The organism is Arcticibacter svalbardensis MN12-7 (genome assembly GCF_000403135.1).
Classification (GTDB): domain Bacteria; phylum Bacteroidota; class Bacteroidia; order Sphingobacteriales; family Sphingobacteriaceae; genus Arcticibacter; species Arcticibacter svalbardensis.
The window spans coordinates 1-52844 of sequence record NZ_AQPN01000069.1; the positions used below are offsets into that span (position 1 = coordinate 1).

Below are 52844 nucleotides of genomic sequence, written 5' to 3' on the forward strand. Positions count from 1 at the left end.
CCTCCTCATGCAAGGCAACCGGACCTGCTTTTTGTTCGGCATATAATCCCAGTGTTTGTTTAAAAGCAGTGGTAGAATCCGCTTTTTGCCTTCCATCGTTCAAAAACAACAAGGAAATCTTTCCACCTTTATAGTCTTTATGTAACCATAAATACTGCATCGTCTTGTAATTGGCTGTTCCATTATAAAATGTACTGCTGAGTTTAGATGGCTCAGTGCCCACATTCTGATTAAATGCTACTCCGGCATCCATTGAAAAACCTAAAGAATCTGCGTAACTGAATTTCAGCAGATCATGACTTCGGCCTTGCTGTGCCCAATCCAATCCTCCCAAAAACCGTTCATTATCATAAGCAAGAACCTGGCGTCCAATTTTAACTGCCCATTTGTTATCAAAACGATATACACCGTAGGCTTCGAACAAATTAAGCAAGGAAGGATCTGTCTTATAAACCTGGGCTGTATTTCCCCACATTCGAATATCCTGAACAGAAACCTTAAAGCTCATTCTGTCCTTTATATACCCAAAGTTGAGCCTTGTTCTTTGTTCCACAAATAATGCAGGAGAGCTCTCTGCAGTATTAACGGTTTTAAACCCGTTTCTAAATTCTGCTCTTGGTCTAAGTTCACCTGTTAAACTAAACTGCGCATAGCTCTCAAAGCTCCCCAGAGTGATTGCGCAAAACAATGCGACGGCGGTAAGTGAATTTAATTTTCGATACATTTGCGTATTCTAATTTTTTTAGTTTAAAGAACCCCAATTATGACGGCGATCTAATTGGGGTTCTTTTATTTGATTTTTCTGTGTTTTATTTTTATAAATATATTAAATATCATATTAAATGAATCAATTATTTGAATTTTAAGTCTATTTATATGATAAAAATTAACAAATAGGACACTCCTACCAAAAAAAGCAATACGAATGCACTAAATATTTGAAAATTATACTTTTAGCAATACTAGAATTGAATAAATAACAATTAACTTCAATTTTTTATATTACAAATCATTTTTAAGGCTTAAAATGAAACAATTGATTAATAATAAATAAATGAAGAAGCATTATAGCTCTATTTCTCTTAATTGAATTATAAAACTTTAATAAAAAAAGCCTGAAAGAAGCAGGTTTAGCTCATAGGAATAGATAATATCTAAAATGAAATTAAGCAAGAACAATTACGGTACAGAAAACTGCTATTTAAGTAACAGCTGTTTAAAAGAATGGCTTCCTGCCATTGAAGTGAATAAAAAGATCTACGAAGTAAAAAAAGGCGAAGTCATATTTGAGGAAGGCGATTTAGTAGAAGGAATGTATTTTGTTTATGAAGGAAATATAAAAGTGCATAAAAAATGGGGAGATAAAGAACTGATTTTAAGAATAGCTTCGGACGAATCCATATTAGGCCACAGAGGACTAAGCACCACAAATAATAAATACCCCATATCTGCTACCGCTTTAGAAGACGCCGTTATCTGTTATATAAGCATGGATTTTTTCAATAGCACCCTGAAAGTAAACCCTGGCTTCAGTTATAAAATATTGATGTTTTTCGCTGATGAGCTACAGGAATCGGAAAGAAAAATGAGAAATATCGCTCACATGTCAGTAAAAGGCCGTTTGTCCCGCTCCTTGCTTTTCTTTAAAGATCAATTTGGTGTTCATGAAGATGGTACACTAAAAATCAAATTGTCTAAACAAGACATCTCTTCCTATATTGGGGCCACCTATGAAACCTTATTTCGCATTATGAATGAACTGATTGAAGATAAAGCGATATCTGTTACCAAAAGAGCTATCGTCATCTTAAACCCGGACAAGCTCCTGGAATTTTCCAAAAAAGAAGAATAAGGCATACAACTGGTATATGGTCTATTGAATTGTATGGAGCAAGATCAACCCAATAAGATATCAAGCTCGTAATGGCTGTATTGCCGCTTCGATGTTCCTTCGTTCATTGTAGCTTGTAGCTGGCTTGGTTGTTCGCCCCTGCGCGAACGAGCAAGCTAGCTACAAGCTACTAGCAAGGTCTCAATTAGGTTTCACTTATATACCCTTTGCACAGTTGCCTCCTGGCTGGTATCTACACCAATACATTAAAAAATCAACTTATTCCCAAAAACTAATTATCCACTCAAAATCTTTTAAACCATAACACTTAATTTTAAACTTGTTTTCTACAAACGAGTTTAAAATGAAATTGCACCTGTATACTTACCTTAAAAATAACTGAACAAAAAGATAATATAGATTAAAATCGCCTCTGACAATTAAGAAACAGCGGTTGACGTTATATTTGCAAAAGCATTTATATCTTTATATTAATTACAGAGGCAATATCACTACCGAATAATATGCACGAGATTGAACCATTTTATCGCTGGCGAGATGATTATGTAGCTGCTGAGGACGAGCTTTCGCCGTTTTATCAGACGGAATACAGCGAGTTTGAATTTGATAAAAAAATATACAATTACTTCATCCATCCGCAATGGGATTACTTTGGGTCGCAAACGTTATACCTTAAAATCCTTTTTGCTGATTATGAAAGCAACTTTGCTATAATCGAATTTATTGGCGAATGGAATGATACCATCTACAACGACGTTATGCTTCTGAAGCGCGAAATTATTGAGGTGATGATGCACGAAGGGATCAACAAGTTTATCCTCATAGGTGAAAATATATTAAATTTCCATTCCTCGGATGATCTTTATTATGAAGAATGGTTTCAGGATGTGGAAGACGGATGGATTGCTGCAATCAATTTCCAGGAACACGTAATAGATGAATTTAAAAAAAGCAACATTGATTACTATATCAATTTTGGAGGGCATTTAGACGACCTTCCCTGGCGCAGTTTGAGTCCGGTTCAATTATTTATGCGCGTAGAAGAACAACTCACCAAAAGACTTAATTAAAAACCTCTACGCTCCAATCATTCTTGAATTATTAAGGTTATAAAGCTGAATAATCAAAGCAGCTTATGGCACTTTCAATTCCAACTCCTAAAATACTGCGGCTAATTTTGGGAGATCAGCTAAATAGTAATCACTCCTGGTTTAAAACGGTTGATCCTTCGGTTACTTATGTCATGATGGAGGTACGGACGGAAACAGACTACGTCTGGCATCATATACAAAAAGTAGCATCTTTTTTTTCAGCCATGAGGCATTTTGCCGATGATTTAAAACAGGCAGGACATCAGGTTATTTACATCCGCTTAAATGACGCTGGGAATCTACAATCGTTTCAGCATAACCTGGATTTCTTAATAGATAAGGAAGCATTTACACATTTCGACTATCAGTTACCGGATGAATACAGACTGGATCATTTGTTAAAGAATTATGCCGAATCCCTTTTGATAACATCGCAGGTAGTGGATTCCGACCATTTTATGAGTACCAGAGAAGAGTTGGGTGAGTTCTTTAAAGGCAAAAAGACCTATCTCATGGAAAGTTTTTATCGGTATATGCGTAAAAAACATCATGTGTTGATGCAAGGTGATGAACCGGTAAATAATAAATGGAACTTTGACGCTGATAATCGTAAAAAATTGCCCGCCAATCATAAGGCTACCCCACCTTTCGTATACGCCAATGATGTTTCAGAAATTGTGGATGCAATTAAGGAAACCACTATTAAAACCATAGGTACGATAGATGCGAAAAACCTGATCTGGCCGGTTACCAGAGCACAGGCATTGGAGCAGTTGGCTTTTTTTGTCAGGGAGTGCTTACCTCTTTTTGGAACCTATCAGGATGCGATGACGCCTCACGAATGGTCTTTGTACCACTCCCGGCTTTCCTTTACCATGAATAGCAAGATGCTCTCGCCTTTGGAGGTGATAAAAAGAGCAGTACAGGAATGGACTGATCGTCCTGAGGAAATTGCTTATAATCAATTGGAGGGCTTCGTCAGACAAATAATCGGTTGGCGTGAGTACATTCGGGGCGTTTATTGGCTAAAAATGCCTGAATATGCCTCAGCGAACTATTTTGATCATCAAAACAAATTACCAGTTTGGTACTGGACAGGGAAGACAAAGATGAATTGCTTAAAATATTCCATCAATCAATCTTTAGAGTTTGCTTATGCACATCATATTCAACGGCTGATGATTACCGGAAACTTTGCCTTACTGGCCGGTGTCCACCCTGACGAAGTGGACCAGTGGTATCTGGGAATTTACATTGATGCCATAGAGTGGGTTGAAATTACGAATACCAGGGGAATGAGTCAATTTGCTGATGGAGGCACGGTTGGAACCAAGCCCTATGTAAGTGCTGCGGCATATATAGATAAGATGAGTCATTACTGTACTTCATGTTATTATTATAAGGCTAAAAAAACCGGTGACAGGTCTTGTCCTTTCAATAGCTTATACTGGAACTTTTATGATAAACATGAAGATAAACTGGCAAAAAATCCACGTATCGGAATGATGTATAACCTATGGCATAAAATGCAGGCAGACACAAAAGCAGAATTACTGGAACAAGCTGATTATTATTTGAAACACATTGACGACTTATAAGTGTATTGATTAATACGAACTTCAGTAAAGGATAATAATCCAGGTAATTGATATCTTTTGAAGACCGATTAGAAGACCAGATTTTGTCATCCAAACATCCCATTACGTCAGCATTTGCATTTCATCAAATTATATCGCATTTTTGCATTGCTTATTCAGAAAGACGGAGGGAGTAGACCCAACGAAGTCTTAGCAACCTGTGCTTACAAGGTGCTAAATTCTATCTCAAAATAATGGGAGAAGATAAGTTTATGACAGAATCCAAAGGATCTTTCAAAGATAAGCTTCATGCAGGGGAATACCTGCTAATTTGCTATATACAAACATGGACATTAGGAAAGAATTAGAAAAACGTATCCTCGTAATTGATGGGGCGATGGGTACAATGATCCAGCGCTATACATTAACAGAGGACGATTTTCGTGGTGAACGGTTTAAGAACCATCCAAGTGATGTAAAAGGCAATAATGATTTGCTTAACCTCACACGGCCTGACATTATTAAAGCGATTCACGCTGAATATATGGAAGCTGGTGCCGATATAATTGAAACCAATACCTTTAGTACACAGCGGATCTCCATGGCTGATTATAAGATGGAAGATCTGGCTTACGAACTGAGCTTTGAGGGTGCCCGCATTGCTAAAGAAGTGGCTGCCGAGTTTACCGCTCAAAATCCGGAGAAACCCCGGTTTGTTGCAGGTGCGGTGGGTCCCACTAACCGGACGGCTTCTATGTCGCCCGATGTGAATGATCCCGGCTACCGTGCCGTTTCCTTTGATGACCTGGTTGGCGCATACGATGAGCAGATCAGAGGGTTAATAGATGGCGGCGCAGACATGTTGCTGATTGAAACCATATTTGACACGCTGAATGCGAAGGCAGCCATATTTGCCATAAAAGAATACGAAAAAGTTATTGGCAGGAAAATCGATATTATGATTTCCGGCACGATAACAGATGCGAGTGGAAGAACGTTATCCGGACAAACAGTCGAAGCCTTTTTAAATTCGCTTACTCATGCAAATCTGCTGAGTATCGGCTTAAACTGTGCATTGGGTGCTAAGGAGATGCGCCCGCATATTGAAGAGTTGTCAAATAAAGCACCTTGTTATATATCGGCGTATCCAAATGCTGGATTGCCGAATGAATTTGGCCAATACGATGAAACCGCGCATCAAACAGCTCATTTGCTAGAAGACTTTATTGATAGTGGATTTGTCAATATCGTGGGCGGTTGTTGTGGAACCACGCCAGAACATATAGGATGTATTGCAGCTAAGGCGGCAAAGGTAGCTCCACGTAAAATTCCCGTAATAGAACCTTACCTACGGTTAAGCGGATTGGAGCCCGTTACGGTAAAACCGGATACGATGTTTGTCAACATCGGGGAGCGTACAAATATTACAGGATCGCCTAAATTTTCCAAACTTATTCTGGGTGGCGATTATGAAGCAGCACTTGCCGTTGCGCTGCAGCAGGTTGAAGGTGGTGCTCAGATCATTGATGTGAACATGGATGAAGGGATGCTGGATTCGGAAGCTGCAATGACGCGCTTTCTTAATCTGATTGCCTCTGAACCTGATATTGCTAAATTGCCTATCATGGTCGATTCCTCCAAATGGAGCGTTATTGAAAATGGGTTAAAATGCATGCAAGGTAAGGGGATTGTGAATTCGATCTCCCTGAAGGAAGGAAAAGAAAAGTTTGTAAATGGAGCTAAAAAGATCATGCAATACGGCGCTGCCATTATTGTAATGGCTTTTGATGAGCAAGGCCAGGCAGACAGCTACGAGCGTAGAACGGAGATCTGTAAACGGTCTTACGATATTTTGGTGGATGAAGTGGGTTTCCCTCCGCAGGACATTATTTTTGACCCTAATATATTAACGGTTGCAACCGGATTGGAGGAACATAATAATTATGCGGTCGACTTTATCAATGCAACCCGATGGATTAAAGAAAATCTGCCTCACGCCAAAGTAAGTGGTGGGGTATCGAATATATCTTTCTCTTTCAGAGGAAACAATGTAGTGCGTGAAGCCATGCATTCTGCCTTTTTATACCACGCCATTAAAGCGGGTATGGATATGGGAATTGTGAATGCAGGGATGCTTGAAGTGTATGAAGAAATCCCTAAAGAGTTATTGTTACGGGTGGAAGATGTGCTTCTAAACCGTCGGGATGATGCAACGGAACGCTTAGTTGACTTCGCGGAAACCATCAAGTCGAAGGGGAAAGAGCTGGTTAAAAATGAAGAGTGGCGTGATGCTCCGGTAGAAAAGCGCCTTTCACACTCCCTGGTTAAAGGTATTATTGAATACCTGGATGCAGATGTGGAGGAAGCCCGCCAGAAATATGATCGCCCTTTGCATGTTATTGAAGGTCCATTGATGGACGGGATGAATATTGTGGGTGACTTGTTTGGGGAAGGAAAAATGTTTCTTCCACAGGTGGTAAAGTCTGCCCGCGTAATGAAAAAGGCGGTTGCGTATCTTCTTCCTTATATAGAGGAAGAGAAACTTTTAAACCCTTCTGATACGAGTTCAAGTTCGGCCGGAAAGGTGCTGATGGCAACGGTTAAAGGTGATGTGCACGATATAGGAAAAAATATTGTAGGGGTTGTGTTGGCTTGCAACAACTTTGAAGTGATTGACATGGGGGTGATGGTTCCCGCACAGGAAATACTGAAGCGCGCTATAGCTGAGAAAGTTGACATTATAGGTTTAAGTGGGTTGATTACTCCTTCGCTGGATGAAATGGTGCATTTCGCGAAAGAAATGGAACGAGAAGGTTTTACTATGCCGCTTATGATTGGGGGCGCAACCACATCCAGGATTCATGCGGCGGTTAAGGTAGACCCTCATTATTCAGGAGGCGTGATTCATGTACTGGATGCTTCAAGAAGTGTTTCGGTATGCAGCAACCTGATGAATCCTGACCTTTGCGAGGGTTATATCAAGAATATTAAAACTGAATATTCCAAAGCGAGAGAGGCTCATGCCAACCGAACTTCGGATAAGAGATTTAAAACGATTGAAGAAGCGCGTGCTGAAGCGTATAAAATTGATTTGGATCAGGTAGTGGCTACGGCTCCTTCTTTTATTGGTACGCGAAACTTTGACAATTATCCTCTGGAAGAGCTGGTTCCTTATATTGACTGGACGCCTTTCTTCCACACCTGGGAATTAAGGGGTACATATCCCCGGATCTTTGATGATGCAACGGTAGGAACGGAAGCTAAGTCATTGTTTGCTGATGCTCAGGAATTAATGCAACGAATCATTAAGGAAAAGTTGCTGACGGCAAGGGCTGTAGTTGGGTTCTGGCCTGCATATACAGATGGGGATGATATTGTAGTGGATGCTCCCGGTAATGCGCATTTTCAGGAAAGCGGCAAGGCTGTTATTCATACCTTGAGACAACAGGCTGAGAAAGTAAAGGGTGATCCTTATTATGCTTTATCAGACTTTATTGCGCCAAAGGAATCGGGTGTTCAGGACTACTTTGGAGGTTTTGCTGTTACAGCAGGAATCGGTACAGATGAACTGGTACAGAGTTTTGAAAAGGTACAGGATGATTATAATGGCATTATGGTTAAAGCGCTGGCAGATCGTTTTGCGGAGGCTTTTGCCGAACGTATGCATGAATTGGTGAGAACAGAGCTTTGGGGTTATGCCAAAAATGAAGGGCTGACGAATGCAGACCTGATCAAGGAAAAATATCAGGGAATCAGACCGGCACCAGGTTATCCTGCTTGTCCGGATCATACTGAAAAAAGAACTTTATTTGACTTGCTTGATGCGGAGAAAAATGTGGACATGCATCTTACAGAAAGCTTTGCTATGTATCCTGCTTCTTCGGTAAGTGGCTTTTACTTCTCTCATCCGGAATCAAGGTATTTTGCATTGGGTAAAATAAGCAAGGATCAGGTAGAAGAATATGCGCTCAGGAAAGGCCTTTCTTTGGATGACACGGAAAGATGGTTGGGTCCTAATCTAGCTTATTAAGTTTTTCAAAGTATTCGTACAGCATAGCATGATTTAAATTTGCTTTATAAGTTTAATTACATTTCTTACAAAGCGATATAAACATACCGCTCTTTATAAAAACAAAAAGACAATACGTAAACGTAAAAATGAAGATTGTAGACCATATAACTAACGCGAAGGGTAAGACCTTATTCTCCTTTGAACTCCTTCCTCCTATAAAGGGACAAAGCATTAAGGGTATTTTTGATGCGATAGATCCGCTGATGGAGTTCAATCCTCCTTTTATTGACGTAACTTATCTGCGCGAAGATTATATCTATAAACAACATGCCAATGGTTTATTGGAGAAGGTTGCTTACCGCAAAAGGCCAAGTACTGTGGCTACTTGTGCGGCCATCATGAACAAGTATAAAGTGGATGCGGTACCTCACTTAATATGTGGCGGTTTTACTAAAGATGAAACTGAAAATGCGTTGATCGACCTTCAGTTTCTAGGCATTGATAATGTGCTGGTATTGCGCGGTGATGCAAGGAAGAGTGACAATGCGTTTATCCCTACGCCAAATGGGTACGCTTTTGCATCGGAACTCGTGCAGCATGTAGCGGATATGAACAAAGGTAAATATGTGCATGATGACATGGAGAGCGCTGAAAAAACCGATTTCTGTATTGGTGTTGCGGGGTATCCTGAAAAACATTTTGAATCGCCTAACCTGGATACAGACTTTAAATACATTAAACTTAAGGTTGATCTGGGTGCCGAATTTATCGTGACACAGATGTTTTTTGATAATAGTAAATACAAAGCGTTTGTAGATAAATGCAGGGCAAACGGCATTCATGTACCTATTATCCCCGGACTGAAACCTATTACGAATAGTAAACAACTTATTAGTTTGCCTAAAACCTTCCATTTAGATATTCCATTAGATCTGACTGAAGCGATACAGGCCTGCAACAATGAGAAGGAAGTGAAAGAGGTGGGAATAGAGTGGATGATTAATCAATGCAAGGAGCTTAAAGAGATGGGTGCCCCTGTATTGCACTTTTATACGATGGGCAATGCGGAACCTACTAAAAAGATTGCTCAGGCGGTATTTTAGGGGTTGTCGTTATTAAACTCATTAAACAAAAAAAGATTATCCGACTGGATGATCTTTTTTTGTTTAACCTTTGAATTTCCTATTAGTTTTCCAGCAAATACTGTTTAAACAGATCAAATTCGGCCATTAGCTTAACGGTAAGGATAGGCTTACCAAGAAGTTCTTTTACCTGTTCAGGAATAGTGATGCTTGCTTTGATTTCGCCTTCATACATATCCGGGAATTTACATGGATGCGCTGTAGCTAAAAATACGGCTGTAGAAGTATCATCTTTGGTATCATAACGATACTGGCCGATGGCCATCCATGCGATTGCGGTATGCGGACAAACCACATATTTAAAATCATCATAGACGATGTTTACAGCATCGCGGGTTTGTTCGTCATCATAACTATAGGCCGTAACAATCTCTTTAAGCGCTTTTGTATCATCCTTGAAAAGATTCATTATCCTTACCCAGTTGCTTGGGTTTCCAACATCCATGGCATTGGAGAGGGTGGCAACAGATGGTTTTGGTGTATAAACGCCTGTTTCAAAGAAGGATGGTACGGTATCGTTAATATTTGTGGCAGCAATAAACTGTTTCACAGGAAGACCCATCTTCCAGGCTAAGAGTCCCGCACCTATATTCCCGAAATTACCGCTTGGTACAGAGAAAATAATGTCAGTCTTTCCTTCGCGCTTTAACTGGGCATAAGCATTGAAGTAATAGAACGTTTGAGGAATTAAACGGGCTATATTAATGGAGTTAGCGGAGGTTAGGCGGAACTTTGCATTTAATTCAGAGTCTGTAAAGGCTTGTTTAACCAGTGCCTGGCAGTCGTCAAACGTACCATCTATTTCTATTGCACGGATGTTCTGTCCATTTGTAGTCAGTTGTAATTCCTGAACCGCACTCACCTTTCCTTTAGGATATAAGATGGTAACCAGCGTATTGGGCACACCAAGGAAACCAAGTGCAACGGCACCTCCTGTATCTCCCGAAGTAGCGACCAGCACATTGAGCATCTTCTCCCCTTTTTCCATAAAGTATCCCATTACACGGCTCATAAAGCGTGCACCGAAATCTTTAAAGGCTAAAGAAGGACCATGAAAAAGTTCGAGTACGTAGGTCTTTTCATCCAGCTGGTTGACAGGCGCAGGAAAATTGATAGCTTCCTCTACGATCTTCTTGAGGTCAGCTTCAGGAATCGCGCCATCCATAATATGACTGGCTACTTTAAAAGCAATCTCAGTCAGGGAAAACTGATCGATGTTATCTATGAATTCCGCATCAAGCGCAGGAATGGATGCCGGCATATAAAGGCCTTTATCCTGAGGCATACTGTTAAAAACGGCTTCCTTAAAATCTACAAAAGCAGCGGGATTGTTGGTACTGTATAATTTCATAATATTCGTGGTCCTTCACCATTGATAGGGGAAACGTAAGTTTGACAACCTATCTGAAGGGCATTTAAATGTTTTTTTATTGCTAAAGTGATTTTATCTGCAGTGTCTTTATCCTTGGCAAAGGAAAAAACAGAAGGTCCTGATCCTGAGATTCCAAAACTAATGGCTCCCAGGCCCATGGCGATATCTCTTAATTTATAAAAATCAGGGATCAGGATGGAACGTACAGGTTCTACCAGCACATCGATCATACTTCTGCCAATCAAGTCCAGATCTTTCATAAACAGGCCGGTTACCAGACCTGCAATATTCCCCCATTGGATTACGGCATCTTTTAGCAGCACTTTATCGCGGATCATCCTGCGTGCATCGCGTGTCGGTACATCCACTTCAGGAAATACAATAGCGCAATACAGGGATTCGGGAAATGGCAATTTAATGAGGTCTAACGGTTTGTAACTTCTGATGAGCACAAATCCCCCTAATAGAGCGGGTGCTACATTATCAGCGTGTCCTGAACCACAAGCCAGTTCCTCTCCCTTCATGGCAAAAGGAACCATCTGCATCCGGTTAAGGGGCTCATCCAGCAAGGTATTGATGGCAAATAAACCGGCAACCGTACTGGCAGAGCTGGAACCAAGACCACTGCCTATTGGCATTTTTTTATGCAATTCGATCTCCACACCAATATCAGTTCTTTCGATATATGAAAGATAATCCTGAACACTGGCACTTACTGTATTTTTAGAAGCTTCCATAGGAAGTCTTCCGTCGTCGCCTGTGATCTTTGTAATGACAACACCGGGTTCAGCCTTTCGGCGCATGATTACCTCATCACCGGGAGCATCTACGGCAAAGCCTAAAATATCAAATCCACAAACTACGTTGGCTACAGTAGCCGGGGCAAATACCTTTATTGATTCTCTCATTATGCCCCTACGTTTACTATGTCAGAAAACACACCAGCGGCAGTAACTTCTGCTCCTGCACCTGGTCCTTTTACTACAAGTGGCCTTTCTTTATACCGCTCTGTGGTAAAGGAGATGATATTATCACTTCCTGATAACATATAAAAAGGGTGTGCATCATCGACCATTTGTAAGGTGATGGCTACCTGCCCATCTTCCAGTTTACCTATATAACGAAGCACTTTACCTTCTGCCTCTGCTTGCTGTTTAATTGTTTCAAAGTAATCATTATTGGCAAGAAGCTCTGCATAAAATTCTTCTACAGTTTCGGCTTCCAAACATGATTGTGGAAGAATATTCTGGATCTTGATATCTGTCTGCTCCAGGACATGACCGGCATCACGGGCAAGAATTAACATCTTCCTCATGAAATCCATTCCACTTAAATCGTCCCGTGGATCAGGTTCGGTAAAGCCTTTTTCCTGAGCAAGTTTAACTACATCATGAAACATGACATCACCCTTAAAGTTATTGAAGATAAATGATATGGTACCTGAAAGGATGGCCTCGATACGGATTACCCTGTCGCCACTAAGCTGTAGGTCTTTCAACGTACGGATAATAGGCAGTCCGGCACCCACATTGGTTTCATAATAGAAATCAACACCATGCTTGCGTGCCAGATCGCGGAAGGTTTTATATTGTGCGTAAGAAGAGGAGTTCCCTATTTTGTTACAGGTTACCACCGAAACATTGGAGCGAAAAACATCAGCATACCGGCTAATTGGCGCAGTACTCGCTGTATTGTCGACGAATACAGCATTTGGAAGGTTCATCTCCTTCATCCGGGCAATAAACAGATCAAGGTCAGCTGTTTCTTCTGATTGATCTAATGTTTCTTTCCAAGTCTCCAGATTTAACCCTTCTTCGTTAAACACCATCTTGCGACTGTTGCTGATTCCAATTACATTAACCAGGATTCCGTTTTGAAGCTGCAGGAACTCCCGATGTTCCTGCAATTGTTTAAATAGCGTTCTGCCGATGTTACCGGTACCCAGACAAAACACATTCAGTGTTTTCTTCAGATCCGTATAATAGGCATCATGAACCGCGTTTAACGCTTTTGCAAGGTCATGACGGGAGATGATTACGGAGATATTATATTCAGAGGAGCCCTGCGCAATAGCACGAACATTGATACCATTTCTTCCCAGAGCATGGAACAGCGTACCGGCAATACCGGGGGTCTGCTTCATGTTCTCGCCTACGATAGCCAGAATTGAAAGGGAATCTTCTATGATAGGAGAGTCTATTTTTTTAGCCTCCAGTTCAAGTTCAAACTCTTGTTCAATAAGTCTTTTAGCACTCAGTGCATCAGCAGGTTTCACAGCAAAAGTAATACTGTGTTCGGAGGAAGACTGGGTAATCAGGATGATATTGATCTGCTCTCTGGCTAACAAGGAGAATAATCGTCCGCTGAACCCTGCTTTTCCTACCATTCCACTCCCTTGCAAATTCAGGATACTGATTTCATTAATGGAAGAAATCCCTTTAATATTCCGTGTTGATTCACGGCAATCATGACGGATAACGGTACCTTCAAACAAAGGTTCAAACGTATTGCGGATCACGATAGGAATCTTTTTCATGAACGCAGGGATCATGGTAGGCGGGTAAATGACCTTCGCCCCGAAATAGGAAAGCTCCATGGCTTCAGTATAGGAAAGCTCCTTTAATGGAAAGGCTTTCTTCACCATCTTTGGATCTGCCGTCATCATTCCATTAACATCTGTCCAGATCACAATTTCTTCGCAATCAAGTGCTGCACCTATAATTGCCGCAGTATAATCACTGCCGCCCCTGCCTAATGTGGTTACCCGACCTTCGTTATTACTGGATATAAAACCGGTAACGAAGATTAATTTCCCCTTATGTTTTGCATAAAAATCCTGAACCAGGATATCTGTAAGCTCTGTATTTACATGCGCTTGTCCGTAGCTACTATCTGTTTTAATCAATGCCGTAGCATCTGCAAATACCGTTTCACCGAGATGTTGCTCTGCAATTTTACTGATCAGCAAAGCGGAACAACGTTCCCCATAACTTAAAACCAGGTCATTGATCCTTGGGGTTAACTCACTTAAAATCGCGATTCCTTGTAAGATATCCTCCAGATCGTTGAAGTAGATTTTCAGTTGCGTATATACAGGGTTCTGACGGGGTACATCTAACAAGGTCTTAACGACCTCGAAATGCCTGCTTTGCAGTTCTGTCAGGTACGTACTGAAATCATCGCCAGCAGCAGCCTTAGATGCCATGGCAGAAAGAAGATTGGTTACACCTCCCATTGCAGAAAGCACAACAACCGGGTTTCCGTTTGTCGCAACTTCACTTTTAAGAATATCAATTAAAGTACCTATACTCTTTACTGAACCAACGGAAGTACCGCCAAATTTAAGGACCTTCATTTATTTGCTTTTTTTAAACAAAAGCGCCTTCCCTTTATCGGGGGAAGGCGCTTGTACTGGTTTCTTTAACTATTTAAAGATTTACACCATAAACGATCTTCCTCCAGGCCTCGAGGGCGTGATGGTTATAGTCGTACTTATAATGGCATAAATCATATTATTCATCTATTTACTTGTCTAAAGTACGTAGTTAAAATTTATTATGGAAACAAATTGTGGAATAAGAGCAATAATTATGATAATAAGAAACGCTGAGCTGGTTAATTTTACGTTTTAAACAGCTCCTATGGTTTGATTAGCAACGATGCCTTATCAGGAGTTGAACGGCCCTATAAGTTTGTTTCATTATATTTACATCTTTATGCAGGGATTAGTTATTAAATCTACGGGAAGCTGGTATCAGGTCGCTACAGATGGTGGTGAACTGGTGGAATGCCGTATTAAGGGGAAATTCAGGACAAAGGACATTCAAACCACGAATCCGATTGCGGTAGGCGATCGTGTGAAGATTGAAATGGAGCCTGATCAGGATACAGGTATTATTAAGGAGCTGATCCAAAGGAAGAATTACATCATCCGGAAATCGGTTAACTTATCCAAACAAGCTCAGATTATAGCAGCAAATCTGGATCAGGCCTTTCTGGTTGTTACGCTGGCCTCTCCGCGGACCTCATTAGGCTTTATTGATCGTTTTTTGGTTACTGCAGAAGCTTATGATATTCCGGCAAAACTTATTTTCAATAAGCTTGATCTTTTTTCGGAAGAAGGTATGGAGATTCTGGCCGATTATCAGGCTATTTACACCAGCATTGGCTACCCTTGTTATGAGGTATCCGCGCTGGAGGGAACAAACCTGGATATTCTGGAAGATCTGTTAAAAAACAAGGTCAGTCTCTTTACCGGCCATTCCGGTGTAGGAAAATCAACGCTTATTAACACCTTAATTCCAGGCATGGTATTAAAAACCGGCGCCATATCCGATTGGAGCGACCAGGGTAAACACACCACAACTTACGCAGAGATGCATCCCCTTCCTAAAGGAGGATACCTGATTGACTCCCCGGGAATCAGGGAACTCGGTGTAATTGATATTGATAAGGCGGAATTAGGGCACTTCTTTCCGGAGATGCGTGAACGGATGAATACCTGCCGCTTTAACAACTGCAGACATATAAATGAACCCGGATGTGCTGTTTTAGAAGCTGTAGCAAATGAAGAAATTGAGCTGTCCCGCTATGAAAGCTATTTAAGCATTTACCATAATAACGATACAAGGAATTAATGAGAGCAGTAATACAACGTGTGACAGAAGCTTCGTGTTCGGTTGATGGAGAAATTACAGGCGTCATTGGCCCAGGTCTATTAGTTTTTTTAGGAATAGAAGATCCGGATACTGCTGTAGACATTAAATGGCTGGCTCAAAAGATAGTTAACCTGAGGATCTTTAGTGATGCGGAGGACAAGATGAACCTGTCGCTAATGGATATTGACGGTGGAATCCTGCTTATCTCCCAGTTTACTTTATTTGCCAGTACGAAGAAAGGGAATCGCCCAGGTTTTACGCGGGCGGCTAAACCCAAAATAGCCATACCGCTTTATGAGCATATGAAAGAAGAACTTGAAGTATTGAGTGGTAAAAAAACACAATCAGGCATCTTTGGTGCGGATATGAAGATCAAGCTTTTAAATGACGGCCCGGTTACTCTTATTATGAACACCCGGGATAAAGACAATTTCTAATCTTATTTGCAAACTATGAGTCTTAAAGAAACCCAAAAACGCGTAGATGAATGGATCAATACGACCGGAATCCGCTATTTTAATGAACTGACCAATACGGCAATCCTAATGGAAGAAGTAGGAGAAGTAGCACGAATTATGTCACGCCGTTATGGTGAACAATCTTTTAAAGAATCGGATAAAGCGGTAGATTTGGGTGATGAAATGGCTGATGTGCTTTTTGTTCTCATCTGTCTGGCCAATCAAACCGGCATTGACCTGACTGAAGCCTTCGAAAAAAACATGCAAAAGAAAACGCTAAGGGACACGGATCGCCACAAGAATAACAACAAATTAATATAAGGCCGAACCTTATATTAATTTGACTAGTCTATCACCTTCAAGCACAGGAATAGCTGTTGTAATATCAACATTCAAACAAAAATCAATATCAGCCTCAATTCCCAGCAACTTAAGGCGTTCACCATGTGATGTTTTCTTTAAATAACCCCTCAAATCGTCCTTTGCCAGAAGATACAGATCTTCAGCCGCAATAGAGGAGTCATCCAGTTTATAACTTGCTCCGTTTAGTTGATGCACCACAGCCCCTGCAAAGATGGTATCCTCCAGATTAAACTTATTCTTCCATCCTGCACATACTAACAGTACATTATGCTTTTTACTGATCAGATAATCACAAAGAGCAGTCAGATTAAAAAATGAACCAATCACTATTTGTTTAGCCATTTTTGAAAGATGAATAGCATGCGTTCCGTTGGTAGTGGTTAAAACTACGGTGCGGCCTGCTACCTTTTCAGGGACATACGAAAATGGGGAATTACCAAAATCAAAACCTTCCACCACTTTTCCATCCCGTTCAGCTGCCAGAAGATGATCCGTACCGTGATAAGCAGCACATTCTTCCACTTCGGAAACCGGAATAATTGCTGTTGCTCCATTATCGATGCCATAACAGATGGAAGAGGTTGCTCTGAAAATGTCAATTACAACGACTATACTGTCGTTGATGTTGTAGAGTGGCAATAAAGCTGGTGTAAGGCACACTTCTACATATAACTTTCCTGTTGGGGATAACTTAACTACTTTCAATTTTATATAACTGGAAATTTAACAACACTTGCTTTTATTGCAGCATTACGGATGGAAATAAAGATCTCAGATCCTAAGGCTGAATATTCAGACTCTACGTAACCCATACCAATCGCTTTATGAAGAGAGGGAGATTGGGTACCTGAAGTAACATTTCCAATTACACGGCCTTCTGCATTTACGATAGGGTAATCATGACGCGGAATCCCCCGATCAATCATTTCAAAACCAACTAGTTTTTTAAGTACCCCTGCCTTTTTCTGTGCTTTCAAAGCATCAGAATTAGTAAAAGTTTTAGAAAACTTAGTGATCCAGCCTAAGCCTGCTTCTAAAGGAGAGGTAGTGTCATTGATATCATTTCCATATAAACAGTAACCTTTTTCTAAGCGGAGTGTATCGCGTGCGCCTAAACCAACCGGCTTGATATTTTGTGCTGCACCTGCTTCAAATATCGCGTCCCAAATCTTTTCTGCGTATTCATTGTCGAAATACAATTCAAAACCTCCTGCACCGGTATATCCTGTTGCTGATATTAGCACATTGTCTACACCAGCAAATTCACCCTTTTTAAACGTATAATACGCCATTGAGCTCAAGTCTACAGGAGTTAACTTCTGCAATACTTCAATAGCTAACGGGCCTTGAACAGCCAATAAAGATGTCCGTTCTGAAATGTCTTTTATATCAACACCAAATGTATTAAACCTGGTAATCCAGTTTAAATCTTTTTCAATATTGGAAGCATTGACCACTAAAAAATAAGTCTTTTCATCTATACGATATACCAGAAGGTCATCTACAATCCCACCATCCTCATTAGGCAAACAGCTATATTGTACTTTTCCATCAACCAATATAGAAGCATCGTTAGAAGTTACCTGTTGAATTAAGTCAAGGGCTTTGTCGCCTTTAAGAATAAATTCACCCATATGACTTACATCAAATACACCTACAGCATTCCTTACTGTAAGATGCTCAGCGGTAATTCCTTCATATTGAACAGGCATATTATATCCTGCGAATGGCACCATCTTAGCTCCGAGTTGGATATGTTTATTGACTAAGGCTGTATTTTTCATAAAATCTGTATTAGTATAGTTAGGACAAATATGCACAACAATGTTCTGCATACAAATGATCTTGAACGGCAAAAATAGAAATATGAATCAGCATTTCGGGTATACTTTAAAGCGCGATGTCTTTAAATCGTGTCTGATTCCACATGTACCGTTCGAAAAAGATCAAGCTGAGGGTCTGTAACACGGAAGGTTTTTCGATGATACGGTGAAAAGCCATACTGCAAAACAGCATTACGATGTTTGATCGTTGGGTAGCCCTTATTATTACACCAGTCATATTCAGGATGCAGCAATGCGATAGCCTGCATAAAATCATCCCGATAGGTTTTTGCCAGAATCGATGCTGCCGCAATAGAGAAGAACTTTCCGTCCCCCTTTACAATGCAGGAATGAGGAAGATCCCGGTAGGACTTAAACCTGTTTCCGTCAACCAGTATATATTCAGGTCGTAGGGTCAACAAATCAAGGGCCTTATGCATGGCCAGAAAGGAAGCATTTAATATATTAATCCGGTCTATTTCTTCATGATCTACTTCGGCGACAGCCCAGGCAATAGCGTTTTTTTCAATAAATACACGTAGCTCGGCTCTTTCATCTGCTTTAAGTTGCTTTGAATCGGTTAATATTTCGTGGTAAAAATCTCTTGGTAAGATCACTGCAGCGGCAAATACAGGCCCAGCCAGACAGCCTCTTCCAGCTTCATCACAACCTGCTTCAATTTGTTCTTCCTGATAATAAGGCAATAACATTTAATGAATCTTTAAGGTAAGTAAAGTGACATCATCAGAGTTCATTTTAGCCCCTTTTGACTCTTTAATATCTGTTAAAACGCATTTATTGACCCGCTCGGCAGTTTGCTGACTATGTTTAAAAACGTAACCTACTAACTCTTCCTCCAACACAAAAGCATCCTCTTCGAAGCTTTCAATCAGTCCATCCGTATAATTAAAGATCAAAGAATTTTCAGGTATAATCTGCTTACCCTGGTTTACAAAAGGTAGCTCATCAAAAACCCCCAGAAGCGTAGTACCTGTTTTCAAAAAGGAAATCTGATCCCCTATAATTAATACCGGTGCATTATGCCCAGCATTTATATATTCCATTTCCCTGCTTATAATATTATATCTCCCCAGGAATAAGGTAATGAAACGTTCGCCTTTTGTGTTATTTGTGACCACTGCATTTAACTTGCGGATTACTTCCCCCAGATCACGCTCAACAGAGGTCCAGGCACGCAGACTGGCCTGCAGATTGGCCATCAGCAAGGCAGCCGACACACCTTTTCCCGAAACATCAGCAATACACCAAAGAAATTCATTTTCATTGAGATGAATAAAATCGAAATAATCGCCACCAATATTCTCATGAGGCAGATAAGTGGCCGCAATTTCATACGCTTTACTCTTGGGCAATCGCAAAGGCACAAGCATATTCTGCACTTCACCAGCCAGTTCAATATCACGCTGAAGTCTTTCCCTTTGTACCCGCTCCCGAAATAGCTTCTTATTTTCAAGGGCCACCATCACAATATTAAGCAGCGTTTGAATATAGCTCAGTTCGTGACTTAATAATTCCGGAACGGCATTGAAATCACCAATCAGAACAAAGGCAAGCGTGGTATCATTATGCCTTACAGGAACATAATAATCATACTTTTTAAGATTTGGAATCTCATATTCGGCAAGAGCAGTGATGGTTTTAAGCATGATTAGCTGTGAACACATTTTTTGAATACCGACAAAGCTATCGACAGGTTTACCAAAATGCGAAGCACAATCGAAATGATCTTCCTCTTTTACAAGGAGTAACATGCTGCCTACCTTCAGATTAACCTGCAGAATAATCTTAAGCATTTCAAAAAGTACCGAAGCCGAACTATTTTTATTAATAGCCAGTGTAATTTCGAGTAATGAGTTCAATTCCGCTTGCCGCTTTAACAGCATTTGAACTAATTCGTTATCAGAGGGATTCTCAATATGCTTCACTTCTTCCAAAGTAGCCATTATAAAGTTAAAAAAATGATATTTACTCTCCTGATGCACCAAGAGAGCAGCAAAATTCATAAAATATTAACGAACAAGTCTATCTTTCCAAATATATTTTCCAGAATTTCCCGCTATGCCAATATAAATGATATAAATAACATGTACAACCGATAATAATGGAAGATATTTTAGGAGTTCTGTTCGATGCGCAAAGCGGGTAACCGGTTTAAGAAACAGCATTTCCGCCAGGGCCTTCAAAACCAAAGCCAGCAAAGCAGTAATCCAATTTCTCGGGTCAAAAAATCCGGCAAGAATACTTATCAGCAGCATGACGTTAAAGAACCATATCGCCACACCCAATACCACAATCTTTTTATCCTTGTAACGGGTACTTTTAGAGGCCCATCTTTTACGCTGACTAATAAATTCCGATACACTGGCCTTTGCATCAGTAAATACAATTGCATCGCTTGATTTGCAGAAGCCGATACTTTCCGGGTAACGTGAGGCTACTTTATGCAAAAAGAGTTCATCATCTCCTGAAGCAAGGTCGTCAATTCCTTTAAATCCACCCAATTCAACAAACACCTCTTTTTTGTAGGCTAAGTTAGCACCATTACAAGTGGATGGCATCTTATTTCCAATGGAGGATGCACCTAATCCGATCAGGTACAAAAATTCAAGGGTTTGTAATCTTTCAAAAAAACTTATTTCGTTTGCATATACGACAGGCGAAGAAATCAGCTTACTGCCTGTCTCTTCATAAAATCCTACAATCGCTTTCAGCCAATCCGGTTTCATCCTGCAATCCGCATCGGTCGTAATAATCAATTCACCACTAGCCAGATTTATGGCCTCAGATATCGCTTTCTTTTTATACGAATTAAGCTTTTCCTTTTCATTTAACTTAATTAAACGGACTCCCCTATCCCGGTAACTTAAAATTATAGCGGAGGTTCGATCGCTGGAATGATCATCTACCACAATCAGCTCCCGTAGTTCTGCGGGATATGACTGAGCCAGAATATTTTCAATCGTGATAGCAATCTTATCTTCCTCGTTCCTTGCTGCTATTAAGATGCTCACTTTTGTTCGGGGAATTCCTTGAACCGAAACATAAGGAGGGATTGAAATCCATCCTTTCCTAAGAAATAATATTGCTGAAACATACAAACATGTCAGCATCAGGGTTAAAAAACTAATTACGAGCAGTACCAAAGAAATTAAGCTTAAAGACGAAGCCAGCACCTAAAATAGCCGGAATAATTAAATTAATAAACCAAATACAAGCAGTAGAGGCCATAATTGCAACTTCGTGTTGGGTGATAAAACTAAAAAAATAGGTGGCAGTCATGGCCCTTACTCCTACATCCAAAAGATCCAGGGAAGGCAGAGCTGACTGTACAAAGAACAGGATAAAAATCATCATGATCATTCCTAAAATAGGAATTTCAGGAATAAGTAAGTGAATAACTAAACAATACTGCGAAGTAAAGACAATAAATCGGGTCATCGCATAAATAAACACAATCATCAGGTCGCGCTTACTATACCGCGCCAGGATCATATAAAACTTTTTAAATTGCTTCAGGAAGGAAATTCGGGAGAGTAAGCTAATGAGCCATTTGATGTTGAAATAGAACAGCAAAAAGAAGAGGCAGAAGACGAATACGACAGGAATAAGGGCATATAACAGCCAGTTATCAACCGATATAAAGTTCCATATAAACCATAAAACAGCCACTGCACCTACTACATTGGTAATAACCATTTGACCAACAGCACCCACAGCCATGGCTATAGCCCCAAACACTCGTTTACGTGGCGCTAAAAAAAATATCCTGCCACCATACTCACCTATCCGGTTTGGCGTAAATATTGCCCATGTTAATCCACAGAATACAGACTCCACCGCTTTCAAAATACTGATCCGCTCAATATGCTGAACCAGAAACTTCCATTTTAAGGACTCAAGGAACCAGTTTAATAACATCAGCAGAAACAAAGCAGCCATCGTACTATAAACCTGCTTATCAGACAATTGACTTACAAGTCTCTTAAAATCGCTTAAGTTGGTGTTATGATTGAGCTTATATACAATAAATACGGTGGCCAGAATCAGTACAGAACACTTGACAAGAATACTTATCGCTTTTTTGTTATTTGAATTCAACTGTTTTGAAAGTTTGGTACAATGTTACGGAAAAGTTAACAAGCCGTATACAAAGTTTGATTTTTCCATCGTAATATTGCCGGGTGTTAGAAAAAGAAAAATCCATAGAGCGTGTGATCCTGGGAATCGATCCGGGAACTGCAATTATGGGCTACGGGTTGATTAAGGAAGTGAAGAGTAACATAGAGCTCATCAGTATGGGAGTAGTCAAGATGGATCATCTGGATGATCATCCTTTGAAGCTAAAAAGGATCTTTGAGAAGACTATTTCTTTAATAGACCAGTATCATCCGGACTGCCTGGCTATTGAAGCCCCTTTTTATGGTAAAAACATTCAGGTGATGCTCAAACTTGGACGCGCTCAGGGCATTGCCATAGCTGCAGCCCTGTCAAGAGACATTCCGATTTTTGAATATGCACCCCGAAAAATTAAACAGTCGATCACCGGAAATGGAAATGCCGCCAAAGAACAGGTCGCTGCCATGCTTCAAAGTTTATTAAAATTTACGGAAACCCCACAGTTTTTAGATGCCACGGATGGCCTCGCTGTTGCGGTATGCCATTCCTTTCAGCGAAATGCAAGTGTACCTGGTAAAAAGTCCTATTCAGGTTGGGAAGCTTTTGTAAAAGATAATCCGGCAAGAAAGAAATAACCTGCCGGATTTTTAGATGGCTAATATTTAAATTTTTCTTCGCTTAAGATCAGGGAATAAATTCAAGTGCAATCTTTTTTGCAGTTGCGGCCAGCTCTTCAGCAGATGGACTGAGTTTAGGTAATGTAAAATCCAGATCCCGCATTGCGTTCATTGGCACCAGGTGGATATGTGCATGAGGAACCTCCAGACCCATCACAACTACCCCTACCCGCTTACAAATAATCGCTTTTTTGATACTTAGCGCTACTTTTTTAGCAAACAGCTGAAGCCCAATGTAGGTCTCATCGTCCAGATCAAAAATATAATCCACCTCTTTTTTAGGGATCACAAGTACATGACCCATCACCAGTGGATTGATATCTAAAAAGGCAAGGTAATGCTCGTCTTCTGCTACTTTATGCGAAGGAATTTCACCCAAAGCTATTTTTGAAAAAATAGATGCCATAATTATCTTGATATTTCGAGTACTTCAAACTCCACCTTTCCGGCAGGAACATCAATTTCCACTTTATCACCAACAGACTTTCCAAAAAGGCCTTTAGCAATAGGTGATTTCACAGAGATTTTGCCAGACTTTAAATCTGCCTCTGTTTCAGAAACTAACTGATATTGCATCACCGCTCCATTTTTGGTATTCCTGATCTTCACGATAGAAAGAGCCAGCACTTTTGATGTATCCAGTTTAGATTCATCAATTAACCGCGCATTCGCATAAACACCTTCCAGCTTAGAAATCTTAGCTTCATGATGACCCTGCGCTTCTTTAGCCGCATCATATTCTGCATTTTCCGAAAGGTCTCCCTTATCACGTGCTTCAGCTATTGCCTTTGCTATTGCATAACGACCTTCTGTCTTTAAAAAATGAAGCTCTTTTTTTAGGTTTTCTAATCCTTCCTTAGAATAGTATATTAATTCTGACATTGTCTTTTTGTTTAAAACCATATAAAAAAAGACAAGACCACACCTGCAGTAAAGCCGATATAGTCTTGTCCATTAATAATACGAATATATATTTACATTATTACAATTGCAAATTAGGTTTAATCCTTAAATGAAAATTACAAACCATTAACAAGCCATACTATCAGTAATCATCCCAATAGCCAGCTTTTTTATTGTTGCCACAATTGAAGCAGCATCATATCCACATTCTGCCCAGAGTTCCTTTTGGTCACCGTGTTCAATAAATTGATCAGGAATACCCAAACGAATAACCGTAGCGGAATAACGATGGTCAGCCATAAATTCCAAAACGGCAGAACCCATTCCACCCTGCTTGCATCCATCTTCTATGGTTACAATTTTCTTGTATTTTGAAAACACTTCATGAAGCAATTCTTCATCAATAGGTTTTACAAAACGCATATCATAATGAGCCGGATTTATACCTTCAGCAGAAAGCTCCAGTCTTGCCTTAACTGCTTCATTTCCAATATGCCCGATAGTAAGAATCGCTACTTCTTCACCATCACAAAGCTTCCTTCCTTTTCCAATAGGAATTGCCTTCATCGGCTGGCGCCAGTGTTGCATTACCCCATTCCCTCTTGGATAACGAATAGAAAAAGGCCCCATATTATCCTGCTGTGCTGTGTACATTAAATTACGCAGCTCCTCTTCATTCATGGGTGCCGACACGATCATATTAGGAATACACCTCATGTAAGCCAAATCAAAAGCCCCATGATGTGTTGCTCCATCCGCACCGGCCATACCTGCCCGATCCAGACAAAACACTACGTTTAATTTCTGTATAGCAACATCATGAATTACCTGATCATAAGCTCTTTGCATGAAACTGGAATAGATATTGCAAAAAGGCAACATCCCCTGGGTAGCAAGTCCCGCTGAAAAGGTAACCGCATGCTGCTCAGCAATGCCGACATCAAATGCCCGCTTAGGCATCGCTTTCATCATAATATTTAAAGAACTGCCACTTGGCATAGCAGGAGTTACACCCATAATCTTTGGATTAACCTCTGCAAGCTCTACAATAGTAAGTCCGAAAACATCCTGATATTTAGGAGGTTGAGGTTTATCGTTACCCGACTTGGTGATTTCACCGGTAATTTTATCAAACAGTCCCGGCGCATGCCACTTCGTTTGATCCTTTTCTGCCAGTGCATATCCCTTTCCTTTTACCGTTACACAATGAAGTATTTTCGGCCCCGGAATATTCCTTAAATCTTTTAGAACTTTAACAAGTTGTTTGATATCATGCCCATCAATAGGACCAAAATATCTGAAATTAAGCGCTTCAAAAAGGTTGCTCTCTTTTAGTAAAGTACCTTTAATACTCTTCTCGATCTTTTTAATTGTCTTATGCGCATTAGGTCCAAGCTCTGATATTTTACCAAGAACATGCGATATGTCGTCTCTGAATTTATTGTAAGGTCTTGAGGTTGCAATCCTGGTCAGGTACTCTTTTAAAGCACCAACATTAGGATCGATAGACATGCAGTTATCATTCAGGATCACCAGAAGATTGGTGTTTTCAATCCCGGCATGGTTCAGTGCTTCGAAAGCCAGACCAGCAGTCATTGCACCATCGCCGATTACAGCCACATGCTGACGGTCCGTTTCCCCCTTATAATGCGAGGCTACAGCCATTCCCAATGCTGCGGAAATAGAGGTAGACGAATGCCCGACACCAAAAGTATCATATTCACTCTCTGCCCGTTTCGGGAAACCGCTTATTCCCTTATATAATCTGTTGGTATGGAACTTTGGTCTACGGCCAGTTAAGATTTTATGGCCATATGCCTGATGTCCCACGTCCCATACTAGCTGGTCGTAAGGTGTATTTAACACATAGTGTAAGGCTACAGAAAGCTCAACTACGCCTAAACTTGCACCAAAATGGCCCCCGTTTACCGATACAACATCAATAATATACTGACGCAATTCCTGTGATACCTTCTCTAAATCACTTTCGTTAAGTAATTTTAAATCAGACGGATAATTAATTTTATCAAGTAGCTCCCCAGCCTTTACTTCCATACAGTAATAGCGTAAAAAAATTTAAACGACAAAGTAACTCAATATTATTAATAAATTATTGCCCTAAGCTGTTTTATTTATAATTTACAGATCAAATTAAATCTTTATTTTTGAATGTTGTGATAGATCAGGATACTTATGACATCAGGTTAGCACAGTTTGAAGGTCCATTTGACCTCTTGCTATTTTTTATCGAGCGTGATGAGCTCGATATTCATGAGATCGCTATAGCAAAAATTACCGATGATTTTTTGTCCTACATGCTGAAAATGAACGCCTTAAATATAGAGTTGGCCAGCGAATTCATATTTGTTGCAGCTACCCTTATGCGCATTAAAGCCAGGACGTTACTACCACGACAAGAGCCGGATGAGGATGGAAATGAATTGAATACGCGCCACGATCTGATTCAAAAACTGATCGATTACAAGCATTTTAAACAGATCTCCGAAAAGTTGTACCTGCTCGGAGAGTCCCGGATGCAACTAACAAGAAGAGGAAATATTTTAGCTGATCTCTCATTGATCACAGAAAATGCGGAACCAGCAGAAGAACTTTCATCCCTGGGCCTATATAAACTGCTGGTTATATATAAAAAAGTACTGGCAAAATACCAGACAAAAAACACACCCGTTGTACATACTGTCGCTCCATACCCGTATACCATAGCACAGCAGAAGAAAGTCATTGCCGAGCTGCTGCAAATAAATAAACAAATTGACTTTTCGGACATGAAGAAACATTCCGATAATAAAGTGCAGTTTGTTTACAATTTCCTTGCGGTACTCGAAATGCTTCAACAACAGTTAATTTCCATTCAAACAGGATCACTATTTAATGATTTCAGGATAACAGGTAGACCTTTTTCTGAAAATAATGTACAATTAAACAATATATAATGAACAGAGACAACGTAGTTTTCAAACTCATTGATGAAGAGCAGGAACGACAGGAAAGCGGTATTGAACTTATTGCATCCGAAAATTTTGTAAGCAAGCAAGTGATGGAGGCAGCAGGTTCTGTTCTTACCAACAAATACGCCGAAGGTTTACCAGGGAAACGCTATTACGGCGGTTGCGAAGTTGTAGATGAGATTGAAACTATTGCTATTGAACGCGCAAAAAAACTATTTAATGCAGAATGGGCCAATGTTCAGCCACATTCAGGTGCTCAGGCTAATGCAGCCGTATTACTTGCTGTTTTGCAACCAGGAGATAAGATCCTTGGATTTGACCTGTCGCACGGTGGACATCTTACACATGGTTCTCCAGTTAACTTTTCCGGTAAGATCTACACCCCTTTCTTTTATGGCGTAGAAAAAGAAACCGGAAGAATTGACTATAAAAAGCTGGAAGAAGTTGCCTTAGCAGAAAAGCCAAAACTGATTATCTGCGGTGCTTCTGCTTATTCCAGGGAATGGGATTATAAATTTATCCGTTCCGTAGCAGATAAAATTGGTGCATTGGTTTTAGCTGATATCTCACATCCTGCCGGCTTTATTGCACGTGGTTTGCTTGACAACCCACTTCCTTATTGTCATATAGTTACCACTACGACTCATAAAACATTGAGAGGTCCCCGTGGAGGTCTGATATTATTGGGTAAAGATTTTGACAATCCTTGGGGAATTAAAACACCTAAAGGCGAGATCCGCAAAATGTCATCCTTACTGGATATGGCTGTATTCCCAGGCACACAGGGTGGACCATTGGAACACATTATAGCAGCAAAAGCAATTGCTTTTGGCGAAGCGTTGAGCGATGAATATTTGGAATATATCACTCAGGTCAAGAAAAATGCAGCTGCAATGGCCAAAGCATTTGTTGCCCGTGATTACCAGATCATATCAGGTGGTACAGATAATCATATGATGCTGATTGACCTGCGTAATAAGAATATCACCGGAAAACTTGCTGAAGCAGCACTTCAACAAGCCGATATCACCGTAAATAAAAATATGGTACCTTTCGATGATAAATCACCATTTGTCACTTCAGGAATTCGTGTAGGTACAGCTGCAATTACAACACGTGGTTTTAAGGAAGAACAAATGGCAACTATTGTAGACTTTATTGATGCAGTGCTATCAGATCCTGAAAATCAGGAAAGTTTGAAGCAAATCAATGCCAAGGTTAAAAAAATGGTAGCTGATTATCCTTTATATAAATAATAAAGATTAAGCAACTCGCTCATAATGAATTTAGAACCTCCATTAACAGGTAACATCCTCCTTGTCGAAGACAATGAAATTAACAGATTTGTGGTTAATAAACTACTTAGCACATGGGGTATTCATGTAGAATTTGCTGAGAATGGTCAGGTTGCTGTTGAAAAGGTGACAAGCAGGCCATATGATGTAATTTTGATGGATGTACACATGCCTGTTATGGATGGATTTGATGCTGCACGATCAATCAGAAGTTACAACCAGGGTCAGTTTAAAAGCCTTCCTATAATCGCTTTAACAGCTTCTGTGATGCAGAATGATCTGGATGAAATTATGTTGTCGGGAATGGATGGGTACATCATTAAGCCTTTTGTACAAGCTGAATTAAGGCTTAAGATCTCAAACCTCCTGAAGGAAGCTGCTTTAAATAAGAACTAAAAAAGAAAAAGCCGGGAACCAATATGGTTTCCGACTTCTTCTATCTAAATTAACGCTCTCGTATACTTATACGACAAAAGAGTGTTTATGTTACATGAAAATTGTTTTATTTATTTAAAAATAAATAAAATCTAATTTTAATACAATCTACATCTTAATTATCACGCAGAACATACGAACCTAAGTCGCACATCCTCCGCACCTTGTCCGCTCGCAAAGCGGTTCAGTTGGATTTCTTCTCCTAATTAAAGCAAATTCAATTAACACTAATGAGCAAAGGCGATACTGACAATACTAACACGTACACCAGAAATAGTCAACAACATTGAAGCACACGACTCCAGCGTTGCCCCGGTAGTAACCACATCGTCAACCAGCAAAATATGTTTTCCTTCCAGTTCATGAGCGTGCTCCAGGGTAAAGACCTCTGTCATGTTTTCAAAACGAGAAAACCTGTTTTTATGCGTTTGCGTATCTGTTGCCTTATGTCGAATTAAATACTGCTCCGATACCGGGATCTCTAATACAGTAGAAAGGCCTGCCGCAATACAATAGCTTTGGTTATAGCCCCGCTCCTTAAGTCTGGAATGATGCAGCGGCACAGGAATCAGGAGATCTGTACCCGAGGAATGAACGAGTTCATAGAGTACTTTTCCATACATCCTGCCGATCAGGTGACCAAGCTCCGGCTTATTTTTATATTTCAGCTGATGGATTAAATCCTGAACATTAGTGTGTTTATGAAAATAGAAAAAGGCCCCTGCATACACCAGAGGAACTCGGCCCCAAAACTGGCGGGCTACCGGGTTATCGGGTTGCAGGTGAAAATTGGTATAAGGTAAATTGTAGATACATGCCGTACAAAGCAGATTTTCATCCGCAACCAAGTGTTTTCCACAGGCACAACATACTTGAGGGAAAAACAGGGAAAGAAAATCATCCGCATATTGTTTAACCACATGAAGCATATGCAGGTTAGCTTTCTTTTATGGCAAGCTGTCCGCAAGCCGCGTCAATATCTTTCCCTCTACTTCTCCTTATATTCGTAATCACCCCTTGTTTCTTTAAAAAAGCAGCAAAAGCTTCTGTTTTATCTTCTTCGGAATTTGTGTAAGAGGCAAATGATATAGGATTATATTCAATGATATTCACCTTGCAGGGAATATGTCTGCAGAACTTAGCCAGTTCAGCCGCATCTTCTAAGCTATCGTTAAAGTTATCAAACAGGATATATTCGTAGGTAACGGGATTCTTGGTTTTTAAGAAATAGTATTTTAACGCTTCGGCAAGTGCCTTCAAGGTATTCTGCTCATTAATGGGCATAATCTCATTTCGCTTGGTATCATTTGCGGCATGAAGAGAAAGAGCCAGATTAAACTTAACCTGGTCGTCGCCAAGCTTTTTAATCATCTTCGCGATTCCTGCAGTAGAAACGGTAATTCGCTTTGGCGACATATTTAAGCCATCTTCAGCAGTCAGCCTATCAATCGATCGCATTACATTTGCATAGTTTAACAGCGGCTCACCCATTCCCATATACACAATATTAGAAAGAGGGATGTCGTAATTGGCCTTTGCCTGCTGATCGATGAGTACAACCTGATCGTAGATTTCACCTGCATCGAGATTTCGCTTCCGGTCCATATAACCCGTGGCACAAAACTTACAGGATAAACTACAACCCACCTGAGAGCTCACACATGCAGTCATGCGTTCCGAAGTAGGAATCAATACCCCTTCTATGATGTTATTATCAAATAACCGGAAGGTGTTTTTAATCGTCTTGTCTGAACTATGTTGAGACTGATGAATATTTATAGCATTAATAGTGAATCTGTTATTGAGTTTTTCACGCAACGCCTTCGGCAGGTTACTCATCTCGTCGAAAGTTCTGGCAGATTTCATCCACAACCACTCCAAAATTTGTTTAGCTCTAAAAGCCGGCTCACCTTCAACAGCAAGAAGCCCTTTTAAATCCTCAATAGAAAGATTTCTAATCTCTTTTTTTTCAACAATCTCATTCACAGTGCAAATGTACTTAATAATCTGAGCATCATTATAATCATACTGCAAGGATCCTGCAATTGAAATGAATTTCATATAAATTAAAAACTCCATTTAATAAATTCGTATTATTGTTTTAAGAAATTAATAACAACAAACATTCATCCCATGCAGAATAATTCGTTTATCCCTTATATATGAATACTTATTATTCGGCAGACTATATTCTTACCGCATCCGGGCCGTCTATCCAAAATGGATATCTCGAGTTGGATGACAATAATGTCATTCAGGGCATCTATGAAGAAGACGAGTTAAAGCTATCCGACACCTCAATCGTAAAACGTTTCAAGGGCATCCTGGTTCCGGGATTTATTAATACCCATTGCCATCTGGAACTTTCCTGGTTAAAGGGAAAGATGGATAAGCAAAAGGGACTTATTCCTTTTATACAAGAGGTAATGAGCAAGAGCAGATCGCGTACCGATGACTATATGGAAGCCATGCAAATTGCTGATCAGCGCATGGTGGATAATGGTATTGTTGCCGTTGGAGATGTATCTAACACGATTGATTCGCGCGATGTGAAGCTAAAAAGCACTATTCTATATCATACCTTTGTAGAAGCAATGGGCTTTAATCCGGAAAAAGCAAAAAATATCTTCCGTTCGGCTGTTGAACTTAATGAATCCTTTACGCCTTTAAAATCTTCGATTGTTCCCCATGCTCCCTACTCGATATCGAAAGAACTATTACGTTTTATCGGTCACTTTTGCGGACAATCCGAAAGTCTGATGTCTATTCACAATCAGGAAAGTGAAGAAGAGAACTCACTTTTCCGCTATAAGAAAGGACTCTTTCTTGATTTCTACAAGGGCATGGATCTGAATATAGATTTCTTTAAAGCACAGGCAAGAAGTTCGATACAATCTATTTTACCTCATCTTTCAAAAAAGCAGAAAATTCTGCTGGTACATAATACATATACCACTTTGAAAGATATTTATTCTACCAAACGCACTGACAGGGATGTCTTCTGGTGTTTTTGTCCCAACGCAAACTTATATATTGAAAATACACTTCCTAAGGTTGATCTTTTTATTAAGAATGATCTGGTAATAACCCTGGGAACGGATAGCCTGGCTTCCAATGATGATTTGTGCATTCTTTCTGAGTTAAAGACCCTGCATCATTACTTCCCCTCCCTGAACCTGGAGCAAACTATTAAATGGGCAACTATTAATGGAGCAAGGTTTTTAAATATCGATGCTAATTTCGGAAGTTTCACGGTAGGTAAGAGTCCGGGTATTAATTTAATTACTCAGGCAGAAGGACTACAGCTCAGTGACGCTTCTAGCGTGCAGAAAATTGTTTAACAGGTTAACAGCGCTAATTTACAGATGAAACATATAACAATCATCCTCTATGGAAAGGTTCAGAGTGTATCTTTCAGGGCGGCAACAAAGGCAATTGCAAATCAATTGTCGATTACAGGACTGATTAAAAACGAAAAAGATGGTACTGTTTATATCGAAGCCGAGGGTGACAAGTTTTCACTCGATTTCCTGGTAGACTGGTGCAAAACAGGTCCCGATAGGGCCATTGTAGAAAAAGTAGAAGTTACAGAAGGTGAATTAAAAAACTACCTTAACTTTGAGGTCGTAAAAAAACATAGTATATAAACGATCTGTAATTGTCAACCTTAAAAAAATTTGCCGGACAAACTGTTATTTATGGACTAAGCACAGTACTATCCCGTGTCCTTAGTTTCCTGCTCACCAAACTATATGTAAAACTTTATCCAACAAAAGTTTATGGTGTATTTATTAATATGTATGCCTGGGCATCCATATTAAATGCAGTTTTAGCATTTGGCATGGAAACTACCTTTTTCAGGTACCTGAACAAACCAGGGCAGGACAAAGAAAAAGTATACAGCAATACGTTTATTATTATTTTGTTTCTATGCTCCATTTTTCTGGTTATTGCGTTTGTATTTTCAGGAAACATTGCCTTATGGATGTTGAGCGACGATACCACCAGTCTTTCTGATTACGAACAGTATATCCGGTTTTTCATCCTGATTCTGGTGGTTGATTCCCTGAGTGTGATTCCGTTTGCACGACTCAGAGCAGATGGACGTCCCTTGCGCTTTGGCATGATCCGGGTGCTTAACATCTTATCTTTTATCGGATTCAACCTTTTTCTACTCGTTACCATTCCTGATATTATTGCCAGTAAGGGATTTCTGGCAGACTACTTTACCCCTTGGTATCGTGAAGGCTGGTTAGGGTATGTTTTCATCTCCAATCTGATAGCCAGCTGTTTGACCTTATTATTTTTATTGCCTGAATTCAGAAAATTAAAGTTCAGTTTTGATAAACCACTGATCCTGGATATGCTGAGCTACAGTTTTCCGGTACTGATCGCTAACCTGTCCTTTATCATCAATGAAAATTCGGATAAAATCTTTTTAAAAGAACTTCTGCCTCCTAACATTGGAGCTCAGGAAGCCGGCATCTATGGGGCATGTGGGAAGATCGCTATTTTCCTAAGTATCTTCATTCAGGCTTTCCGGCTAGGAGCAGAACCTTTCTTTTTCAGCCATGCTAAAAATAAAAACTCAGGAGAGACCTACAGCAAAATTATGAATTATTTCATCATGGCCATTTCCCTGATTTTTGTAGGAATAGCAGCAAATATTGAAATACTGAAGCATTTTATCGGATCAGACAATCCGGTTCAGCGCGAATTATACTGGTCAGGATTAAAAATCATCCCCATTCTACTTTTAGGATATGTCAGCCTGGGAATCTATATGAATTTATCCATCTGGTATAAGCTATCCGATCAAACCCGGTTTGGGTTATATATATCAGGAATAGGAGCCATTCTAACCATCGTATTAAACGTGCTCTTTATTCCAAAATATGGCTATATCGCTTCCGCCTGGATTTCCTTTACTGCCTATACGACTATGATGGTGATGTCCTATTTAATGGGACAAAAACATTACCCAATACCCTACGACGTGAAGAAGGCACTCGTCTACTTAAGTACAGCGGTAATAATTGTCATCATATCCTATCATTTTTTAAACAGGAATTTAATTGCCGGCAACATCTTATTCATCGCATTTGCAGCAGGCCTCGCTTATGTAGAAAGAACAGATTTGCGCAAAATAATCACAGGTAACATACATTAATACTATACCATACACATGAACGTTAAAGTAATCAATAAATCAAATAATCAATTACCAGCATATGAAACGGCTTTTTCGGCCGGAATGGATCTAAGGGCTTTTATTACTGAAGAACTTACTTTAAAGCCTTTTCAACGTATGCTGATCCCAACTGGTTTATTCATTGAATTACCACAGGGCTTTGAGGCTCAGATTCGCCCAAGAAGCGGTTTGGCACTTAAATATGGCATCACGGTATTAAATTCACCGGGAACTATTGATGCTGATTACAGGGGGGAACTTAAGATCTTGCTGATCAATTTATCAGATACAGACTTCCAGATTAAGAGTGGAGACCGTATTGCTCAGATGATTATTGCCAGACATGAACAGGTTCTTTGGAAAAATGCAACTATTTTAAATGAAACAAACCGTGGCGCTGGAGGTTACGGACATACAGGGGTATAATACATGTTAAAGAAAACGTTTCTTATTGCCTTTGCCCTTTGCTCAGCAGGGTTCAGCTATTCGCAGGTTAAAAACAAAAAAGGCAGTCCATCACCTGCAAAGGTGTTAAGCGGCATTGACAGCATTGAAGTAAGAAACGATTTTTTTGCCGGGCTTAAAGAAAAAACATCGGGCAGATCAGATCAGGCAGAAGTGTATTTCAAAGAGGTGATTAAAAAAGACCCTTTGAATGATGCCGCTTTGTACGAACTCAGTAATCTATACCGCGCCCAGCAGAAAGATGACCTGGCAGAAGAATATGCAAAAAAAGCTACGGATGCCAATCCTGATAATAAATGGTATTTCCTGCTCTTATCAGATATTTATAAACAGAAACAAAAAATTGATAAACTGCCCGCTGTACTGGATAACCTGATCCGGATAGATCCTGATTCGCAAATCTATTACCTGGACAAGGCAAACGCCTATGTGCTGTTAAAAAAGACGAAAGAAGCGCAACTTACCTATCAGGCCATAGAAACCCGTTTTGGTCCTTCGGCTGATTTAGAAACACTAAAACAACGTCTGGTTATTAATCAGGATGACCCGTTGAAAGCAATAGCTTCCTTAAAGGAATCAATTAAGAAAGATCCATCTAATGTGAGTAATTATTTAGCAATAAGTGAATTATACATCAAAACAAACGCAAAATACAAAGCATTAACGGTATTAAAACAAGCACATGAGGTAGATGCACAAAACCCTTATGTGATTCTGCTTATGGCAGATATCTACCGATCTGACGGAAAAGACAGCGAAGCTTTCACTGAATTAAAAAAGGTGATATCCGACCCTGAAGTGGATATTGATATTAAAATGCAAATTATACTGTCGTACTTTCCAAAGTTAAAAAATCCAACTTCCTTAACCGAAGCAACCACTTTGGCATTGTTAACGACCCAAATGCATCCTGCCGACCCAAAAGGCTTTGCAATTTTTGGCGATTTACAAGCACAATCAGATAACTTTACCGGAGCAAAAACAGCCTATAAAGAAGCTTTAAAATTAAACAAAAATGTATTCCAGGTTTGGGAGCAATTATTACAGATTGAAACTGCTGAAGGCAATTATAACGCTGTGATTAAAGATGGGGAAGAGGCATTGGTGTTATTCCCTGAGCGATCGCCCTTGTACTTGTTTACCGCCATAGCCTATGCGGGTCAAAATAATCATGAAAAAGCAATTGTCAACTTCCTAAAAGCCGCAAGCATTGATCCCGAAAATGCTGTGTATCAGTCGCAGGTCTATGCCAGTATGGCGAATTCCTTAAACAGCTTAAAAAAATACAAAGAATCTGATGCTGCCTTTGATAAAGCGCTTCAACTGGATCCTATAAATGCATTTGCATTAAACAATTATGCTTACTTTTTATCGTTAAGGGACGAGCGTTTGGAAAGAGCTGCCGAAATGTCTAAACAAACCAATGAACTTCAGCCTGAAAATGCCTCCTTCCAGGATACTTATGCCTGGGTGCTTTTTAAACAGAAAAAGTATGACGATGCACGGATATGGATGGAAAAAGCAATAAAAAACAACAAAGATAACGGTGTGCAGTTAGAACATTACGGCGATATTTTGTTTCATCTGAAACAGGAAGAACAAGCTTTAGAAAATTGGATTAAAGCAAAAGAATTAGGTGTCAAATCAGCAATTTTGGATAAGAAAATAAATGAAAAGAAATACACAGATTAAAATCCTTGTTCTGTTAAGTGTAATCTTATCAGGTTTTGGTTGCAAGACAAGGAAGGAAGTTAAACCGGCAGTAGTACCACCTGTGGTGAAAGTGACCAGCAATAAATCGGCTGTAATTGCGGCCATAAACTCCAGTGCATTTGAATTTAATACCCTATCAGCGAAATCAAAAGTGGGTTTAATGATCAATACCAATTCCAATGATGTCAGTATGAATATCAGGATGCAGAATAAAAGCATTATCTGGATTTCTGTTACTGCTATAGCAGGCATTGAAGTGGCACGTGTACTCATTACGCCGGATAGTATTAAGGTATTAAACCGCATACAGGGCTTGTATACGGCAAAACCCTTCAGCTATATTTACCAATATGCCAATAAACAAATCACTTTCAGTACGCTTCAGAATTTGTTTTTAGGGAATGCCATTGAAGGTACAGTGACCGAATCTTCCGTTTTCAGCGTCCATGAAAATCAAACTCAAATTACTTCTGCCCTGAGTGGGATGCTTTATAAGCTGATCATGAATGCGAATAATAAAGTAGTTGAAAACACATTGCAGGATCCTAAAGGCCAGCGCCTGATTGCGAAATATGCTGATTTTCAAGCAGTAAACGGACGCAAACTTCCCTATTCTATCAATTTGAGCTCCAATGCAACGAACAGGAATATCAAGATTGATTTAAAATATACCAGTGTTTCTGTAAATGAATCGCTGGATTTTCCATTCAGTGTCCCTAAAAGGTTTACAGTAAAGGATTAATTAAATAGATTTGTGCCCATGAGTTTGATTCGGGTTTTCTTCATCTTCACATTTATACTAATTGCAGGAACAACTTTCGCACAAAGCAGTTCAGAATTAAAACGGCGTAAAGAATCGCTTACACGCGAGATTGAGATGCTGCGGAAATCGCAAAATAAGGTTGTTAATAATAAACGTTTGTCACTCCGGCAAATTAATGCGTTAAATGCGCAGATCAGACTTCGCCAGGAAAAGATTTCGACCATTAATTCGGAAGTTCGGCTCCTGGACAATCAGATATCAGAAAACTCCAATAACGTACGTTCCCTTCAGAGCCAGTTAAACAGGTTGAAAAAGGAGTATGCAGCTATGATCCTCTTTGCCTTCAGAAATCAAAGTTCGTATAGTAAACTCATGTTTATCTTTGCGTCAACCGATTTTAACCAGGCCTATAAACGATTAAAATATTTACAGCAATTTGGCGACTACCGAAGAAAGCAAGCCAATTACATCCAGCAGACACAAAAAGATCTGGGGTATAAGATTGTGCAGCTCGATCATAACAAAAGGGAAAAAAGCACTTTGCTTCAGGATCAGGAAAAAGAAAAGATAACTTTAGGAAAAGAAAAAAGTAATCAATCGGTACAACTCAGCAAACTAAGCAAGCAGGAAAAAGAACTGAGGCAGGAACTTTCGCAAAAACAAAAAGAATCAGCACGACTTAACAGGGCGATCCAAAATGCGATTAGCCGTGAAATAGAAGCAGAACGAAGAAAAGCTGCGGCATTGGCTGCTGCTGCGGCAAAGGCTGCTGCTGCTAAAGGAGATGATGTGGTTGCTAAACCAGTAGCCACAGGTACCAAGGTATTGTCTGCAACTCCAGAATCTGCGAAAATGACTTCTGATTTTACCGGGAATCGGGGAAGTCTTCCATGGCCGGTAGCTAATGGAACAATTGTAGAACGATTTGGAAGACATAACATTGGAAATGTGTCTACAGAAAACAATGGAGTCAACATCCAGACCAATGAAGGGGCAGGCGTCCGCGCTATATTTGCCGGTACAGTAACCAGTGTGCTGAACATGGGTTCCTCGAGTGCAATCATCATCCGTCATGGGGAATACTTTACTGTTTATACTAATCTACGCTCTGTGAATGTATCAAAGGGACAAAAAGTTAGTGTGAAACAAGGTATAGGAACAGTTGCGAGTGACCCTTCGGATGGAAGCTCTGACGTGCATTTAGAGATATGGAAAGGCAGTACGCCAATGAATCCGGAAGCCTGGTTGGCCAACTAAATCAAATTCAGGTCATTTAATAATAAGCGTAAACAATTGGCGTTTGATTTTATTATATATTTGTATTTTAAACATTTAGATCATGCTGACTTCAGTATTATTATTCCTTAATATGGGCACACCAGAACTCATGTTAATCATGTTCGCCATCCTGCTTTTGTTCGGGGGTAAGAAATTACCCGAACTTGCTAGAGGACTAGGTAAAGGTATTCGCGAATTTAAAGACGCATCAGATGGCGTTAAACGGGAAATTCAGCGTAATATCAACGATGTGAGTGACACAATGCAAGTTGAAACGGAAAATAAATACGCGGAGCCAACAACTCCTCAAAATGAAATACCGGAGACTATTGCAGCACCGATACCCCCATTTCAACAGACTGAGAAACCTCATATAAATCTTTAACATGGTAAACACAATTTTATTAATTGGATTGGGAGCACCCGAAATTATACTCATCGTGGTTGCTTTACTGCTACTTTTTGGCGGTAAGAAAATCCCTGAGTTAATGCGCGGACTAGGAAGAGGCGTTAAGGAATTTAAAGAAGGTAAAGACGGCGACGGTACAGATGCTGTTAAAGAAAACGACCCCAAAAAGTATTAAGATTCTTAATAAAAACTTCTTTTATTAACAGATTATCCCATATAATGCAAAAAATGCAGGATATGGGGTTTTTCAGTTTAATGGAATTATGTACCTTCACGCCATGGAACCGTATATTCCTTTAAATGTCTTACAGTTAAAGATCAAAAAGGGTAAACTCAATTTAACAACAGTAGTAGAACATTACCTGCGAAGAATTCAGGAAGAAGCTCATTTAAATGCTTTCATAGAAGTATATGAGCAGGAAGCACTGGACCTGGCGCTGACCGTAAATGAGAAAATCATGAACGGGACGGCAGGAAAACTTGCCGGCATGGTAATAGGGATCAAAGATCTGATCTGCTACAAGGATCACGGCGTATCTGCCGGATCAAAGATTCTTGAAAATTATGTCTCTATATTTTCCTCTACCGTAGTAGAACGCATGCTCGCAGAAGATGTGATCATTATTGGCCGACTGAATTGTGACGAATTTGCAATGGGCGGCTCTAATGAAAACTCTTATTTCGGGCCGGTGAAGAACTATGCAGATAACACGAAGGTTTCCGGAGGCTCATCAGGAGGCTCTGCGGTAGCTGTGCAGGCAGGATTATGCATGGCCGCACTAGGAACTGATACAGGTGGTTCAGTGAGGCAGCCCGCTTCTTTTTGCGGTATAGTAGGACTCAAACCCACCTATGGACGTGTATCCCGGCATGGTATTGTGGCCTACGCTTCTTCATTTGATCAGGTTGGTCCTTTAACCAACTCGGTTGAAGATACAGCCCTGATTATGGAAGTCATTGCAGGGCACGACGATTACGATAGCACCTCTTCTACCAAACCCGTTCCACTGTATTCGCAGGAACTTACTTTTGAAGGAAAAAACGAATTGCATATTTACCGGAAACACTGAATTCGGAGGGACTCGATCCTGAAGTAAAGGCACTTTCCGAAGCCACTATAAAAAACTACAAGACGAAGGTCATATCGTAGAGCCTATTTCTTTCCCCTACCTGGATTATGTAGTGCCTACTTATTACATATTAACAATGGCGGAATCGTCATCCAACTTAGCCCGTTACGATGGTGTTCATTATGGGTATAGAAGTCCTAATGCGGTAGATTTGGAATCCACATACAAGAAATCCCGTTCAGAAGGATTTGGCACTGAAGTGAAACGCCGGATTTTATTGGGAACATTTGTATTGAGTGCAGGACATTACGATTCTTTCTATGGCAAGGCACAACAGGTAAGAAGATTAATTCGCGAGAAGACAGACGAGATCCTGCGGGATCATGACTTCATCCTCCTTCCCACATCTCCAGGACCCGCTTTTGGACTAGGAGAAAAGACCGAAGATCCTGTTGTCATGTACCTGGCAGATATTTTCACGGTACAGGCTTCGCTGGCAGGAATTCCAGCCATCTCACTTCCCTTACGTAATAACTCGCGAAACCTACCGTTAGGTATTCAACTTATTGGGAAACGTTTTGGCGAATCAGAGTTACTTGCTTTCTCGAAATATTTAATGGAAGTGACTAAAATTCAGTAAATTAGCCATAACGCCCCACTCAACTTAACGGAATTGTTTGGCTATAAGCGATATATAATGATAAAAAATGCGGCACTAGCCCTATTTTTGCTTGTTGGTTCTATCTGCAGCACTTTTGCTGATCCATCAACTGGCAATCTGACTTCAGGAAACAGCACGATCAGTTTATCTGATTCTTTAGTCTATAAACGTTCACTTCAATCTATCCAGAACAGGGTTCCTTTAACCTATAATGCAGAGGTGCAAAGGTACATAGATGGCTATGTGCGGGGGCAAAAGAGCCGGGTATCTAAAATGCTTGGTCTCTCCAAATACTACTTTCCTATCTACGACAAGATCTTCGAAAACCGTAATGTGCCTGAAGAGCTCAAGTATATCTCAGTAATTGAATCCTCGTTGGATCCGCATGCTGTATCGCATATGGGGGCAACTGGCCCATGGCAATTTTTATATGAGATAGGTAAATTATATGGGTTGCAGATTAATGACTGGATTGATGAGCGCAAAGACCCTAAACTAGCCTGCAATGCTGCGGCAAGCTACCTGCTGGAGTCGTATTACATGTACGATGACTGGTTACTGGCGATCGCCTCTTATAACTGCGGAAGAAACAACATCAAATGGGCTATGGATAAAGCTGGCGGTAAAACTGATTATTGGTCAATAAGACGTTATCTACCACTGGAAACACAAAATTATGTCCCTGCTTATATTGCCACCGTTTATATCATGAACAATTATTGGAAACATGATATTAAACCCGGAGAAGCAGAAATAGCACTGGAAACGGAAACAATCCCGGTAAGCAGTACCGTTTCTTTAGGCTCAATTGCAGCGGCAAGCAATATGACCATTGATGAGATTACACTATTAAACCCTTCCTATATTCAGCAAATCATTAAAGGGAGTCCTGAAAAGCCTCAAAAACTGGTTATGCCACTTACACGCAAAGTATATTATAGCCTGGTTGATGATGTGCTGAATGGAAAAGCAATAACAGCCGGACAATTACAAGCGGCAAACAACCTGTTTTTCCAAAACCAAAGAACAACGGTTCGGAAGAGTACCGGAGCATCAGGTTTCGATTCTATAATTTCCTACCGGGTGAAAGAAGGCGATACCTTATCCTCCATAGCAGAACAATTCAGAGGTGCCACAGAAGAAGAAATCAGGGTGATTAATAAAATCAAAAATCCTTCTGCTGTTAAGCCTGGTATGATCCTGAGGATTATCGGTGGATAAACTTCTGGATCATACCAGCAAAACTTATTTGGCTTTGGAAATGATGATCTCCACACGCCTGTTTTTAGCTCTTCCTTCCGGCGTACTGTTATCGGCAACAGGTTTGGTATCTCCATAACCTACTGTGCTGATGGCTACATCTGAAAGGCCTAAACTTACAGCAAATGCCTTCACTGATAAAGCCCTCTTTTCGGACAACCATTTATTATAATCCGGGGGACCTGTTTTATCAGTATGCCCTTCAATAGACAAATTAGTATGTCCTTTTTGTTTAATCATCTCTAACAAACTAGACAGCTTTGCTTTTGCAGGCTCTGTCAGATAAGAAGAGTTGATAGGAAACAGGATTTCGGAGTCAAAAGTAACCTTCAACCCACTTTGAACCCTATCAATTTTGGTATCGGGTAATTTATTACGGTAAGCATCGTATTCAGCATCGCTGTCGGAAGAAGAAGTACTCACCGGCATAGATACCAGTGCTTTTTTACTTTTACAGGAACTGAACGAACCAAATGCGACTATTAAAACGAGTATCCAGGTATTTTTGATCATAATTATAAATTATTAAAACTGAAGCTATAAGAAGAAAACCATCTGTCGAAGTCCGCTTCCTTCTCCGCAGGCACAATATTAATCGCTTTTATCAGCCAGATTCCAGCTCTATTTAGTTTCACGTATACCTTCCCGTCATCATCACTGATCTGCTCTGAGCTGAATAAACTTCCGCTCAGTGTTTTAGTGACAATGGATACATGAACCTTTGGCATTGCTTTCCCTTTAGAAAGTATCTGCACGGTAACGTCTTCCCCATATTTCATTTTATAAGGATTCTGCATCAATACAATTTCAAAATCACTTTCAGAAGGCATCTTATAGGCATCACCTGATGCCTTCTCCGCCATGATTAATGTTTTAACTGCATAATGATTGTTCACAGAAAACAATTGCTTCATCGCGATCTTTTCAGCTAAATCGGCAAATCCTTCCTCGGTAAACTGATTACTTAAAGATGTTTTTGATTTCTGTTCCACACTGCCATACAACTCTACAGAAGCCAGGTAAAGTCCTTTATCTTTCAACGGTATCAGAAAGGTAGATTTTAAGGCTCCTGCGCTATCGATAAGTGATACCGGTTTTGATTCCTTAAAATAGGCTGCACTTTTAATTTTTACATTTTCAATTTTTCTGTCTGCTGTGGTATCAAATTTATTGCCGCGATAGATATCAATTGCAATTTCCTTCTCTGCATTTGGAATGAATGTCTGGGGCTTAAGATAGTATTCCTGTGCTGATCCAGCTGTTGCGAAAAGTAAAATTAGGAATGTTGTATATATGTATTTCATTTTGCTTTTTTGAAACTCAAACTTACAAGTTTTTAATCTGTGTTTAATGGAATGAAATAAGCTATTTACATGGAAATATGTTAAATTTTAACCTTTTTCGCTTAAATTAATCTAAACGGTTTGCCTTTATTTTTGTTTAAAGGCTACATGTACATGACAAACCATTCATGAAAATAGCTATATCGGGTTTTCTATTTCCTTTCATTCTTCTTATTTGCCTCTCCTCCTGTGACCGCATAAATCAAAAACAGAAGCATCCTCAGTCTCTGATGAATGCTAACGCTTATACAGATGAAAAAAATATCAGCAGGTATGGAGATTCTTTAGATATTCTGGTTCCTGAATATGAAAAGAAACAAAGTATGATCTATACGTTGGGTGATTACTCCTTTTATATCACTGCTTATCTCAACAATGGCGAACCACTATTATACATTGAAAATGGCGAAAGCAACCAATACGGTCACATTGCAAAATACTATTATCTGAATAAAGGCAAAGTGATCCTGTTTAAAGAAAATCATCATAATGAATCCATTGATTTCGCCTACCAGTCTAAAAAAGAATATTTCAGGAATAATATATTATTCTTTGCAGAGTCCAAAAAAGGGAATAATTCTTCCGATTTCAATGCCGCCCCTTATGCGCCAACAAAAGGAGCTAATCTCGACCTGGACAGTACTGTTTCATTCATGACAGATGCACTTAAAAGAGAAGGCAAATTCAATTTAGTATTTGAAGGCATTACCGAAGATTCCCGAGTACGGTATATTGTACTCAGCCGGCCAGGATTAGGTACCTACAGAACAGTGATCCGGGTAGAAAAAGAAGATGAATTCATCACAGAACTGGTATCCAATACAGAAAAATTTATTGGGGATAAGCTTCACCTTGATTTCGATATTATTGATGACGAAGCCGTTTATAAAAGTGGAAGCATCAACTAATCTTTATTGTCAGCAGGTGCTATGAGCACAACCTGCGCCATAGGATGAAAAAGGTAAATTTTACCGGTACTTACTTCCACACAGCTGAATCGGGTTCGGATTTTATTCCCCTTTTTAAATAAGCGATTTTTCAGCATGAATGACGATTCAACGGGCAGACTTTCCACAAACCGGAGATCTGATGTCGCATTAAACGCCTGCAAAGCACGGAATAACGTCAAATCGCTGCAACTTGAGGCAGCAGGATTTTGCAGATAACGTACAATGATCTGATGCAACTCGTCCGGAAATAGTTGCATATCAAAAAATGGCTGCATCATCCTCTTGAAGTTCGTCTTCCATTCTGCCCCATGAGGTTTCACCTTATTCTTATTTTCGTTCCAGGTAAGCAAATGAGCAAACTCATGAACCGTAGTAATTAAAAATCCATAAGGGTTGAGGTCATGATTAACGGAAATACGATGATTCTGACCTTTAAAAGGCGCCCGGTAATCACCCATTTTGGTACTTCTTTTCACAGACACTTTAAAATCACATTTATAGTGATCAATCCACCTGGCTATTACAGGAGCCGCTTGTTCAGGCATGTATTTAGCAAGAATTTTAACTTTATCCACGAATCTGTCCCTATTTTAAGAGGTTAAATACAATAAGACTTGCAACATAAGCAAGCGCTGTCATATAAACAAATTGAATTAAAGGCCATCTCCAGGATTTTGTTTCCCGGTATACTACGGCAATAGTACTTATGCACTGCATCGCAAAGGCATAAAATATCATGAGTGAAAAAGAAGATGCCAATGTAAAGACCGGAAGCCCTGTATCGGAATTCCGCGCATCCCTCATTTTATCTGTAACAGATGAAATATGCACCTCATCATTACTCACACTATAAATCGTAGCCATAGTACCTACAAAAACTTCCCTGGCAGCAAATGAGGTGATCAGGGCAATTCCAATTTTCCAGTCATACCCAAGGGGAACAATAGCCGGCTCAATAAATTTACCGATTACTCCAGCATAGGACGATTCCAGCAATTCGGATGAACGATGCAGATTAAGTTCTGCTGGTGTATAGGTATTGATGACTTCGCGAGACTGGTATTTACTTTTTACCTCCGCCCGCTTGCCCGGCGGACCATAATTAGAGAGTCCCCATAACACAATAGATACCGCAATAATCACTTTTCCTGCCTCGAGTACAAATGTTTTCACCTTCTCAAACATGGTCAGCAATACATTGTCCCAGCGTGGCATTCTGTAAACGGGAAGCTCCATGATAAAATATCCCTTTTCCTTTGCTTTCAACACCAGTTTAAACACAAGAGCCACTACAATAGCCGCAATAAAACTGATGAAATACATACCCATCAATGCCAGTCCCTGCAGATTTAAAAACCCGAATACTTTTGTATCAGGCACTACTAAGGCAATTAAAACAGCATATACCGGAAGTCTGGCAGAACAGCTTATCAGTGGAACAACCATAATAGTGATCATCCTGTCTTTCCAGCTTTCAATATTCCGGGTACTCATAATGGAGGGAACGGCACAGGCCAGACTGCCAATCATAGGCACCACAGACTTACCATTAAGCCCTACTTTCCGCATCACTTTATCCATCATAAAGGTGACCCTTGCCATATAACCGGTATCTTCCAGAATGGAGATAAAGGCGAATAAAATAGCGATTTGAGGTATAAATACCAACACCCCACTTAAACCGGCAATAATTCCATCACTAAGCAGATCCGTCAATACCCCGGCAGGCAGATTAGCATGAACTAAACCCGTCAGCCACATAAAAGCATTTTCTATGAGTGACATAGGGTAGGCAGACCAGGCAAAAATGGATTGAAATATGATAAAAAGAATAAAAAAGAAAATGATAAAACCCCAGATCTTATGCGTTAAAACCTTGTCTATTCTATTGCTTGGCGTTTCTTTCTTCGGTCCAGAACTTGTTGTTACGGTGTCTGCGAGAACTTTATTGATATAATTATATCGGGCTATAGTTTCTTCTGCTTTTGAAGATTGCGAGTGAAAGGAGAATTCCTGTTCAATTTCTTCAATCCGGTCGCTCTCGTCATGCGTCAGAAAACGCAAATTCTCATGCTGATGTGCCATCTGAAGCGCGACATAGGGGCTATCCAGTAACAACTCCTCACCTATCTTATGGATCAGTTCCGGTGCCAGGAGACTAACCTCAATCGTGTCTTTTTGTAAAGCAATCGTCGGATTATAAGCAATTGCTTCTTTTAATTTATCTATATTGATTCCCTGCCTGGCAGTAACAGGCACAATCTGCACACCCAATTTTTCAGAAAGAGCATCTACATTAATGACTGAACCCGACTTATTAGCCAGATCCATCATATTTAAAGCAATGATTACGGGGATTTTAAGGTCGGCAACCTGCGTATAGAGCAGCAGATTTCGCTTTAAATTAGTGGCATCTACTACCACAATGATCAGGTCAGGGTGCACAGGATTTTTGACATCAGCAAGAACCTCAAAGACAATAGATTCATCTTTACTTTTAGGATAAAGACTATAGGTTCCGGGAAGATCAATGATCAGTGCGTTTCTTTTATCCGGTAACTTACAAGTTCCTGTCTTTTTATCGACAGTGATACCCGGGAAATTACCAACCTTCTGATTTAATCCTGTTAGGACGTTGAATAACGTAGATTTACCTGTGTTAGGGTTACCAACTAGCGCTACCTTCAAGTTAATTCAATTATAAGTGCTGCAATACTATAGTCGAAGCTTCCTGCATACGTAAGCTCAACTGGTAACCAGATACTGTAATTGCTATCGGATCACCCAAAGGAGCAAAACGATCAACCAAATCAATTCTCCGGGTAAACATCCCATTTCCATTAATTTAACCGACATTTCCAGATCGGTAAACTCTTTAATGATACCTGATTGACCCGGGCGCAATTGTGATAGCTTCATTTGTGATTATCTATACACAAAAATAGTCCTTATTTGGTATAAATCCAAATAAGACTCCTACTAAGATTACCTTTTATTTGTAAAATTAATAGGTTGTTTACTAAAATGCGGACAATTGCACTTTTTTCGAAAGATTCCACACGAACTGGACATCAAGACAACAAGAACCAGGACAATCAATTTAAATCTTCTTTCCATGTCTCGTTCTGCATAAAACCAAGTAGCTAAAAACGGCCATCCCTACACCTACCGTATCACAAAACAGGTCCCACCAGTCACCAGAACGATAAGTAAACACTTTCCATTGCAACACTTCAATAAACGCCCCGAAAAAAAAGCTTAAAAAGGCAATTTTAAAAATGGTAAAAAAGCTTAAAAAAAGACTTTTATGGGAATTAATACTGCCGTAAAGAATCAGGATCGTTAAAACGAAAAATAAACCCGTATGAACCGTTTTATCAAAACCCTCATAATATTCCTGAGAACTTCCCGGGATATCATTCATCGGCACATTGCAAATCACCAGCACCAGTACCAACCATAAAATGGCAGGTAACTGGTATTTTAAGCTTTTGATCATTTTACGCCAATCTGATCTTTATATTCTTCAGCATTCAGAAGATCATCAAAATCAAGAATAGACTTTACCTCGATTTTCACCATCCATCCATCACCATAAGGATCCTGGTTCACAAATTCAGGATTAGCATCCAGTTTATCATTCAATTCAAGCACAGTACCCGCTATAGGCATAAATAGATCCGAAACCGTTTTAACCGCTTCCACTGTACCGAAAACTTCATTCTTAGCCACTTCCTGACCGATGGTATTGATATCAATATACACAATATCACCTAATTCACTTTGTGCAAACTCAGTAATACCAATTACAGCATTGTTACCATCCAAACGGATCCACTCATGATCTTTGGTATATTTTAACTCTGAAGGAAAATTCATGTTGTTTTTTTTCAAAAATACTGTAATGAAATTACTTTTCTATGCTTACTGGATAGTAAACTTCAGATTTATTCCAAAATTACTGAACGAAGTATTAAAAGTTTGCGATGTATACGGCTTATTGACGCTTCCATCATAGAAAAAACGGACATTTAACCGCTGATTCAATATATAATCCAAAGAAGGTTTTATGCTGATCGTTTTTGCGCCCGATGACACTTCGGCATTTTCAACATCCGCACGATAAATAACCGTTTTAATATCATTTATTGCAACATCCATTTTAAGATTCACATCGTTCTTCGACTTCCTGGAGGCAAACAGCCCAAAAGGAAAGCGGAAATTAGCCGAACGATAACCCATACCCATAACAAAACCCTTTTCTTCCTGCTGAGCCAGCTGGCTATTGGTTAGACTTAAGCTCAATCCCCTGGTCTGACGGTATTCACAGTTCATCGACACATTATTCTTCAACCTAAAGTCAACGCCAATTAGCGGAACGAACTGCTCAAACAAGGTCACTTGCGTAAACTGATAATAAGGCAGAAAATTACCCTGCGCATCCTTCACACTCACTGCACCATCCACTTCTGCATACCGCACCAGCGAATTGAAGCCATTTACATTATAAGTGGAACGATAACTATGATTTAAATTAAACGAGCTAAACATATTGCTGAAGAAATCATACTTCGTTAAACCATTATATGATATCCGCCAGTTTGGTATAGGTATGCCCGGAAAACGTTTCAAACTCACAGATGAAACATCCTGTCCCGTATACGCAGCAATAAAAGAGGCAACAACAACATCCTGCGAGTTTTTACCATATCCATCCGCATAACCATCCGTTACACCATTCGAATTCGGATTTCCTGTCGCAAGTCTGGAGGATATAGCAGACCTGTTCGCCTCAAACTTCCGGAACAGATTGGTATTCCCTGATGAAGCATTTTTCCCAAATGCAGTACGCAGGGCGATAAAGGAAATACTGAAGTCGCCACTTGTCACCGGACTTTGATTTTCAAACTCATTGGTCACCTGGTTAAACCTGAAATTTGTTGAATAGTTAAAGTTGGAACTCTTCAATGCGATCAGCTCAATTCGCAAATCTTTGAAAGGTTCAATCGTACCTCTTAAGTTAATATCTTCTTTTCTGCTGGTCACATACAATTGATTCTGCAAAGTATCACGTGTAATCCAACCCTTTTCAATCGCCTTTCCCCGTATATCGCGCTGACTTCCAAAAATAAATCCCCAGCCCGGTGCATTTTCATCCATATCATATCCGAGCAGATTCGTACCCGGAAGATAACCCGGCATAAAGGTTCCATTTGTAATCGTATAAGCACCCGCTAAGTTCTTAACACTCGTAACCGCACCCACCAGCAAGGAATTTAAAGACCCTTTATCCCGGGATGCCTTGCGCACAAAATCAAACTTATTATATAAACCCACAAAATTCAAAGTAGGATTAATCTGGATGATCCTCGAATTCTGAATCGTATTTCCATAATCAATTGTCGGATCCCGAAGCGTAATTAAAGGCTCGGTTTTCCAACTAAAATTAGTTCCATAACGGGCAATGACATTCGTCCAGCTGAACCCCGGTATTTTATTAATCGGAACTGTATAACTCACATTCATCGTATGATTGTAATCAGTCGTTCGCCCCAGCTTTTTCAGGTTGTCCCAAATCGTATCCCTTGCCAATCCATTCACCCTTCCCTGTGGCTCATCAATGATAGAATAATTCGTCGCGTTGAAATCTAACTGCAGCGACTTAGTCAAGTTCCAGCTGATCCCGTACAATCTGCTCATCTGGAAGTTCTTATTAAACGTCGACAGCGGCAACACATTCCCCGGGTCATTATCCCGAAGCGAGTTCTCGGTATACAAACGGTCCACATCAATCCTGAAGTTCAGCACAGAAGGCATGAGGTTGAAATTGAAATCACGCAACAGGGCAAAGGTGTTCGACTTAATAATCTTTGCGAAAGGCGTATAGTTCCTAGGCTTACTGCTGTAGTTATAAGCCAGACTTCCACGATATGTCTTCTGCACTGATCTTTCAGTGATGTAATCATGGTGACTATAATCCGTAAACGAATAAGAAGCACTCAGATTCTCCACATCCCAGATCCTGCTTTTACTCGTAGGATCCGTTTTAATTTTACGCACATTAGTCAGGTTAAAACTCCTCCTCTGTGTATAATCATCTACGATCCTATGGATAGAATCCTGCTGAACCTTCGAAAGATTCTTCAACACTGTTTTCAACTCCAGATCCGAAGACCGCGGATCATATTGTGGCGTACTATTCTGTGTGGAAACCTGCACAAACACCGGAATCTGAATCCCTGCCTTTGCCGGGAAAAACTTACCGAGCTCCACATTAGCCGCCACATCTACCGATTTATCATCACTTCTATTCCGCTCACTGGTACGCTGGTCAATAGACCCGAAACCAACCGTACTCTTACTTCCCGAAACCGTCACATCAGCAAAGTCCGCCAATTTCGCATTCATTCTAGCGGTAGCAGCCCATCCCCCGCGCTCGTCAAAATCCGTTAAACGCAGTTCATTAAACCACACCTGTCCCGATTTCTCTAACCCATCATCACCACCCGGTCGGGTACTGGTACGCAGCGGATTCTTAATCCCCACCATATAAACCCTCACCTTACTCAGATCGGGCTGTCCCATCACCCGGATTGTATTCAAGCCATCCGTATACACATAAGGCACATTTACCGGCCAGGGTAAGCCATCCAGCAAAGCACTATTTCTTTCCGCCTTAGCAGCCTGCAGATTCTTTAGGTCCAGATCCATCGCATTACTCTCCGGCCAAATCGAATACGGATCACTTGTACCCGCAGGAGTAATCTGCAACGGAATCTCATACTCATAGTAATTATCCTGATTGTCCGTTCCAATCCTCACTACCGCAGAAATTTCATTGTCCTGAAGCAAGTCGCCTTCCGCATGTATAAACATTTCCAAACGACCATACGACCTGAAATCATTATAGCCCGTTTTAAACGCCGCCCTCGTATAACCATCCCGCAGATTCTTCACATTAACCAACAGCGATTGCTCATTTTGCTGCGTACTGCCTGTATAATTTGTTAAATCCAGCTCCCTGGTAATGCCCGGTGGCACCACATAAGGAATAGGCGTCCGCTTTCCATTCTCTTCAATATTAATCGTACTCACATCCATCACCGAAGCGTCTAACCCGGGGTTAGTGCCTAAAGTAGGATCAACCAATACTTTTGCCGGACTATTTTCCGAATTATACCTGCGCCACTCCCCTCTTGCCAACTGCAATTTAGCCAGCCGAAGCACCGCAGAATCAGCAAAGTCAGTCATAAACATCCGCATAAAACGAATCGACTTAAAATCTTCTATATTCCCTACCCGCTGCTGATACTGCGAAATAGGAATTTTAAACTGATACCAGGATACCTGTTGCGAACTGCCATTTGCCAGTTTCACTGTCGACGTCACCTTATCTGCAATAAAGTTCTGACCCACCACCATATCCTGCGGACGGATTGAAATCTTATACTGATAATATTCATCCGTTAACGACATGTTATTGTCCCGGTTAATATCCTCACCATCCGGCAATGATGTTGCCGCCGAGTTCTCAATACCCGTTTCCGCCAGCGACTGCGCTATCGTTTTCGAATTGCCCTCTGTTCCATTGTACTTCTCATACCGCTTCAAGATCCCGGCATTCGTATCCTCCAGACTTCCGCCTCTGTAATATTGATAATTATCTGATGATGGATCCGATTTGATCTCCGCAGCCGCAGCACTGGTCAGCTGACCTGATACCTGATTGATAAAAGGAGCAAAATATTGCTGTTCAACCGCATCACCCAATCCATCCAAACCTACATCCTGCACCTTTCTAACCTCTGAATTATTGTCAAATGCCTGAATAATAGGCTGAAGTTTAGGCACCCTACCCCATTGCGTACTATCTGTGCGACTCTCATCCCCATCAGCAGGCAAGCCATTTTCCAACGACTTCCTGCCATCTTTCAGGATATCCTCTGAGATATTACCCAAATTTAAGTATAAATCCCCACCCTCCGAATTCGGTTTGTAAATAAAAGGATCCATCATCCAGATCTCCACAAACTCCACATTTAAGGACTCAAAATCTGTCGTTTCCAGTTTACGAAACAAACCACCCCAACGGCTTTTTGGATTAAGCAACTGCCCGTTCTGGTTCAATCCCGTCGTCGTATAATTATAAGGTCCACGCAGCATCGGGTAAAACGCCAGATCAAAAGTAGGTAGCGTCAGCGCCAAACCAGTAGGCGATTGTTTCAGCGGAAATACCTCCTGCTCATAAACCTCCCGCACATAATGATTCGAAAGCTCATCTTTATTCGAACGGATACTAGCAGGCGCAGTAGAACCCGCCCGGTTAAAAAATATAGGATCCAGGTTATAAAACGCCAGACGGGAACGGTTAAAGCCATACGCGAGATCATTACTCAACGTTGACTCAGGAAATTGTTGCGGCGTACCCGACAATTGCCAGCCAATCGCACTCTTCAAATCAATGATAGAACGGGTGCCCTCAAAATCATCCACATAACTCACCCCATTTGTACTGCCGGCAAAATCCAGCGACTTAGGATGACCGGGGATCAGGTTAGCAAATTCCCCCGACATCGTCACCGACGAAAGCACCTTCGTATCAATAAAGGGTATTTTATCCACCATCCGTGTCAGCCATCTCGAATCTGAACTGTAATTCGCATCAAGCCCCCACATTGTATTCGAAATAGGTTCCTCCCCAATGTTTACCTTCGCGGTCAAAGGTTTCTCCGTCAGGTTCATAATCGTTCCCCCAAGGTTAAAACGGTCGCTCACTTTATAATCAAGACGGGAGCCAAATAACGAACGCTGCTGAAGTCCAAACAGCTCATTACTCTCCAGTTTAATCCGGATCGTCTGACCCGAATTCAACAAAGCCTGGTTCAAAATCCGCACCCGGCCAATATTATAATCCACAGTAAAATCTACCCCCTCTGCCAGCGGAAGTGTCCCCGCAAAAACCTGTACCGAGCCGGCA

47 protein-coding genes, 1 pseudogene and 1 riboswitch are annotated in these 52844 nt (G+C 40.4%); of the genes and pseudogenes, 25 read left to right on the plus strand and 23 right to left on the minus strand.

Annotated features, from left to right (window positions below; translation table 11 throughout):
* Positions 1 to 724 (minus strand): alginate export family protein (locus ADIARSV_RS08315; protein WP_160166650.1); only part of this gene is annotated, 724 nt, incomplete at its 3' end.
* 435 nt (positions 725 to 1159) lie between these two features.
* Between ADIARSV_RS08315 and ADIARSV_RS08320 the strand changes: the two genes are divergently transcribed.
* The 5 genes from ADIARSV_RS08320 (at position 1160) to metF (ending at position 9635) form a co-directional block, all read left to right on the plus strand.
* Positions 1160 to 1852: a Crp/Fnr family transcriptional regulator gene (locus ADIARSV_RS08320; RefSeq protein WP_016195017.1), complete on the plus strand. Its 693-nt coding sequence runs from the start codon at positions 1160 to 1162 to the stop codon at positions 1850 to 1852.
* Between the two features lie 503 nt (positions 1853 to 2355).
* The gene (locus tag ADIARSV_RS08325) at positions 2356 to 2922 is read left to right on the plus strand and encodes a hypothetical protein (RefSeq protein ID WP_016195018.1); all 567 of its coding nucleotides are present in this window, start codon (positions 2356 to 2358) and stop codon (positions 2920 to 2922) included.
* Positions 2923 to 2987: 65 nt separating this feature from the next.
* Positions 2988 to 4541: a cryptochrome/photolyase family protein gene (locus tag ADIARSV_RS08330; RefSeq protein ID WP_016195019.1), complete on the plus strand. Its 1554-nt coding sequence runs from the start codon at positions 2988 to 2990 to the stop codon at positions 4539 to 4541.
* A gap of 148 nt (positions 4542 to 4689) precedes the next feature.
* A riboswitch (SAM riboswitch) is annotated at positions 4690 to 4791 on the plus strand.
* 75 nt (positions 4792 to 4866) lie between these two features.
* On the plus strand, positions 4867 to 8550 hold the full coding sequence (metH, locus tag ADIARSV_RS08335) for a methionine synthase (RefSeq protein WP_016195021.1): 3684 nt from the start codon (positions 4867 to 4869) through the stop codon (positions 8548 to 8550).
* A gap of 128 nt (positions 8551 to 8678) precedes the next feature.
* The gene (gene metF, locus ADIARSV_RS08340) at positions 8679 to 9635 is read left to right on the plus strand and encodes a methylenetetrahydrofolate reductase [NAD(P)H] (RefSeq protein ID WP_016195022.1); all 957 of its coding nucleotides are present in this window, start codon (positions 8679 to 8681) and stop codon (positions 9633 to 9635) included.
* Positions 9636 to 9717: 82 nt separating this feature from the next.
* Here the strand turns inward: metF and thrC are convergent, their stop codons facing one another.
* Genes thrC through thrA form a run of 3 tightly spaced genes read right to left on the minus strand, consistent with a single transcriptional unit; the run spans position 9718 to position 14401 of the window.
* Complete coding sequence (gene thrC, locus ADIARSV_RS08345) at positions 9718 to 11025, minus strand: threonine synthase (protein WP_016195023.1); 1308 nt, start codon at positions 11023 to 11025, stop codon at positions 9718 to 9720.
* Positions 11022 to 11954, minus strand: a complete 933-nt coding sequence (locus tag ADIARSV_RS08350) for a homoserine kinase (RefSeq protein ID WP_016195024.1) — start codon at positions 11952 to 11954, stop codon at positions 11022 to 11024. Before ADIARSV_RS08350 ends, thrC begins: the two co-directional genes overlap by 4 nt.
* Entirely contained in the window at positions 11954 to 14401 is a 2448-nt protein-coding gene (thrA, locus tag ADIARSV_RS08355) for a bifunctional aspartate kinase/homoserine dehydrogenase I (protein ID WP_016195025.1), read from the minus strand. Before thrA ends, ADIARSV_RS08350 begins: the two co-directional genes overlap by 1 nt.
* Positions 14402 to 14762: 361 nt before the next feature.
* Between thrA and rsgA the strand changes: the two genes are divergently transcribed.
* Genes rsgA through ADIARSV_RS08370 form a run of 3 tightly spaced genes read left to right on the plus strand, consistent with a single transcriptional unit; the run spans position 14763 to position 16483 of the window.
* Positions 14763 to 15683, plus strand: a complete 921-nt coding sequence (rsgA, locus tag ADIARSV_RS08360) for a ribosome small subunit-dependent GTPase A (RefSeq protein WP_016195026.1) — start codon at positions 14763 to 14765, stop codon at positions 15681 to 15683.
* On the plus strand, positions 15683 to 16141 hold the full coding sequence (gene dtd / locus ADIARSV_RS08365) for a D-aminoacyl-tRNA deacylase (RefSeq protein WP_016195027.1): 459 nt from the start codon (positions 15683 to 15685) through the stop codon (positions 16139 to 16141). The genes rsgA and dtd overlap by 1 nt, the downstream gene beginning before the upstream one ends.
* A 15-nt stretch (positions 16142 to 16156) precedes the next feature.
* Complete coding sequence (locus ADIARSV_RS08370; protein ID WP_016195028.1) at positions 16157 to 16483, plus strand: nucleotide pyrophosphohydrolase; 327 nt, start codon at positions 16157 to 16159, stop codon at positions 16481 to 16483.
* 9 nt (positions 16484 to 16492) lie between these two features.
* Here the strand turns inward: ADIARSV_RS08370 and ADIARSV_RS08375 are convergent, their stop codons facing one another.
* From ADIARSV_RS08375 to ADIARSV_RS08400, 6 genes are all read right to left on the minus strand, one after another.
* Positions 16493 to 17230: a 2-phosphosulfolactate phosphatase gene (locus ADIARSV_RS08375; protein WP_016195029.1), complete on the minus strand. Its 738-nt coding sequence runs from the start codon at positions 17228 to 17230 to the stop codon at positions 16493 to 16495.
* A 2-nt stretch (positions 17231 to 17232) separates the two neighbouring features.
* On the minus strand, positions 17233 to 18309 hold the full coding sequence (gcvT, locus tag ADIARSV_RS08380) for a glycine cleavage system aminomethyltransferase GcvT (protein ID WP_016195030.1): 1077 nt from the start codon (positions 18307 to 18309) through the stop codon (positions 17233 to 17235).
* Positions 18310 to 18431: 122 nt separating this feature from the next.
* Positions 18432 to 19058 carry a ribonuclease HII gene (locus tag ADIARSV_RS08385; protein WP_016195031.1) on the minus strand — a complete coding sequence of 209 codons (627 nt, stop codon included), beginning with the start codon at positions 19056 to 19058 and terminating at the stop codon, positions 18432 to 18434.
* Positions 19059 to 20372 (minus strand): PP2C family protein-serine/threonine phosphatase, encoded by a 1314-nt coding sequence (locus ADIARSV_RS08390; protein WP_016195032.1) that lies wholly within the window; start codon positions 20370 to 20372, stop codon positions 19059 to 19061.
* Between the two features lie 6 nt (positions 20373 to 20378).
* Entirely contained in the window at positions 20379 to 21479 is a 1101-nt protein-coding gene (locus tag ADIARSV_RS08395) for a glycosyltransferase family 2 protein (protein WP_016195033.1), read from the minus strand.
* Positions 21480 to 21492: 13 nt separating this feature from the next.
* On the minus strand, positions 21493 to 22467 hold the full coding sequence (locus ADIARSV_RS08400; RefSeq protein WP_040299547.1) for a lysylphosphatidylglycerol synthase domain-containing protein: 975 nt from the start codon (positions 22465 to 22467) through the stop codon (positions 21493 to 21495).
* Between the two features lie 83 nt (positions 22468 to 22550).
* Here ADIARSV_RS08400 and ruvC point away from each other — a divergent pair, with 83 nt between their 5' ends.
* Positions 22551 to 23120 carry a crossover junction endodeoxyribonuclease RuvC gene (gene ruvC, locus ADIARSV_RS08405; RefSeq protein WP_016195035.1) on the plus strand — a complete coding sequence of 190 codons (570 nt, stop codon included), beginning with the start codon at positions 22551 to 22553 and terminating at the stop codon, positions 23118 to 23120.
* Positions 23121 to 23169: 49 nt separating this feature from the next.
* On the opposite strand, the gene ADIARSV_RS08410 is transcribed toward ruvC, so the two are convergent.
* The 3 genes from ADIARSV_RS08410 to dxs all read right to left on the minus strand — a co-directional run bounded on the left by ADIARSV_RS08410 (position 23170) and on the right by dxs (position 26120).
* Entirely contained in the window at positions 23170 to 23568 is a 399-nt protein-coding gene (locus ADIARSV_RS08410; RefSeq protein WP_016195036.1) for an HIT family protein, read from the minus strand.
* A 2-nt stretch (positions 23569 to 23570) separates the two neighbouring features.
* Complete coding sequence (gene greA, locus ADIARSV_RS08415) at positions 23571 to 24044, minus strand: transcription elongation factor GreA (RefSeq protein ID WP_016195037.1); 474 nt, start codon at positions 24042 to 24044, stop codon at positions 23571 to 23573.
* A 147-nt stretch (positions 24045 to 24191) separates the two neighbouring features.
* Entirely contained in the window at positions 24192 to 26120 is a 1929-nt protein-coding gene (gene dxs, locus ADIARSV_RS08420; protein ID WP_016195038.1) for a 1-deoxy-D-xylulose-5-phosphate synthase, read from the minus strand.
* Between the two features lie 119 nt (positions 26121 to 26239).
* Here dxs and ADIARSV_RS08425 point away from each other — a divergent pair, with 119 nt between their 5' ends.
* From ADIARSV_RS08425 to ADIARSV_RS08435, 3 genes are read left to right on the plus strand one after another with little or no spacing between them, the layout of a single operon-like run.
* Positions 26240 to 27019 (plus strand): segregation and condensation protein A, encoded by a 780-nt coding sequence (locus ADIARSV_RS08425; RefSeq protein WP_016195039.1) that lies wholly within the window; start codon positions 26240 to 26242, stop codon positions 27017 to 27019.
* Entirely contained in the window at positions 27019 to 28290 is a 1272-nt protein-coding gene (glyA, locus tag ADIARSV_RS08430; RefSeq protein ID WP_016195040.1) for a serine hydroxymethyltransferase, read from the plus strand. The genes ADIARSV_RS08425 and glyA overlap by 1 nt, the downstream gene beginning before the upstream one ends.
* A gap of 24 nt (positions 28291 to 28314) precedes the next feature.
* Complete coding sequence (locus ADIARSV_RS08435) at positions 28315 to 28725, plus strand: response regulator (RefSeq protein WP_040299548.1); 411 nt, start codon at positions 28315 to 28317, stop codon at positions 28723 to 28725.
* A 266-nt stretch (positions 28726 to 28991) separates the two neighbouring features.
* Here ADIARSV_RS08435 and ADIARSV_RS08440 read toward each other — a convergent pair whose 3' ends face one another.
* A complete protein-coding gene (locus tag ADIARSV_RS08440; protein ID WP_016195042.1) occupies positions 28992 to 29693 on the minus strand; it encodes a ComF family protein in 702 nt (233 codons plus the stop codon).
* 7 nt (positions 29694 to 29700) lie between these two features.
* A complete protein-coding gene (gene rlmN / locus ADIARSV_RS08445) occupies positions 29701 to 30825 on the minus strand; it encodes a 23S rRNA (adenine(2503)-C(2))-methyltransferase RlmN (RefSeq protein WP_016195043.1) in 1125 nt (374 codons plus the stop codon).
* A 101-nt stretch (positions 30826 to 30926) separates the two neighbouring features.
* On the opposite strand from rlmN, the gene ADIARSV_RS08450 reads away from it, so the two are divergent.
* The 12 genes from ADIARSV_RS08450 (at position 30927) to ADIARSV_RS08500 (ending at position 41535) form a co-directional block, all read left to right on the plus strand.
* Entirely contained in the window at positions 30927 to 32105 is a 1179-nt protein-coding gene (locus tag ADIARSV_RS08450) for an amidohydrolase family protein (protein ID WP_016195044.1), read from the plus strand.
* 24 nt (positions 32106 to 32129) lie between these two features.
* Positions 32130 to 32411, plus strand: a complete 282-nt coding sequence (locus tag ADIARSV_RS08455; RefSeq protein ID WP_016195045.1) for an acylphosphatase — start codon at positions 32130 to 32132, stop codon at positions 32409 to 32411.
* An 11-nt stretch (positions 32412 to 32422) separates the two neighbouring features.
* Positions 32423 to 33934, plus strand: a complete 1512-nt coding sequence (locus ADIARSV_RS08460) for a lipopolysaccharide biosynthesis protein (RefSeq protein WP_016195046.1) — start codon at positions 32423 to 32425, stop codon at positions 33932 to 33934.
* 15 nt (positions 33935 to 33949) lie between these two features.
* The gene (gene dut / locus ADIARSV_RS08465) at positions 33950 to 34381 is read left to right on the plus strand and encodes a dUTP diphosphatase (RefSeq protein ID WP_016195047.1); all 432 of its coding nucleotides are present in this window, start codon (positions 33950 to 33952) and stop codon (positions 34379 to 34381) included.
* 3 nt (positions 34382 to 34384) lie between these two features.
* Positions 34385 to 36112, plus strand: coding sequence for a tetratricopeptide repeat protein (locus ADIARSV_RS08470; protein ID WP_016195048.1), 1728 nt, complete (start codon positions 34385 to 34387; stop codon positions 36110 to 36112).
* The gene (locus tag ADIARSV_RS08475) at positions 36090 to 36875 is read left to right on the plus strand and encodes a DUF4292 domain-containing protein (RefSeq protein ID WP_016195049.1); all 786 of its coding nucleotides are present in this window, start codon (positions 36090 to 36092) and stop codon (positions 36873 to 36875) included. The genes ADIARSV_RS08470 and ADIARSV_RS08475 overlap by 23 nt, the downstream gene beginning before the upstream one ends.
* 18 nt (positions 36876 to 36893) lie before the next feature.
* Entirely contained in the window at positions 36894 to 38153 is a 1260-nt protein-coding gene (locus ADIARSV_RS08480) for a murein hydrolase activator EnvC family protein (protein WP_016195050.1), read from the plus strand.
* Positions 38154 to 38235: 82 nt separating this feature from the next.
* Positions 38236 to 38559 (plus strand): Sec-independent protein translocase subunit TatA/TatB, encoded by a 324-nt coding sequence (locus ADIARSV_RS23010; RefSeq protein ID WP_016195051.1) that lies wholly within the window; start codon positions 38236 to 38238, stop codon positions 38557 to 38559.
* 1 nt (position 38560) lies between these two features.
* Positions 38561 to 38758: a twin-arginine translocase TatA/TatE family subunit gene (tatA, locus tag ADIARSV_RS08490; protein WP_040299550.1), complete on the plus strand. Its 198-nt coding sequence runs from the start codon at positions 38561 to 38563 to the stop codon at positions 38756 to 38758.
* Positions 38759 to 38861: 103 nt separating this feature from the next.
* On the plus strand, positions 38862 to 39653 hold the full coding sequence (locus ADIARSV_RS22815) for an amidase (protein ID WP_262482229.1): 792 nt from the start codon (positions 38862 to 38864) through the stop codon (positions 39651 to 39653).
* An 85-nt stretch (positions 39654 to 39738) separates the two neighbouring features.
* Positions 39739 to 40293 carry an amidase family protein gene (locus ADIARSV_RS22820; protein WP_262482230.1) on the plus strand — a complete coding sequence of 185 codons (555 nt, stop codon included), beginning with the start codon at positions 39739 to 39741 and terminating at the stop codon, positions 40291 to 40293.
* 57 nt (positions 40294 to 40350) lie between these two features.
* A complete protein-coding gene (locus ADIARSV_RS08500) occupies positions 40351 to 41535 on the plus strand; it encodes a lytic transglycosylase domain-containing protein (protein ID WP_016195055.1) in 1185 nt (394 codons plus the stop codon).
* Between the two features lie 24 nt (positions 41536 to 41559).
* On the opposite strand, the gene ADIARSV_RS08505 is transcribed toward ADIARSV_RS08500, so the two are convergent.
* Positions 41560 to 42087, minus strand: a complete 528-nt coding sequence (locus tag ADIARSV_RS08505; protein WP_016195056.1) for an OmpA family protein — start codon at positions 42085 to 42087, stop codon at positions 41560 to 41562.
* A gap of 2 nt (positions 42088 to 42089) precedes the next feature.
* A complete protein-coding gene (locus ADIARSV_RS08510; RefSeq protein ID WP_016195057.1) occupies positions 42090 to 42878 on the minus strand; it encodes a DUF4198 domain-containing protein in 789 nt (262 codons plus the stop codon).
* Between the two features lie 167 nt (positions 42879 to 43045).
* On the opposite strand from ADIARSV_RS08510, the gene ADIARSV_RS08515 reads away from it, so the two are divergent.
* Positions 43046 to 43825, plus strand: coding sequence for a hypothetical protein (locus tag ADIARSV_RS08515; protein WP_040299551.1), 780 nt, complete (start codon positions 43046 to 43048; stop codon positions 43823 to 43825).
* On the opposite strand, the gene ADIARSV_RS08520 is transcribed toward ADIARSV_RS08515, so the two are convergent.
* The 6 genes and pseudogenes from ADIARSV_RS08520 to sov all read right to left on the minus strand — a co-directional run.
* On the minus strand, positions 43822 to 44442 hold the full coding sequence (locus tag ADIARSV_RS08520) for a SprT-like domain-containing protein (protein ID WP_016195059.1): 621 nt from the start codon (positions 44440 to 44442) through the stop codon (positions 43822 to 43824). The two genes, ADIARSV_RS08515 and ADIARSV_RS08520, sit on opposite strands and share 4 nt — an antisense overlap.
* Before the next feature lie 10 nt (positions 44443 to 44452).
* Positions 44453 to 46555, minus strand: a complete 2103-nt coding sequence (gene feoB / locus ADIARSV_RS08525; RefSeq protein ID WP_016195060.1) for a ferrous iron transport protein B — start codon at positions 46553 to 46555, stop codon at positions 44453 to 44455.
* A gap of 10 nt (positions 46556 to 46565) precedes the next feature.
* A pseudogene (locus tag ADIARSV_RS23155) lies at positions 46566 to 46729 on the minus strand (FeoA family protein).
* Between the two features lie 238 nt (positions 46730 to 46967).
* On the minus strand, positions 46968 to 47366 hold the full coding sequence (locus ADIARSV_RS08535; RefSeq protein ID WP_016195062.1) for a VanZ family protein: 399 nt from the start codon (positions 47364 to 47366) through the stop codon (positions 46968 to 46970).
* A complete protein-coding gene (gcvH, locus tag ADIARSV_RS08540) occupies positions 47363 to 47746 on the minus strand; it encodes a glycine cleavage system protein GcvH (RefSeq protein ID WP_016195063.1) in 384 nt (127 codons plus the stop codon). The genes ADIARSV_RS08535 and gcvH overlap by 4 nt, the downstream gene beginning before the upstream one ends.
* 45 nt (positions 47747 to 47791) lie before the next feature.
* A partial coding sequence (gene sov, locus ADIARSV_RS08545) for a T9SS outer membrane translocon Sov/SprA (RefSeq protein WP_040299552.1) occupies positions 47792 to 52844 on the minus strand: 5053 nt, incomplete at its 5' end.

Coding starts and splice junctions, on each gene's coding strand:
- ADIARSV_RS08535 (WP_016195062.1), bottom strand. CDS start 47,366: ATGATCAAAAGCTTAAAATACCAGTTACCTGCCATTTTATGGTTGGTA.
- tatA (WP_040299550.1), top strand. CDS start 38,561: ATGGTAAACACAATTTTATTAATTGGATTGGGAGCACCCGAAATTATA.
- ADIARSV_RS08515 (WP_040299551.1), top strand. CDS start 43,046: ATGAAAATAGCTATATCGGGTTTTCTATTTCCTTTCATTCTTCTTATT.
- rsgA (WP_016195026.1), top strand. CDS start 14,763: ATGCAGGGATTAGTTATTAAATCTACGGGAAGCTGGTATCAGGTCGCT.
- dut (WP_016195047.1), top strand. CDS start 33,950: ATGAACGTTAAAGTAATCAATAAATCAAATAATCAATTACCAGCATAT.
- ADIARSV_RS08475 (WP_016195049.1), top strand. CDS start 36,090: ATGAAAAGAAATACACAGATTAAAATCCTTGTTCTGTTAAGTGTAATC.
- ADIARSV_RS08395 (WP_016195033.1), bottom strand. CDS start 21,479: ATGCTGACATGTTTGTATGTTTCAGCAATATTATTTCTTAGGAAAGGA.
- ADIARSV_RS08510 (WP_016195057.1), bottom strand. CDS start 42,878: ATGAAATACATATATACAACATTCCTAATTTTACTTTTCGCAACAGCT.
- metF (WP_016195022.1), top strand. CDS start 8,679: ATGAAGATTGTAGACCATATAACTAACGCGAAGGGTAAGACCTTATTC.
- ADIARSV_RS08390 (WP_016195032.1), bottom strand. CDS start 20,372: ATGAATTTTGCTGCTCTCTTGGTGCATCAGGAGAGTAAATATCATTTT.
- metH (WP_016195021.1), top strand. CDS start 4,867: ATGGACATTAGGAAAGAATTAGAAAAACGTATCCTCGTAATTGATGGG.
- gcvT (WP_016195030.1), bottom strand. CDS start 18,309: ATGAAAAATACAGCCTTAGTCAATAAACATATCCAACTCGGAGCTAAG.
- dtd (WP_016195027.1), top strand. CDS start 15,683: ATGAGAGCAGTAATACAACGTGTGACAGAAGCTTCGTGTTCGGTTGAT.
- ADIARSV_RS08350 (WP_016195024.1), bottom strand. CDS start 11,954: ATGAGAGAATCAATAAAGGTATTTGCCCCGGCTACTGTAGCCAACGTA.
- ADIARSV_RS08500 (WP_016195055.1), top strand. CDS start 40,351: ATGATAAAAAATGCGGCACTAGCCCTATTTTTGCTTGTTGGTTCTATC.
- ADIARSV_RS08330 (WP_016195019.1), top strand. CDS start 2,988: ATGGCACTTTCAATTCCAACTCCTAAAATACTGCGGCTAATTTTGGGA.
- ADIARSV_RS08480 (WP_016195050.1), top strand. CDS start 36,894: ATGAGTTTGATTCGGGTTTTCTTCATCTTCACATTTATACTAATTGCA.
- ADIARSV_RS08455 (WP_016195045.1), top strand. CDS start 32,130: ATGAAACATATAACAATCATCCTCTATGGAAAGGTTCAGAGTGTATCT.
- ADIARSV_RS08410 (WP_016195036.1), bottom strand. CDS start 23,568: ATGGCATCTATTTTTTCAAAAATAGCTTTGGGTGAAATTCCTTCGCAT.
- thrC (WP_016195023.1), bottom strand. CDS start 11,025: ATGAAATTATACAGTACCAACAATCCCGCTGCTTTTGTAGATTTTAAG.
- dxs (WP_016195038.1), bottom strand. CDS start 26,120: ATGGAAGTAAAGGCTGGGGAGCTACTTGATAAAATTAATTATCCGTCT.
- ADIARSV_RS08370 (WP_016195028.1), top strand. CDS start 16,157: ATGAGTCTTAAAGAAACCCAAAAACGCGTAGATGAATGGATCAATACG.
- ADIARSV_RS08320 (WP_016195017.1), top strand. CDS start 1,160: ATGAAATTAAGCAAGAACAATTACGGTACAGAAAACTGCTATTTAAGT.
- ADIARSV_RS08450 (WP_016195044.1), top strand. CDS start 30,927: ATGAATACTTATTATTCGGCAGACTATATTCTTACCGCATCCGGGCCG.
- ADIARSV_RS08435 (WP_040299548.1), top strand. CDS start 28,315: ATGAATTTAGAACCTCCATTAACAGGTAACATCCTCCTTGTCGAAGAC.
- ADIARSV_RS08440 (WP_016195042.1), bottom strand. CDS start 29,693: ATGCTTCATGTGGTTAAACAATATGCGGATGATTTTCTTTCCCTGTTT.
- gcvH (WP_016195063.1), bottom strand. CDS start 47,746: ATGAATTTTCCTTCAGAGTTAAAATATACCAAAGATCATGAGTGGATC.
- glyA (WP_016195040.1), top strand. CDS start 27,019: ATGAACAGAGACAACGTAGTTTTCAAACTCATTGATGAAGAGCAGGAA.
- thrA (WP_016195025.1), bottom strand. CDS start 14,401: ATGAAGGTCCTTAAATTTGGCGGTACTTCCGTTGGTTCAGTAAAGAGT.
- ADIARSV_RS08505 (WP_016195056.1), bottom strand. CDS start 42,087: ATGATCAAAAATACCTGGATACTCGTTTTAATAGTCGCATTTGGTTCG.
- rlmN (WP_016195043.1), bottom strand. CDS start 30,825: ATGAAATTCATTTCAATTGCAGGATCCTTGCAGTATGATTATAATGAT.
- ADIARSV_RS08470 (WP_016195048.1), top strand. CDS start 34,385: ATGTTAAAGAAAACGTTTCTTATTGCCTTTGCCCTTTGCTCAGCAGGG.
- ADIARSV_RS22815 (WP_262482229.1), top strand. CDS start 38,862: ATGGAACCGTATATTCCTTTAAATGTCTTACAGTTAAAGATCAAAAAG.
- ADIARSV_RS08385 (WP_016195031.1), bottom strand. CDS start 19,058: ATGTTATTGCCTTATTATCAGGAAGAACAAATTGAAGCAGGTTGTGAT.
- ADIARSV_RS23010 (WP_016195051.1), top strand. CDS start 38,236: ATGCTGACTTCAGTATTATTATTCCTTAATATGGGCACACCAGAACTC.
- greA (WP_016195037.1), bottom strand. CDS start 24,044: ATGTCAGAATTAATATACTATTCTAAGGAAGGATTAGAAAACCTAAAA.
- ADIARSV_RS08325 (WP_016195018.1), top strand. CDS start 2,356: ATGCACGAGATTGAACCATTTTATCGCTGGCGAGATGATTATGTAGCT.